Origin of the sequence: Aureispira sp. CCB-QB1 (genome assembly GCF_000724545.1) — a bacterium.
In the GTDB taxonomy this organism is placed as follows: Bacteria; Bacteroidota; Bacteroidia; order Chitinophagales; family Saprospiraceae; genus Aureispira.
Genome location: NZ_JHBV01000019.1, coordinates 1 through 57671 on the forward strand (window position 1 = coordinate 1; position 57671 = coordinate 57671).

41 protein-coding genes (1 of these 41 running past the window's edge) are annotated in these 57671 nt (G+C 36.4%); 22 read left to right on the forward strand and 19 right to left on the reverse strand.

Features of this window, described 5'->3' with window-relative positions; translation table 11 throughout:
• Positions 1 to 404: 404 nt before the first annotated feature.
• Together CG11_RS08445 and glpK are read right to left on the reverse strand one after the other, a co-directional pair.
• Complete coding sequence (locus CG11_RS08445; protein ID WP_052595076.1) at positions 405 to 878, reverse strand: hypothetical protein; 474 nt, start codon at positions 876 to 878, stop codon at positions 405 to 407.
• Positions 879 to 1087: 209 nt separating this feature from the next.
• The gene (gene glpK, locus CG11_RS08450; protein ID WP_052595078.1) at positions 1088 to 2569 is read right to left on the reverse strand and encodes a glycerol kinase GlpK; all 1482 of its coding nucleotides are present in this window, start codon (positions 2567 to 2569) and stop codon (positions 1088 to 1090) included.
• A gap of 229 nt (positions 2570 to 2798) precedes the next feature.
• On the opposite strand from glpK, the gene CG11_RS08455 reads away from it, so the two are divergent.
• Positions 2799 to 5228 carry a M1 family aminopeptidase gene (locus CG11_RS08455; RefSeq protein ID WP_052595080.1) on the forward strand — a complete coding sequence of 810 codons (2430 nt, stop codon included), beginning with the start codon at positions 2799 to 2801 and terminating at the stop codon, positions 5226 to 5228.
• Positions 5229 to 5497: 269 nt separating this feature from the next.
• Here CG11_RS08455 and CG11_RS08460 read toward each other — a convergent pair whose 3' ends face one another.
• Both CG11_RS08460 and CG11_RS30150 read right to left on the reverse strand, forming a co-directional pair.
• On the reverse strand, positions 5498 to 6400 hold the full coding sequence (locus CG11_RS08460) for a tetratricopeptide repeat protein (protein ID WP_052595082.1): 903 nt from the start codon (positions 6398 to 6400) through the stop codon (positions 5498 to 5500).
• Positions 6401 to 6440: 40 nt separating this feature from the next.
• On the reverse strand, positions 6441 to 6581 hold the full coding sequence (locus CG11_RS30150) for a hypothetical protein (RefSeq protein WP_156039702.1): 141 nt from the start codon (positions 6579 to 6581) through the stop codon (positions 6441 to 6443).
• Between the two features lie 1031 nt (positions 6582 to 7612).
• Between CG11_RS30150 and CG11_RS08465 the strand changes: the two genes are divergently transcribed.
• The 3 genes from CG11_RS08465 (at position 7613) to CG11_RS08475 (ending at position 9654) form a co-directional block, all read left to right on the forward strand.
• Positions 7613 to 7888 carry a DUF6155 family protein gene (locus CG11_RS08465; protein ID WP_197043806.1) on the forward strand — a complete coding sequence of 92 codons (276 nt, stop codon included), beginning with the start codon at positions 7613 to 7615 and terminating at the stop codon, positions 7886 to 7888.
• Between the two features lie 191 nt (positions 7889 to 8079).
• Positions 8080 to 8670 carry a DUF1573 domain-containing protein gene (locus tag CG11_RS08470; RefSeq protein ID WP_052595086.1) on the forward strand — a complete coding sequence of 197 codons (591 nt, stop codon included), beginning with the start codon at positions 8080 to 8082 and terminating at the stop codon, positions 8668 to 8670.
• A gap of 9 nt (positions 8671 to 8679) precedes the next feature.
• A complete protein-coding gene (locus tag CG11_RS08475; RefSeq protein WP_052595088.1) occupies positions 8680 to 9654 on the forward strand; it encodes an ion channel in 975 nt (324 codons plus the stop codon).
• Here CG11_RS08475 and CG11_RS08480 read toward each other — a convergent pair.
• Complete coding sequence (locus CG11_RS08480; RefSeq protein WP_052595090.1) at positions 9651 to 10367, reverse strand: hypothetical protein; 717 nt, start codon at positions 10365 to 10367, stop codon at positions 9651 to 9653. The two genes, CG11_RS08475 and CG11_RS08480, sit on opposite strands and share 4 nt — an antisense overlap.
• Positions 10368 to 10370: 3 nt before the next feature.
• Positions 10371 to 10751, reverse strand: coding sequence for a hypothetical protein (locus CG11_RS08485; RefSeq protein ID WP_052595092.1), 381 nt, complete (start codon positions 10749 to 10751; stop codon positions 10371 to 10373).
• 538 nt (positions 10752 to 11289) lie between these two features.
• Here CG11_RS08485 and hemF point away from each other — a divergent pair.
• Positions 11290 to 12222: an oxygen-dependent coproporphyrinogen oxidase gene (gene hemF / locus CG11_RS08490; protein ID WP_052595093.1), complete on the forward strand. Its 933-nt coding sequence runs from the start codon at positions 11290 to 11292 to the stop codon at positions 12220 to 12222.
• Positions 12223 to 12384: 162 nt separating this feature from the next.
• Here the strand turns inward: hemF and CG11_RS08495 are convergent, their stop codons facing one another.
• Positions 12385 to 13170, reverse strand: a complete 786-nt coding sequence (locus tag CG11_RS08495) for a hypothetical protein (RefSeq protein ID WP_052595095.1) — start codon at positions 13168 to 13170, stop codon at positions 12385 to 12387.
• A gap of 431 nt (positions 13171 to 13601) precedes the next feature.
• Here CG11_RS08495 and CG11_RS08500 point away from each other — a divergent pair, with 431 nt between their 5' ends.
• On the forward strand, positions 13602 to 14669 hold the full coding sequence (locus CG11_RS08500; protein ID WP_156039704.1) for a toxin-antitoxin system YwqK family antitoxin: 1068 nt from the start codon (positions 13602 to 13604) through the stop codon (positions 14667 to 14669).
• A gap of 71 nt (positions 14670 to 14740) precedes the next feature.
• Here CG11_RS08500 and CG11_RS08505 read toward each other — a convergent pair whose 3' ends face one another.
• The 3 genes from CG11_RS08505 to CG11_RS08515 form a co-directional block, all read right to left on the reverse strand.
• Positions 14741 to 17464 carry a hypothetical protein gene (locus CG11_RS08505; RefSeq protein ID WP_052595099.1) on the reverse strand — a complete coding sequence of 908 codons (2724 nt, stop codon included), beginning with the start codon at positions 17462 to 17464 and terminating at the stop codon, positions 14741 to 14743.
• Between the two features lie 101 nt (positions 17465 to 17565).
• Positions 17566 to 17976 carry a hypothetical protein gene (locus tag CG11_RS08510; RefSeq protein WP_052595101.1) on the reverse strand — a complete coding sequence of 137 codons (411 nt, stop codon included), beginning with the start codon at positions 17974 to 17976 and terminating at the stop codon, positions 17566 to 17568.
• A gap of 51 nt (positions 17977 to 18027) precedes the next feature.
• Positions 18028 to 19512, reverse strand: a complete 1485-nt coding sequence (locus CG11_RS08515; protein ID WP_052595103.1) for a hypothetical protein — start codon at positions 19510 to 19512, stop codon at positions 18028 to 18030.
• Positions 19513 to 19738: 226 nt separating this feature from the next.
• Here CG11_RS08515 and CG11_RS08520 point away from each other — a divergent pair, with 226 nt between their 5' ends.
• A complete protein-coding gene (locus CG11_RS08520; RefSeq protein ID WP_081909506.1) occupies positions 19739 to 20551 on the forward strand; it encodes an alpha/beta hydrolase in 813 nt (270 codons plus the stop codon).
• A gap of 10 nt (positions 20552 to 20561) precedes the next feature.
• Positions 20562 to 21188, forward strand: coding sequence for a hypothetical protein (locus CG11_RS08525; RefSeq protein ID WP_052595107.1), 627 nt, complete (start codon positions 20562 to 20564; stop codon positions 21186 to 21188).
• A 109-nt stretch (positions 21189 to 21297) separates the two neighbouring features.
• Here CG11_RS08525 and CG11_RS08530 read toward each other — a convergent pair whose 3' ends face one another.
• The gene (locus CG11_RS08530) at positions 21298 to 22191 is read right to left on the reverse strand and encodes a LytTR family DNA-binding domain-containing protein (protein ID WP_052595109.1); all 894 of its coding nucleotides are present in this window, start codon (positions 22189 to 22191) and stop codon (positions 21298 to 21300) included.
• Positions 22192 to 22422: 231 nt separating this feature from the next.
• Here CG11_RS08530 and CG11_RS08535 point away from each other — a divergent pair, with 231 nt between their 5' ends.
• Together CG11_RS08535 and CG11_RS30920 are read left to right on the forward strand one after the other, a co-directional pair.
• Positions 22423 to 24498, forward strand: coding sequence for an endonuclease/exonuclease/phosphatase family protein (locus tag CG11_RS08535; protein ID WP_052595112.1), 2076 nt, complete (start codon positions 22423 to 22425; stop codon positions 24496 to 24498).
• Positions 24499 to 24506: 8 nt separating this feature from the next.
• Entirely contained in the window at positions 24507 to 24638 is a 132-nt protein-coding gene (locus CG11_RS30920) for a hypothetical protein (protein ID WP_255351921.1), read from the forward strand.
• On the opposite strand, the gene lepA is transcribed toward CG11_RS30920, so the two are convergent.
• Positions 24635 to 26422: a translation elongation factor 4 gene (gene lepA / locus CG11_RS08540; protein WP_052595113.1), complete on the reverse strand. Its 1788-nt coding sequence runs from the start codon at positions 26420 to 26422 to the stop codon at positions 24635 to 24637. The two genes, CG11_RS30920 and lepA, sit on opposite strands and share 4 nt — an antisense overlap.
• Before the next feature lie 123 nt (positions 26423 to 26545).
• Complete coding sequence (locus CG11_RS08545; RefSeq protein WP_052595115.1) at positions 26546 to 27766, reverse strand: T9SS type A sorting domain-containing protein; 1221 nt, start codon at positions 27764 to 27766, stop codon at positions 26546 to 26548.
• A gap of 612 nt (positions 27767 to 28378) precedes the next feature.
• On the opposite strand from CG11_RS08545, the gene CG11_RS08550 reads away from it, so the two are divergent.
• From CG11_RS08550 to CG11_RS08565, 4 genes are all read left to right on the forward strand, one after another.
• On the forward strand, positions 28379 to 28960 hold the full coding sequence (locus CG11_RS08550) for a carbonic anhydrase (RefSeq protein WP_052595117.1): 582 nt from the start codon (positions 28379 to 28381) through the stop codon (positions 28958 to 28960).
• Positions 28961 to 29621: 661 nt separating this feature from the next.
• On the forward strand, positions 29622 to 30350 hold the full coding sequence (locus tag CG11_RS08555) for a DUF2490 domain-containing protein (protein ID WP_197043807.1): 729 nt from the start codon (positions 29622 to 29624) through the stop codon (positions 30348 to 30350).
• A gap of 1 nt (position 30351) precedes the next feature.
• Positions 30352 to 31794: a CotH kinase family protein gene (locus CG11_RS08560; protein ID WP_063833061.1), complete on the forward strand. Its 1443-nt coding sequence runs from the start codon at positions 30352 to 30354 to the stop codon at positions 31792 to 31794.
• 458 nt (positions 31795 to 32252) lie between these two features.
• The gene (locus CG11_RS08565; RefSeq protein WP_081909507.1) at positions 32253 to 36857 is read left to right on the forward strand and encodes a T9SS type A sorting domain-containing protein; all 4605 of its coding nucleotides are present in this window, start codon (positions 32253 to 32255) and stop codon (positions 36855 to 36857) included.
• Between the two features lie 98 nt (positions 36858 to 36955).
• On the opposite strand, the gene CG11_RS08570 is transcribed toward CG11_RS08565, so the two are convergent.
• The 6 genes from CG11_RS08570 to CG11_RS08595 all read right to left on the reverse strand — a co-directional run bounded on the left by CG11_RS08570 (position 36956) and on the right by CG11_RS08595 (position 43975).
• Positions 36956 to 37525 (reverse strand): DUF421 domain-containing protein, encoded by a 570-nt coding sequence (locus tag CG11_RS08570; protein ID WP_052595125.1) that lies wholly within the window; start codon positions 37523 to 37525, stop codon positions 36956 to 36958.
• A gap of 55 nt (positions 37526 to 37580) precedes the next feature.
• The gene (locus CG11_RS08575; protein ID WP_052595127.1) at positions 37581 to 39296 is read right to left on the reverse strand and encodes an FAD/NAD(P)-binding protein; all 1716 of its coding nucleotides are present in this window, start codon (positions 39294 to 39296) and stop codon (positions 37581 to 37583) included.
• 630 nt (positions 39297 to 39926) lie between these two features.
• Positions 39927 to 41555, reverse strand: a complete 1629-nt coding sequence (locus CG11_RS08580) for a sulfatase-like hydrolase/transferase (RefSeq protein WP_052595129.1) — start codon at positions 41553 to 41555, stop codon at positions 39927 to 39929.
• A gap of 213 nt (positions 41556 to 41768) precedes the next feature.
• Positions 41769 to 42305: a SelL-related redox protein gene (locus CG11_RS08585; RefSeq protein WP_052595131.1), complete on the reverse strand. Its 537-nt coding sequence runs from the start codon at positions 42303 to 42305 to the stop codon at positions 41769 to 41771.
• Positions 42306 to 42606: 301 nt separating this feature from the next.
• Positions 42607 to 43176, reverse strand: coding sequence for a hypothetical protein (locus tag CG11_RS08590; RefSeq protein WP_052595132.1), 570 nt, complete (start codon positions 43174 to 43176; stop codon positions 42607 to 42609).
• Positions 43177 to 43423: 247 nt separating this feature from the next.
• Entirely contained in the window at positions 43424 to 43975 is a 552-nt protein-coding gene (locus CG11_RS08595) for a hypothetical protein (RefSeq protein WP_052595134.1), read from the reverse strand.
• A 980-nt stretch (positions 43976 to 44955) separates the two neighbouring features.
• Here CG11_RS08595 and CG11_RS08600 point away from each other — a divergent pair.
• The 8 genes from CG11_RS08600 to CG11_RS08635 form a co-directional block, all read left to right on the forward strand.
• Positions 44956 to 46332 (forward strand): NAD-dependent succinate-semialdehyde dehydrogenase, encoded by a 1377-nt coding sequence (locus CG11_RS08600; RefSeq protein WP_052595136.1) that lies wholly within the window; start codon positions 44956 to 44958, stop codon positions 46330 to 46332.
• A gap of 403 nt (positions 46333 to 46735) precedes the next feature.
• Complete coding sequence (locus tag CG11_RS08605) at positions 46736 to 47242, forward strand: hypothetical protein (RefSeq protein ID WP_156039705.1); 507 nt, start codon at positions 46736 to 46738, stop codon at positions 47240 to 47242.
• Positions 47243 to 47350: 108 nt separating this feature from the next.
• A complete protein-coding gene (locus CG11_RS08610) occupies positions 47351 to 51034 on the forward strand; it encodes an efflux RND transporter permease subunit (RefSeq protein WP_052595140.1) in 3684 nt (1227 codons plus the stop codon).
• Positions 51031 to 52266, forward strand: coding sequence for a TolC family protein (locus CG11_RS08615; RefSeq protein ID WP_052595144.1), 1236 nt, complete (start codon positions 51031 to 51033; stop codon positions 52264 to 52266). The genes CG11_RS08610 and CG11_RS08615 overlap by 4 nt, the downstream gene beginning before the upstream one ends.
• 4 nt (positions 52267 to 52270) lie before the next feature.
• Positions 52271 to 54073, forward strand: coding sequence for an efflux RND transporter periplasmic adaptor subunit (locus CG11_RS08620; RefSeq protein WP_052595146.1), 1803 nt, complete (start codon positions 52271 to 52273; stop codon positions 54071 to 54073).
• Between the two features lie 105 nt (positions 54074 to 54178).
• Positions 54179 to 54424, forward strand: coding sequence for a heavy metal-binding domain-containing protein (locus CG11_RS08625; protein WP_052595148.1), 246 nt, complete (start codon positions 54179 to 54181; stop codon positions 54422 to 54424).
• 546 nt (positions 54425 to 54970) lie between these two features.
• Complete coding sequence (locus tag CG11_RS08630; protein WP_081909508.1) at positions 54971 to 55921, forward strand: OmpA family protein; 951 nt, start codon at positions 54971 to 54973, stop codon at positions 55919 to 55921.
• A gap of 70 nt (positions 55922 to 55991) precedes the next feature.
• Positions 55992 to 57671: the 5' portion of a hypothetical protein gene (locus tag CG11_RS08635; RefSeq protein WP_052595152.1), read on the forward strand. It continues 48 nt past the right edge of the window; the window shows 1680 of its 1728 coding nt (coding positions 1-1680); it begins with the start codon at positions 55992 to 55994; the stop codon falls past the right edge of the window.

Genomic DNA, 57671 nt, shown 5'->3' on the forward strand with positions numbered 1-57671 from the left:
AGATTGGACTTGCATGTATTCCCATTCATGCAAGTCCTAAATCACCCCAATTAAAACCCAAATTTATCTTTTAGAAGTTTTAGTGGTTGAAGATTGGACTTGCATGTATTCCCATTCATGCAAGTCCTAAATCACCCCAATTAAAACCCAAATTTATCTTTTAGAAGTTTTAGCGGTTGAAGATTGGACTTGCATGTATTCCCATTCATGCAAGTCCTAAATCACCCCAATTAAAACCCAAATTTATCTTTTTCTAAATTATTATCACTTGTTGATATGCTTACTTATATGCCAAACTAGTGCCACAAAATAATAAATACTGATTACTAATGGTTTATATATTATTTTTATTTCTAAATAGTTCCATTTTGGATTCGGTTTTCAAAATGGGAAAACGAAATAAATTACAAGTTTCCTATTTTGACATCTAGCAATCTTCTTTGAATGTCTGCATGAATGGCATCCAAGGCATTTGTTCGAAAGTTTTCTTCTTCTTGTGGACTCAATTTCTTTGTTTTACTTTTTTGAGTTTGAAGAAAATAATTTTCAGTTAAACTAACGAGATTTGGAAAATACTGAGCAGTATAATTGATGTCAACAGCAGTATAAGTAGTTGTATTGATAAGAGCAATTAAGCCATTAAGATCAGGAGTAATGACACTCAAACTATCTTTGGCAAGTTGGTTAGGGTCTACGTGCAGGTCATTTCTTTCTAGAATATGGTTGTGTATATTTTTTTCGACATACATTTCATATTTTTTCTCCATAGCCTCTATCCGAGCAATAGCATTTAATGCTTTCTTTTTAGAATTTTTAGATGCAAGAACAGCGCCTATAGCTAAAAGCCCAATAAAACCAAGCAAGAGATAGAGTAGCATTGATAGTTGTTTTGATTGACTATTTCGTGAAAAATTAGCATTTGTAATGATGATATAATAAAACCATCTTTTTAGTTGAAAGATATTATACAATCACTAAAAAGATGATTCCTACGAAGCAATGAAGTAGACTAAGTACGTCTTGCCTCTCATGCGATTACAATACTAGAATAATAATATTCCCGAAGTTAGTATTGAATTAATAATTATTATTCATCGGCCCAACCTTTGGTTCGTTCTACGGCTTTTTGCCAATTGGTATAAAGGTGTTGGCGTTGATCTGATTTCATTTCAACTTCAAAAGCTTTATTTAATTGCCATCTATCTTTGATTTCTTCTTTTTTCCAGAAACCCACAGCTAAACCAGCAAGATAGGCAGCACCCAAAGCAGTTGTTTCAATAATCTCAGGGCGTTCAACAGGAGTGTTTAAGATGTCTGCTTGAAATTGCATTAAGAAGTTGTTGGCACAAGCTCCTCCATCTACTCTTAGTGTCTTGAGTTGAATGCCAGAATCTTTTTCCATCGCTTCTAACACGTCTCGGGTTTGATAGGCTAAGGATTCTAAGGTTGCTCTAATGACGTGGTACTTATTGGCACCTCTTGTCAACCCAAATATAGCACCTCTTGCATACATATCCCAATAGGGAGCGCCTAAACCTGCAAAAGCAGGAACAACGTAGACACCGCCGTTGTCACATACTTTGCTAGTAAAATATTCAGAGTCAGGAGCAGAATCTAATATTTTCATCTCATCTCTTAACCATTGAATCGCTGCCCCTGCAATAAATACGGAACCCTCTAAAGCATATTCCACTTTGCCATCAATGCCCCAAGCGATTGTTGTGAGCAAACCTGCTTTGGAGTGGATCATTTTTTCTCCTGTGTTCATAAGCATAAAGCAGCCTGTACCATAGGTGTTTTTTGCCATGCCAGGATGGTGACAACCTTGCCCAAACAACGCAGCTTGTTGATCTCCCGCCATACCTCCAATTGGAATTTCTGCTCCAAAAAGCGATGGATTAGTGTGACCATATATTTGACTTGATGGCCGTACTTCTGGAAGCAATTGGGAAGGGATATCCAGTTTGTCTAGCATCGTTTGATCCCACTTTAAATCTTTGATATTGTACAACATGGTTCTAGAGGCATTGCTGTAATCAGTTGCATGAACAGCGCCTTGTGTAAGATTCCAAAGAATCCATGTATCAATAGTTCCAAAGAGCAAATCTCCTTGTTCAGCAGCAGCTCTAGCACCATCTACTTGTTCTAAAATCCAATTTAATTTGGTGCCAGAAAAATAAGCATCCAATACCAACCCCGTATTCTCATAAACATAGTCAGTCCATCCATCCTCTTTTAGTTCATCGCAAAAATTGGCAGTACGACGGTCTTGCCATACAATAGCGTTGTAAATGGGTTTCCCAGTGTTTTTATTCCAAACAACAGTAGTTTCTCGTTGGTTGGTAATACCAATACCTTTGATGTCTTTGGCAGATAAATTATTATTTTTAAGAACATTTTGTGCTACCTCTAGTTGAGTCTGCCAAATTTCGTTGGCATCATGTTCTACCCATCCCGATTGAGGATAGATTTGTTTAAATTCTTGTTGTTCAGTAGCTAGTATGTTTCCATTTTGGTCAAAAATTATAGCTCTGGAGCTGGTTGTTCCTTGGTCTAACGCTAGTATCATTTTTTGTGTTTAGGTGATAACGATTCGTCTTTTGTTGTTTAATCGTTTGTTAAAAGTTTATAGTCTTACTTGGCAGCACAATCAATCCAAGAAGCATTATATCTTATAGCAAATAAATAATTTTGATTAAATTAAGACGAATTCTTATTTTTACAAAAGAACGAACCTAAATTTTATTTTTAGATTAACTCATTCTACCCAATTATAAATGGGTAACAGCACTAAAAAAATGCAACACTACTTTGTCCTATTTCTTTTATTGTTACTAGCACAACATACTTCATTGGCACAGCAGAATTGTTTGAGTGACCCTTCTTGTCAGCATACCAAATCAATGCTTTGGGAAGCTCAACGTCAGTGGGGAAATCAATACCAAGGAATTAATACAAATAAACGTTGTGATAGTCTTGATATCTTACATTATACGGTTATTTTGGATATGAGCGATCATGTAGGGGAGCAGATAACAGGAAGTTGTACCATACGTTTCAAATCTAAAAAAAGACAAGTAAGTGCTTTGCCACTAGATTTATTGCAATATCAAGTAGATTCTGTGGTTATGAATCGCCAGCAATTGGAATTTGATTACAACGATACTTTGCTGAATGTTCGTTTCAAAGAAGCTTTAAATCAAGGCGCAGAGAATGCTGTAACGGTTTATTACAAGGGACATCCACAAAAAGACAGACGTTGGGGAGGCTTTTACTACAAAGATGAGTATGCATACAACTTGGGAGTAGGGTTTGCTTCTGACCCGCACAACTACGGTCGTGTGTGGCATCCTTGCTTTGATAATTTTAGAGAACGAGCGACCTATACATTTCATATTACTACTGCCCAAAATCAGCGTGCGCATTGCAATGGTTATCTACAGACTGAAAATAAATTGAATGGACTAACTACCAGAACTTGGCAACAAAAAGAGCCCATTCCTACTTATTTGGCTTGTATTGCTGTAGGAGATTATGTGACCCTTAAACAAAGTCATAAAGGGGTGAATGGTTTGATACCAATAGAATTAGCAGCCAATGCAGCAGACACAAACAATTTAAAACAATCGTTTGTTAATCTAAAGAAAGCAATAGAAACGTATGAATATTGGTATGGTCCGCATCGTTGGGCTAAAGTTGGATATTCTTTGGTGCCATTTCGTTCTGGAGCAATGGAGCATGCTAGTAATATCGCTTATCCTATCAACTCTGCTAACGGAACACTTAAAAGAGAGCACCTCATGGTGCATGAATTGGGGCATAGTTGGTGGGGGAATTTAGTAACTTGTGCTACAGCACAGGATATGTGGATTAACGAGGGAATGGCTTCTTACAGCGAAGATTTATTTTGGGAATATACCTATGGTTGGAAGCGGTATATAGAGGATGTAAAAAGCAATCATTATAATGTTCTAAAAGTAGCACATCAACAAGAAAATGGCTATCGTCCAATATCGGGAGTGCCGCATGAGTATACTTATGGAATTCATGTGTATGACAAAGGAGCTTCTGTGGCGCACAATATGCGTTGGTATATGGGGGATGAATCTTTTCGGAAGGGATTGCAATATATTACCAAAAATTATGCTTTTCAAAACTTGACAACAGCTGAGTTTAGAGATGCACTAACGACATCAACAGGTGTGGATATGAATCCATTTTTTGATGATTGGGTGTTTAGAGGAGGCTTCCCGCATTTTGAAGTAGAAAGCTTCGTAACGACTAAAAAGGAGCAAAGTTTTGAAGTAGAAGTTGCTATTTTACAAAAATTGGTGGGACGTAAAGTTTATTTTAAAAAAGTACCTTTGCAAGTAACGTTCTTAGATGACCATTGGAATAAATTTCAAACAGTCGTACACGTTTCAGATAGTTTAGACAGAGTAACGATAAATGTTCCTTTTCTGCCAACATCTGTCTTGCTTAATGAGGAACATCGGCTTAACCAAGCACGATATGACGAAGAGTTGATCTTTCATCAAGAAGATTCTATGCTTGCAAGCATTCAACTCAAGGACTTAGATATTGAAGACTTGGTGGTGCAAGAGCACGGTGATTCGACTTGGTTGCATTTGCAACATCATCCAGTGCCTCCATCTGTCCAAGATGTACCAAAAGGGTATACCATCTCTAGAAACCATTATTGGACTATTGAGGGCATTTTGTCGAATAGTTTTGATGCGACAGCTGTTGTTAAAAATCATGGAAAATGGGATGCGGATTTGACAAAAAATGGCACTGATAGTATGGTCTTATTGTACCGCCCTAACTCCAATACAGCGTGGCAAATTCATCCTAATTTTATTAAAAGCAACTTTTTTAATAAGACTATTTTTACATTTAGTGTTTTGAAAGGAGATTATGCTTTTGCTAATGGTGCTGTTCCAACGCAAGTATACGAAGCACAAAAAGAAGCTAAATTCACAACATTTGATTGCTTAAAAGAAACTGCGTTTTGGCTAATTGATTTGGCGACGACGAATAAGCACAAGGCTTGTGTAGAGTTGTATGATCAGGAAGGAAAAGTCGTGTATGAAAATTGTGTGACCTTGTCTGCTAAAACCAAATCGGTTAAAATAAATACAACTTCTTTAAAGAAAGGAATTTACTTCTTGAAGGTTCGAAATACGAAAGGCAAACTCTTAAAAACAAAGCGAGTGGTTTTGGAATAAAGGCTTTTTTGTTTTTGCTAACAAAACTTGATAGCTTCAATAAGCTATTGCTAATGCGAATCAAGGGCAAAATAAAAAGTAGAAGTAACTTATGTAAGTTTGTAGAATGCAGCTTCAACAACTAATACAACTGTACTTCTATATAAGCAAAATATATGAAGAAGAATTAAAATGGCATTGTATGCGTCCATAGTTCGTTGATTATTCAGATTCAATCGTGATTACTTCAAAAAGTTAGGGTATTAGTAGTTCAATGAACTATGTATGAATTAAAGATGTCGAATATTTAATTCTCTATTCAATTCCTGATTATCATCATCTAAAAGTTTAAATGTATAAATGCCATTTTCTAGGTCATTTACGTTCATTACTTTATAGTTATAACCTTCTGTTATTTGAAAATTGCATAACCTAACTATAGTATTATCTTTTTGATTGAAGATTATTAAGGTTAATATTTTAGCGGTTTTAGTTTCAACCGAAAAGACAAATCTACCATTTTCTATAGGATCATGGGACATTTCAAAAATAATATTAAATAGTGGGATTTCCTTTTTTTGTATATTAGCTTTATTATTAATTAAAGACTCTAATGTTTCAGCTTTTTGTTGTGGTGTGCTAGAGCAAATTATATCTTCCTCACCTATTTCTATCTTTTTTCCCATAAAGGGTACTATAATTAGTTTATTTTGTATTGTAGTTCTATTACTTTGTATTGTAGAATTATCTTTCTTAGATGGATTTAAATTATTTAATAATCTTTTAGTTTCTTCTATTCTTGCTAGTACAATAATCTTTGAATTTGAATAAGGAGCTAAGCTTAGAGCTTTATTGTAGAATTTTAGAGCTGCTAGGTAATTTCCCAATTTTTTATTACAATCTCCAATGTAAGTATTAGAAAAATGGAAGGATGTGTCTAGCTTAATAACTTTAAGGAAGTCTAATAAAGCAATAGAATACTTCCCTGTTTTATACCTGATTATAGCTCTCTGATAATAAGCCGTTGGTTGCATCGAATCTATGTTTATAGCTTTATCTAAAGAATCTATAGCAGCTTGGTAATGATAGTAATTAGCCAAGTTATTAGCCATTCCAGTTAGTCGTTCATAATCTGTTATTTTTTGGCTATTAACTATTATAGGAAAGAATATAAGTAATACTATTAGTCTCATAATTTTGTTTTTTGCATTTTATCAGTAATTCTCGGTTTGTTTATTTGTTAAAATATTTTTTCATTCCTGTGTGTAATTCACTTCCGTCCCAATACTCTCGAATATAAGCATCTTCATATTTCACAGACCACCATAATCGTTCAATAAATACATGATCTATACAACGACCTTTTCCATCCATACTAAATTTAATTTCATAATATATTGGTAATATATTTGACAAATATAAATGTGATTTTTTATCTTTTTAGTAAAAAAGTAAGCGATAGCCGAGTAGGTTTGTGCTAGTAGCACAAAAGCCCAAGGTCATGATCGCAAGGAACTAGCCTTGTGCTCTCATGAGCGTAGCGAATAATAATCAACGACCACGAAGTAGCAGCGTAGCTAACTACTACTTTAAAAAATAGTCCTAAAAGAGCCTAGATTTATTCTTTCAACAAAGGTAAGTTCAATCTCTAGCAAATAAAAAAACATTATTCTTACTTTATCAGTACTTAGTTGTAATTCTTATTTTTTTTATCCATAAAAGTAAAGTTGTAAAAACATTCAAAAGCTTTGATAGAGCCAATGAATTAAACTTTCGTAAGTGAGTAAACTCTCCTGTTCATAATCAGCATAAAATGTCATTAATTTAGTTGGATTTCTACTTTCTAGAAAAAAAATCCCCATTACGCTTCAACGAGAACCTTGTATCCAAACGCTACCTATAATTTACATTGCTTGAATCATGTTCTCTCTTTTATTGTACAAAGCCATGGAAGCATACATCCAATATTCAACGCTAAAAAACAAGCCTACAGAAGGACTTCGGTTTCTTTCTGAATATTACACTAATCATTCATTACTACATTTAGCACAAAAAAACTGATAAAAGCGCAGTCACTATTAAAAGATAGCCTGTGTCAAGATGATCTCTATTTTCACAATTTGTTTCTATTAGAATTGAGTTAGAGGGGACAGAACTAAGACGTCATAAGACGAATCTGCAAGCTATTTTCACAAATTATAATGAGTTAAAAGAAAAAGCTATCTTCATGAGTTACGATACAAACAAAAAAACTTTTTCTCATGGGTAGTAGTTAGCTACGCTGCTACTTCGTGGTCGTTGATTTTTTTTGTATTTTTGGTAACTGAGCTTGCGATTTCACGGTCACAGGGAGCTACCACATAGTAGCACCGTAGGTAGCTACTATTCATTATAATTAATTGGAATTGAGTCAAGATACAACCGTTGTAGTGCGTGAATATAAACAAAAAATAAAGAAAGAATATTTTCCCAGTAGAGGATATGGTGCCGCAAGAAGTGGGGTGTCTCGAAAGATTATTTTGGATTTTAAAAAAATCTCTGTGCATGCCAAAGATGTGGTAGAGTTGTGGTTGTACCGAACAGAAATGATGTTAGAATTTTCAATAGCTTATGGAGATATGGAAGAAGCTTTTTATAACTCTCTAACGAGTGGTTTTGAACAGGCTTGTAAGCTCATCTAGTCTGAATGTTTGCACCAAGAATTCAAGACGTATTGTCAAGAATTAATTGCAAAATCTTATAATTTGGGGTGGGGAGTATCTTTTGATTTGGACTATTATTTTGAAAATTGTTTTGGAGAGCGTCCTTGATGGCATCAAAAACGTTGCCTGTTAGGGAATAAATTAAAAAAATCAAACTTAAAAAATTAAATATGCAACAACTAATTTATAAGCTATTAATTATAAGCTGTTTTGCTTTATTGACTAGCTGTGGAGCAACTCAGAAATTGAGCAAGGAAAAAATGGAAGCTCGTATTGCTGCTTTGGAAGATGAAAATGCTGCTTTGAAAAAAGATATGGAGGTGATGAAGTCGCAAGTGCGTGTATTAATCAACAGTTTGCCCAAGCCTGGGCAAGATGCCCGCCCTGGGGGAGGAGGTGCACGACCACAAAATTGGAATGGAGGAAGCACTAGTCAAGTCGACCCCAATGCAACTACGATGGAATTTGAAAAAACTATTCATGACTTTGGAACGTTAAAGGATGGCGCTTCTGTTTCTTATACCTTCAAATTTAAAAACACAGGGAACAAACCTTTGTTGATTAGCAATGCTAAAGGAAGTTGTGGATGTACGGTACCTAAATGGCCAAGAGAAGCAATTGCCCCTGGAGCTAGTGGTGAAATTCAAGTTACCTTCAACTCAAAAGGAAAAAAAGGCAAACAACATAAATCGGTTACATTGACAGCAAATACAGATCCTGCGAATACGCGTTTGTATATAAAAGCGGATGTAGGGACATAAAAGTGTATTATGGCAAAACGACATTATTTCTCAAAACGAGATAGAGGAAATCCAGCACCGAAAGATGAAAATGAAGCATTTCACGATTTGGGGTTCAGTAGTTATGCAGTCAAAAATCGGAAGCGATTTGTTAATAAAGATGGCAGTTTTAATGTGATTCGAAATGCTTCTTTTCTCAAAGATTTTCATATCTATCAATTTTTGGTATCTATGAGCTGGACAAGTTTTGCTTGTACTACGTTGTTGTTTTATTTTGTTATCAACTGTCTGTTTGCGGGTTTGTATTTGTTGAATGGAGTAGATTATTTATCAGGAGCAGAAGGAGACCACTTAACGCCTTTTTGGACAGCATTTTTTTTTAGTGTCCAAACGCTTACCACAGTAGGCTATGGAAGTGTTAGTCCTATAGGATTTGGGGCTAACTTGATTGCTGCAATGGGAGCGTTGACAGGCTTAATGTCTTTTGCATTGGGAACAGGTCTTTTGTTTGCTCGTTTCTCCAAACCAACGGCTAGTATTATATTCAGCGAAAACGCTATTATTGGGGGGTATGAAGAGGGCAAAGGTTTGATGTTTCGCTTGGCAAATCGTCGTAGAAATATGCTGACGAATTTACAAATAGAGGTTATTGCAGCTTGGTTGAGTCGGGACAGGAATGGCAAGATTAATAGGAGGTATCGCCCTTTGGATTTGGAGCGTTCTGAGCTGAGTATGTTGCCTTTAAGTTGGACGGTTGTTCATCCCATAACAGAAGATAGCCCTTTGGCAGAATGCATTAAGCATGGCGTAGAAAATGTAGATTTAGAGATTATAGTCGTTTTGGAGGGGTATGATGATACTTTTGCTAGCACCATTCGCACGCATACATCTTATAAGTACAATGAGTTAATTTGGAATGCTAAATTTGATCCTGCTTTTTATTTTAATGAGGAAGGGGATACGGTTTTGGAAGTGGATAAGTTGAATTCCTTCACTAATAACTAATTTTTAGGTTTAGATCGACCCCCTAACAATATAATAAATGGCCAGTGAATGAGCTCGATAAGCGGTTTTGAAAAGGTTATTAAGACTGTAAAGATAATACCCAAAACATGAAAAAATAGCGAAGGAGCTTTAGGAAGGGGTGTTTGTAGACAAATCAATTCTGGAACTTGCTTGAAAAAATTAGGTACAGAATGCCCTCGGTAATGATTGATGTATTGTTTGAAAATATGTTCTTGTTGATAGGCAGGAATTTCCATAGGATGCTGACGATAAGCAATATTAGTAGCTTCCGACCATCGCTTTTTGTCTTTCCAAAAGGCTTTGTACAAGCCTTCTAAATACCATCCAATATAATAGCGCATAAATTTCCTATTATACCCCCAGTCAAAACCTCTATTGGCTTTCCCCATACTAGACAACTCATAGTATTGTTGCACATGATAAGCTTCGTGTACTAGAATCGCTAAACGTTGATTGACAGACATGGTTTCTATGTCTCGAATGTAAATGTGTACTTTTTTTCGATCGTAAGTACTAGGTAGTGCTGTACCAATGGCAAAGGTATGGTGCATAAACCAAGGCATTTGACAGTAGCAATTGACTAAGGACCAGTCAATTTTAGGATACATTTGTTCTAAAAGTCGACGGTCTTTTGGCATTAATTCAAAAGAAGAAGGAACAATAAAATGATATAACCGTTGTCCTATATTCATGTATTAGGCAGTTGCAAATATGGCTTTAAAAGCCGTTTCTAATTTTTGTTGAGAGTGGGTCTGATATCCTAAAAGATAAACCTCGTTTTCAAGGTGCAGTTTCAGGTGTCCCGAACCCTTTACCCGATTAGAGGTAAAATCTGAGTGGTTCTTTCGAACTTGCTGTATTAGAACCTTTATTTGAGTAAATTGTTCAATATTGAGTAATTTTTGAGCAGCTTTGCCACCGCAATAAACTCCACTAGAACTTTGGATAGGAATTACTGGCTTATATTGGATAAACTCTTTTGTAATATAATAAATATTACCAGAACCATCGGCATAAGAATAGATAAGATTGGGTGGTGGTACTGGTGCATTGGGGAGTAAAGCATCTAAGTTCATTTTGAGACATGTTAAAAAGGTGTGATAAAATTAAGAGCGATATTGGGCAATAAAACTATATTTTTACCATCTTTTGATAGATACTAAGATTTGCTTTTGTACTTTTGTTTGTAATGGGATGTTATTATTAATAGTACTTAGCTGCGTTGTTACTTCGTAGTTTCCACGAAGTAATGATTAATAGTAGTTCGTTGATTACCTACGGTGCTACTTCGTGGTAGTTCGCTACGCTCATGAGGGCGCAAGCTTAGTTTTGTTCTTTTTTACCAAAAAGATAAAAAAGAACATTTATATTAGTTTAGCTTCGCTGCTACTTCGTGGTACTTCGTGAGTGCTGCGCAGTTGATAATCAAAATTTTAACACAAAACGCAACAAAAGCGCAACTTGCTGATTATCAAGCTGATAAAGTTTAGCTGCGCTGCTACTGCGTGGTTTCAACGAACTATTGAATTAAGATAGCATTAAAAAATAAGTCTACGTTTTGTCGGTAAACTTTTTTTGTCCAATTACTTATGAGTTCTAAAAATACAAAGTTGTATGCCAAATAAAGAAGAAATTACCAATTGGTTTCAAGGATTACAGGATAGCATTTGCCAAGGGTTAGAAACCTTAGATGGCAAGGGGCAATTTAAGCAAGATCTATGGGAACGCCCAGAAGGTGGTGGCGGAAGGACGCGTGTCTTGTCTGAAGGTGCTGTTATTGAAAAAGGAGGTGTTAATTTTTCGGCAGTAGAAGGTAATATGCCTGCCCAGTTGTTGAAAGTATTAAAAGTAGATGCCAATACTTCTGAGCCGATTACATTTTATGCAACAGGGGTATCAATCGTCTTACATCCTCGTTCTCCTCGTACTCCTATTATTCACATGAATGTGCGTTACTTTGAAATGAGTGATGGAACATGGTGGTTTGGAGGCGGTATTGATTTGACGCCACATTATGTCGATGAAAAATTAGCTGGAGCTTTTCATCAGCAATTAAAAACCGTTTGTGATGCGCATGACGCTAGTTATTATCCTGCTTTTAAGCAATGGGCAGACGACTATTTCTTTATCAAGCATCGAGAGGAGACGCGTGGTATTGGAGGAATCTTTTTTGATCGCCTCAAAGCTACGGATGAGCATACGAAAGCTGATCGTTGGGCATTTGTACAGGCTGTCGGAGCAGCCTTTGTAGATTTATATAGCCATCAAGTGCAGGCAACTAGAAATTTATCTTATGGTCAAAATGAATTAGATTGGCAACGATTGCGTAGAGGTCGTTACGTTGAGTTTAACTTGGTTTGGGATCGAGGAACCAAATTTGGTCTAGAAACAAATGGACGCACGGAATCTATTTTGATGAGCTTGCCTCCTCAAGCAGATTGGGCATACAGTTATGAACCTACTCCTAATTCCCCAGAAGCACAGACGTTAAATTTGCTTAAAAAAGATATAAACTGGGTTGATAAATTACTTGAAACGGCGCATTAAGACAATTGATGTTTGATTGTTTTGAGTAAGCGGGGATATAGCGAACTGAGCACAGCGAGTTCACGACCAAAGGGAGTAACAAAGCGGTCTCATAAAACACCAAGCAGCAGCAGCGCAGCTAACTAAAAGCGCAGTGCTCACGAAGTAATCTATGCAGTATTACTAATAATAAGTATATGATCTAGTGATAACTTCCCCTACATCATTTCCTGTATAGTGAATGCGCTGTATCCAATTGCCGATAGAGTCGTATTCGTAATGATAAGCATACGTTCGTTTTCTACCCTCGTAGGTGACCATTTTTTCCCGAATAATATCACCATGTTCATTGACTTTAAAGGTAGAATGCGTTGGTGTTTCGTGGCATTTTTCTAAAATATTATTATAATGGTAACTAAATTCTTCTTGGATGTGCCCATTATCATCATAAACCTTTTGAATTTTGCAAGGGACATGCGTTGGATGTTTTTGTTGGCTGTAAACGATTTCTGTTGTATTTCCAGCAGTGTTGGTTTCTAAATCAATATGAAAATTAATAGAGCTATCAATAAGTATAGAAGTGATGGATTTTTGGATGCCGTTGGGAGCTAATTTATAGAGCCAGTAAGCTTGGGGTTGTTCGTGCTTGCTGTAGAGTTCTCTTACTTCATCAATCCAAACGGAATCACCTTTATAGCTGTATTTCATCCACAAAATATCGTTGGGACCCATGTAAATAGCTGATTTGTTAATCAGCCCTTTGGGGGTAAAGCGAATGAAACTTTTTTTGCCATTTTGTTTTAATTGTAAATCTCTAAAAGTAGGGTATTTGACTTCGTCAATTTGTTGTATTTGTCCTTTTAAGTTCATGCGGTGCCAATCATTGAATTGTTTTGATTCTTTGGAACAACTCAAAAAAGAATGACCCAATACAATAAAAAGTAAGATAAACCAAACGTTAATTCTCATTATGTGCTTGTTCTAATTTATAGTACTTCGTGCAAAAAACGGCGAAGTATTCATTTAAAAAATACATGATCTTTGGGAATTCAATCCTATGATTAACAGTGAAGTGGTTTAAAATTAAGTAACCATCAACTATACAATCAATTTTTACGTTACTTTGCTTTGCGTTGGATTTTAGTAGCAGCGCAGCTAACTATTGTTAAACAACTTCAATACAAAATTAAGGAATCTTGACTTTGGATGCGTAAATTAGAGGCGCTTTTTTGAGTCTAAAAGCAAAACCAAAAATTACGAATGTTCTTGCAAATTTGGACATATACCAAGTTGATGTCCCTCTTCGTTTTTAGTTGAAAGTATAACAACCTATTTTATATGACTTATAAAGGAATTGAACCACTTTTGTTATCGTGTATAAGCATTGTATCTCTATTTTTATGAAAATACATAATTACCTCTTTATCGTGTTGTTGTTATTAAGTACAGGAGAATCCTTACTTGCTTGTAACACAAGTGAACACCACTCTGTTTCCAATCACTATAACCATGCTCAAAAAATATTTGAAGGAAAAATACTAAAGGTTGGGAAATTAAAACAACGCAACTTTTCTTTTGTCTATAAAGAGACAGGGATTCGGAGTATTTTTATAAAAGTAGAAGTGACTAAAAATCTAAAAAATACAACCGTCAAAGAACAGTTGATTATTGGCGTAATGCCTGGACTGTATCGTGACTTTGAGCTTGGAGAGACTTATCTAATTTACGCTAACGCAAAGAAGGGGTATGATTTTTTGATATGTGAAAATGGCTTTTCCTTAAAGAATGAAGAAGCAATGCATTTACACGCATTTTTGTGGACAATTCCAGTTGAACACACTGGATATTTGGTCGAGTACGATACTGCGGGAAGAAAATGGGCAGAAGGAAAGCTAGAAAATGGTTTGCCTGTAGGAGAGTGGAAGTACTATGCTAAAAGTGGGGAATTGCAAATAAAAGGAAGTTATCAGCACGGCGAGGAAACAGGACAATGGATTTATTATTACCATACTATTGACGATACTTATGCTATTTTGAGCCAGATAGTTTCAGGAGCTTATTATCAAAAAACAGGTACTTATCAACTGTTGCGGTTGGATAGTAATCAAACAGGAATGTATAAAAATAAATTGACCTATACTGTTGGAGAGGATACATTGACAGAGTCATTTTATTATAAGCATCGAATTATTGCTAAACAAGTATGGTATCAGAATGGTTGGCGCAATGGCATTGAGCAACGCTTTGACGAACAGGGGAGATGTATTAGTTATTATCAATTTAAGGACGATGCTCTAGAAGGCGAATACTGGGAAACCCAAGTAATTAGAGGAGCTGAAAACGTACATTTGAGAGTCGAGGGCTATTATCGGAAAGACAAAAAATACCACGAACGGCATTTGTATTATGAAAATGATGTTTTATCCAAAACTAAAGAAATTTTAAGAGATGGAAAGGTCTTGCCATAGATACAAACGCCTCCAAAAGCTGAGCGCTCTTGGAGGCAACATGTCATTTGAAAGGATTGAAAAGTATAGTACTAATTTGACTTCAACGCTTGTTTTAAATGTTCTTGCATATAAGCTCTTACTGTTAAAAACCTAGCGGTATCCAAATCCTGATTTCCAATTAAATAATTCATACAAGCTTTAAATTTACCCATGTCCCCCCATGGCATAGGATGTTCTAAAAGAGGCGGAATATTAGGCGTTTCATCTTTGCTTCTAAATTGAGGATTGGCTTCTTTTTGTGTGGTTAGCAATTCTTTGACCACCTTATTCTCCAAAATGCCACATTTATCTAAGGTTTCATACGCCTCATCCTTTAGTAAAGTACTAACATCATCAACAGTCGTATTGTAGATGTCTCCAACAATATTTTGAGCCGCTTCTGTTCTTGATTTGCCTAGTGTACCTCTCATTCTTTTCCAAAGATTATTCGCCAGCATACGAGTTTTTTGACAGAAGCCCATGAGCCCATTAATCGCTCCGATAGCACTAGCAACAGCCTGTGTGACACCAATAGGAATCAAGGTCAATACCCAAGACAAGTAGTTGAGTACCTTAGCACAAAAATCAATAATCTTATTAAAGAAAAGACGGATCATTTTTTTTGCAGCACGGCTATAGTTGTGAATTCTTGTTAGCAATGTTTCCTTCTGTTGTTGAAACTTCAATAATGTTTGCTGGCTTCCATTTCCTTCCGAAAGGAGGCGTTGTTCATGCAAAACAGAATTGCTAACAGGGTTCAATTTTATTTCAAGGTCATTGATGATTTTTTTATACCTTTTTCTAGCATCCCAAGCGTCTCGAATTTCTTGAACTAAGGTAATAAATCCGTTGACCAAAGGAACCTTTTTGTACCAAGGAGCATCCCCAGATTTGATGGCTTCATAAGCTTCGTAGGTATCTTTTCCCATATCCACTGCTTGAGCGAGGACGCCTGATGCTGTGCAAAAATTAGAAAGGCTACTGTTCAAACTGCCCCAATCTACCATATCTTTAAAGTCGCCCAAGTAGTTATTTTCAGCTTTGAGCATTTTGGCTGCATTTTTTAGACCAGCTAAGTCTTTTGCCAAAGCTGTTGAACCAGCAAAAAAGTCAAATTTATCATAGTAATCTAAAGCATATTTTGTTTTAGACCATCTTTCCTTTCCAATAACGTTTATCCAAGAATTGAGTAATTTTTGGCATTCTACATGAATTCCTGATTCCAAAATATTAATACCATAAGTAACTTGAAACAACTCTACTAGCGCATCGGTTTGCTTTTCTATTTCAGTAATTAAGGCATCATTTTTTAATTTCTTTTTGGCACTTTTAATATTTAAAATCAAGCGATCCACGGTTTTTTTCATACGCCCATCGTTGATAAAATACTTGTACCAAGCGTCTTCGTATTTCTTGCGAAAATCAGGGGAGGAGCCTACTGTTATCATTGCCGTTGGAAAATCCAATAAAAACTTGTTGAGATGCAAATGATTCATAAACTCAATCTTATTAGGCTTGAACGCCTCCATCGTCTCTGCTTTCTCTTTTTTAGCCCCTGTTGTATCGGGCGAAGTCATAATTGAATCAGGAACCAAGGCTGTTTGAGGCATCGTGATGTCATTCCAACTAATTGGGCTAAGCGTATCCAAGGCTTCTTGCTCTAAGGGATAATCTTCGTATTGTTTAGACTTCAACAATGACTTTAAATTATCAAGATCAAAAGCAATATTTTTGATGGCTTGCACGACCGCCTTTTGAGTGCCTTTATCCTTATCTTCAGTGCTTAGGTTATCTACGTTGTCAAATAACATTTTAGGACTAACACAAGTTTTTCCATATTCCAAGCTTTGGGTATAGGTTATGGTACGTTCTTGGGCAGCAGTTAAGTATTTTTCCAAAAGCTTTTCGGAAGCCAACAAAGCGTCAAGCTCATTAGCTGTCACCTGTCCTTTGACATAAGCAGTATACTCCAATTCACTTTGCAATCCTCCTTTGAATAAATCTACCAACGTATCATTGATAGATGCAATTAAATGATTTCTGTAACCAACCAACCACTCTTTTTGACGCTGTATACGAATAATTCTTTTTTGTTTTTCTTCTTCTACACGTTTCTTTAGGAGCAATTCAAGTTCTTTAGTATCAATTGTGTTTTCTTGAACATTGTCATCCAATTCATCGGTTGGTTCATCTTCAGGAAGATCGTCAATAACCTCAACTGTCTCGATAACTTTTTCTTTAGGTTCAGGCTTGGTAGTATACCCTAGTTGCTTTATTCTTTTAACTAGAAGTTTGCGGTATATCTTTAAAAGGTTAGCATCTTCGATTCCTGTCAGTGCCTTGAATTGTTCTAGCAACTCTGTCATGGTATGCTTAAAAGCAATAATAGAGAGAGTTGAATCGATAGCGGTAAAGGCTTTTCTGCGTTCAAGCAAAGCCATATTGTAAGCCATTTTTAACTCATCTAGTCTACGGTTTAGTTTAGTAGAGACTTTTTTAGGAGCATAACATTCTCGTCGGATTGTTTCATAATGTGTTTGAAAACGATCTCTATAATCCTTATCAGGGGTTTCGAAATTGCCCTTATAAGGGTCTAAAATATGCTTGTTAAAAATAGTATGTGTTTGGCAACTTAGAATTATTTTTTCAAGTTCAGTTTTCCAAAGCAAATCTTGTTCATTAAGTTTTTTGGAAGCCTTGATTTTTTTTGCCTTTTTATTTTTGTATTTATTACTATTATTGTTGATGTTAGAACTTCTACTTTTACGAGGCATGATAGTTATATTTGTAATAAGATGATGGATTGACTTTTCACCAATAAGCATCTTAGTTTTTTTGAAAAATAATGAATAGAAAGAGAGGAGGTAGGGCAGTGCTAGACTTCAAAACTTTGTAAGTGTTGATCCAACTCTTCTTCAAGTAAGGGGACAGAGGAAGAGGTTAAGAAGTAAAAATCTAAATCTTCCAAATCCTCATAAGAAGCTTTTTCTAATGCTTGGTCAATGGCATCAATGACCTTCTGAACAAGCTGAACCGCTTTTTGAGCATAACTCTCAAAATCTTTGACCAAGTCAGTTTTGTTTTGTTCTTTCATCGTATCAATTACCTTTTGGCGACTGGTATCAATTGGCTTCATTTGGACGACTCCATCTTCTGCTTCGCCAAGAGCATTAACAATAGCATCTATAAAAAAGCTTAATTGTTCGTAAATTAATTTTGCTACTTGGTTAGAACTAGAATCTTCTAGCATTTTTCGCATTTTTTCTTGCGCTACATATGTTGGCATAACTGTGTTTTTTTATAGTAATTTAAAAGAGAGCATTAGGGTAGGATACAACTAAAAGATCGAAACGGAAGCACTGTTTTGCGCCAAATTGTTAGTTAAGTTTTCAACTTTACTAAAGATCGTTTGTCGCAGCTTTAAATCCTCGGTAGCAAGGAAATCGACTTCCAATTGTGCCAATTCTTTGGCAATTGTTTCAATAGTTTTTATTCTTGCTGCCATCGTCTCTTTGAGTTTAACAATGCCGCTTCGAATGACCGTCATTTGTTGAGAAATTTCAACAGGATTACCTATTTTTAGAATTTTAGAAGCTTCTAACATCCCCTTAGCCTGTGCCTCTACAGTTTGTTGAAATTGTTTGACGGTTGCTTTCATTTCAACCATATCGTTGGCTAAAATATCATTGAAACTCTCTGTTGTTTGTGTTTGTTGGGAAAAGGCAAACCACAAGTCATCCAGTTCTAATTGAAATTTTTCTGTAATAGTAGAAGGGCTTTCCAACAACGATTGCATTTCGTCAAATTGGTCGTTATCTTTTTGAAGCAAAATCTGAAGTTGTTTTCGGATACGCTTAAAACGATTCATCAAATCAACATTCTCTTTGAGAATTGTTTTAAAACTAGGTTGCACCCGAATTTCTTGGCAAACAGCCATAAGTTGAAGTAGTTCGGACAAAGAGTCGTCCTTTGATGTTTTAAGGTTATTTTCTAAATCCGTTAAGCGACGATCTAATATTTCTTTGGAAGAGTTAGCGTCTGTATCCGTATTAGTTTCGGATTGCTTTTTGACAAGGTTATATTTTAACAACCATTCTTTAAACGTACTTTTTAAGTTGTCATTTTCAGGTTGTTTTGCCAAGACCTGTTTGAATTTTGCCAAAACTTTGCCCCATGCCATTAGATTATCAGAAGTAGGAGTTAGTTTGTGGTCATTTTCTGCATTTTCTAAGCGCTGAATAAGTTGCTCTAGAATACTCAATTTAGGACTACTAGACGTTGGCGTTTCTATCTGAGTTGTCTCTTCCGAAGTTGGTTCCTCTGGTTTGATTCCTGTTGCCATTTCAAACTTTAAATTGGTAGGTTTTCCAACCTTGTTAAGCCATTTGATAACAGGAGCCATTTTCATTTTGCACGCAGGCAATATTTCTATGCCCAAGATAAGCGTATTGTTTTCCTTTTTGCCTTCATAGACAAATCGACAAGTTGCAATTTCTTTGGTTCCTTTTTTTACAAATTTGTCAATATTTTTTAGAGCACTTTTAAACAGACCTGCTTTGCTTTCGGAAAGTAATAGACAGACATCATTGGCTATTGTGTCGCTCATCGTTGTTGCTCCCAAAACAATTACAGCAGTAACACTTGTTCCTACGGCTTCGGTCTCATTTTCTCTCAATGCATTGGATAAAACTTTTAAATTATTTTTTAAGTTGGTTTGAAATATTCCTCCTTTTTGGTCGGTAGCTAATTTTTTACTTCCCGAACTAAGAGGAACAATTTGGACAGGTTTTATTTTGGTGATAATAGGTATGCCTGTGATCATGATTATTGTGTTTTTTAGATACTTTATAAACATTGAATTTGCTAGTAAGTCGACAAATAAATGGTACCTCCCTATTGCGATTAAAAATTTTTTTAAAAAACACTTTTATCCTTGTCAATTCATCACAAAAAAACGCCACTTTATCCCAAGTGGTTTTATATGAGGTTTTTAACTGAATTGTAATTTTACCTTTGAGTCATAATTATCAATTTAAAAAACAATTATTATGATGAAAAAAACGGCTCAGAATTCCATTTGTATGTTATGTTTATGGATGGCTTGGTGCAGCTTTTATAGTTGCCAAAAAGAAACATTCGTGACAGGAAAAAAACAAGATTCTTTTACCCTTCAATCCACTTATACCGAAACTCAATACGACCTAAAAATCGCTTATCCAAAGACCTATGATGCCACTAAAAAGTACCATACGATTTACTTATTAGATGGCGACGATTATTTTGACGAAGCGAGTGCTGTTATCTCAAATCAACAACGAGAAGATGTTATTTTGATAGGCATTGGGTATGTAGGTAACAACCAAAGAGGAAGAGATTATTCTTTTCCCAAAGACAGCGATTTCCCCAATGCATCTGGAGGTGCAAAAGAATTTATTCAATTTATCAATAACCAACTAATTCCTAAAGTTGAAACGGAAATGGGAGTCAAAAGTAAGGCACGTACTATTTATGGTCATTCTTTAGGCGGCTACTTTGCCTTGTATATTTTATTTCAACAAGAACATCCTAATCCTTTTGACAACAGCATCGCTATTAGCCCCAATCTTATGTGGAAAGATGCTTATTTGTTTGATCTAGAGCAACAATATTATAACCAACGAGATAGCTTAGACAAGCGAATATATATGACTGTTGGTGATTTGGAAGGAGCGTCTATCAACTTATTTTTTAATGCTTTTAAGAACAAATTACTAACAAGAAATTACACAGGTTTAAGCCTTGATTACGAACGGTTGAGCCACGTATCGCACCGCAATAGTCCAATTATAAGTTTCAAAAATGCACTTTCAATCATCCTATAAAATAAATCTTATGAAAATCTATTCTTTTTTATGGTTAATGCTCTTTTCTTTTTCGTCAATATGGGCACAGGAACCAGAGAAAAAAACACCGAAATCATCACACAAATTATGGAAAGTTGAACTCCTACACACCTACGATGTGCTCAATATGAGTTATGGGTTTAACTATGGTTTTATTGCCAAAGGCAAGTTCAATTTTTATAACAGGAAGCATTTGAATCTATATTGTGGCATGGCACATCAGTATAGTTATATATCGGAGTCCGACAACCTTTTTTCGGACAAGGTAGATGGATATACCAAAGATATTGGTTTGTATACGGTGCTAGACATTGTTTTCTATCCTTTTAAAAAGAAAACGTTGTATCTATCTTTAGAACCTTTTGTTGGATTAACACACCTGCGCTCTAAAGGCACTTTAAAAATGCCGCACTATGGCATCGTAGAAACGTATAAAAATGATTACGTTTATTTTAATTATGGATTTACGCAGGGGATAGGGTATACACTAGGGCAATTTACCATACAAGCGTCTGTTTGGTTGTCTCTAAAAGGATTTTTGGACGAAGGAAGGAGTCGCCCTGCCGACTTTGATTCAAGGTTTTTAATTGGTTTAGGAGCTAGTTATTCCTTTTAATATATTGCCTGACTAATAACTTATGTCCTTCGTTACTTCGCTTGGTCACAGACCTTGATGGAATAGCGAAGGCATTATTGATATGATTGGGTTGAGAAGTTTTTGGATTCTAGGCATTAGAACCAAATGCTTCTTTAAATGTTTGAAACTTATTTCTAGAAACAGGGACTTCATGTGTTGTGCCCTCAAAATGAATGCGATAATTTCGAGCATTTCCTGACGTACTGCTAATATTTTTGACATTAACAATGTAAGAACGATGTGTTTTGGAAATAAAAGGATAAGCTTTGAGTGCTTCTTCTAGTTTCTGAAGGGTGAGCCGATAGGCTTTATATTCTATTTTGTCTGCATTTTTTATGAATACATCGATATAGTTGCCTTCTGTTTTGGCAAATAAAAACGAATCAAGATTAAGTTGTAGGATTTCATTTTTGTTATGCGTAGGAATTTCAATTAGGTCTGGCGTAGTATTTTGAATTGCTTTAACCTTGGTTTCCAACTCCTTGTTATAGAAAGATATTTGTTTTAGATTTTCTCTTAGTAGCAAGGTGTAGTTGATCCAAATAATTAAAATAGTGGGAGTCGTACCAATGATTATCACATAAAAAGAAGCATTTAGAAAGCTGGGTAGAATATCAACGGTATTTTGCGTTTGGCTAATAATAAAGGATAAGAAATTATTAGATATTGCGATGACGAATAAGAGGAATAAAATTAGTAAACTTTCTTTTCCTACAGTCCAGTTTTCTTTTAATTCAGGTTTAAAAAATAAACGAGGTATCATTTCTGTTACTAAAATGATACTGCCAAATGTTACCAGTCCTGCTAAAACACAAGCCCATGTTTTGCTCAAAACATAGTTTTCTATAATATGATTTTCTGTTAGAGTTGTTGTATTAACAATATAGACCAATAAGCCTAAGACAATAGCAATAATTGTGTTTCTTTTGGTAGAAAATAAATAGGGATAAGGTTTATTGGAAAGCTGAATTAAGTAGGTCAAAACAGTAAGTATCGTACATTAGAAATAGGCTATTAATTGGCGACAAAATAGGTAAATAAATGCGTTTATTGGCATCTAGCAAAAGCAAAATATAAAAGATAGAATAGATCTCACGAATTTTCATTAAATTAGAAGCAAGCCCCTTTTGTTATTTTATGGTAGTTCACGAATACATAGTTACAGCACAGTTGACTATTGAAGTAACGACCTATTAATTTTAAATGAATTGTTATGCTAATATTGTTGGGATTTTTGATTGCGATTACTTTGTCAATAAGTGCACAAGCACAGAGTACCTCTATTTTTTTTCAGAATAATACAGAGCTGGAATTTGGCGTAACAGCTGTACAATCAGGAACGCATACGATGGATGCCAACGAATGGTCTCTAAAAGCAACAGATGTGGAGGCTTGGGAGATGCGCAAAGAACTCTTAGAAACGAATCGAAATAACGGAATACACAATGGAGAAACCTTTTATTTTGATGTTTATGTATGGCATGGTACCGACACGCTACAATTACAACTAAAACTAGAAGGAAATTTTATAGGTAGTGATATGGAGCATTCATTGAAAGGTTCTAATTTTAACCATCCGTGGTACGATGATGGAGGTTTTTATGAAGAAAGTCTGATGTTTGGAAATTTGCCTGTAACCGTTAAATACAAACCAGATGGAACCGATGCTTTTTTTAATAGAGATATTGTATTTGCCATCCAAGACAACCGTCCCAAATATACAATTGATTCTGCTGATTTTTCGAATCCCAATGTAATCAATGTTTTGTCGTACAATATCAAATTTTTGCCACCTCCTATTGGTACGTTTGATGCTGCTGAGCGTGCCGATGTGATTCCTAGATATATCAGTCCATATCAAGATGTCGTTATTTTTCAAGAGGCGTTTGAAGATGCAGCCCGAAACAACAACTTAGTCCCTGCCATGCAAGCGGCAGGATTCTCGTATCAAACAGATATTCTCAACGATGGGCAAATAATTGAGAACGGTGGAGTGATTATCTTTAGCCGTTGGCCAATTGAGTTGGAGGATGAATATGATTATCGTTCTTGTGATAACAATTCAGGCGACTGCTTTGCTGCGAAAGGGATTTTATATGCTAAAATTAATAAACTAGGAAAGAAGTACCATGTTTTTGGAACGCATATGGAAGCGGGAGGGAACCCTAATGATATTGCAATAAAAAAAGAGCAATTTGGAGAGCAACGTGATTTTATTGCTGCGCAAAATATTCCTGTCGATGAGGCGGTAATATTGGGGGGAGATATGAATACAGATGCGTCATCTGTTCAATATCCAGATTTGATAGATTCTTTAAATCCTATTATTGGGTTGCACAAAGGCTTTCATGCCTCTACAGATGTGACACGAGATTCAGGCAATATTATTGACCACGTATGGGGCGATCGAAAGCATTTGGTACCAATTGATTGTTACACTAAGGTTTGGGTTTATCGAGCGATTGACGATGATTTGTGGGATATTTTTGATCCTTCGGATCATTTGCCTGTCAATGGTCGTTTTGAATACCCTGATGTAGATACACCTGTTGTTGCAACGATTGAAATTTGTGGAAGTGGTTCTTTGCAATTAACTGCTCCTATGGTACATCCTGATTTGTTGTATCAATGGTTTTTGGATAGTATGCCATTGACAGGAGCAACGAATGCTAGTTATAATAATTCATTAGCAACAGCAAACGATACAGGACGCTATTCTTGTCGAATTAGAACACAGTTCACAGTAGAGGATACATCGGCGTTAGGGCACCCCAATTGGCCCGATACCGCTGTACAATATTTTGATTTTGAGATAGCTCATGTCGTGCATATTCCTATTGATATGAATCCTATTATTACACAACAATCAGATACCTTGTTTTCATCAGCATCAACAGGAAATCAATGGTACGATGCCAACGGATTAATTGCTGGTGCCACAGATTCTTTTTATGTTTTGACACAATTAGGAAATTACTACACGGTCGTCAACCAAGGCAATTGTACGTCTAATCCTTCTAATAGCATTACGTATACCAATCTAAGTTTAATAAAGGAGATGGATGTATTCAAAATTTATCCAAACCCTGCTTACGAACAGGTTATAATTGAAGTGCTGCCTCAAACAGAAAAGCTTGAAATTATAGATCCAATGGGACGAATTCAGCAGATTGAACTCAATCAAAATACAATATCAAGGATTAGTTTAAAAGGTTGGTCTCAAGGAATTTATTGGGTGAAATTAACCCACCCAAACAAAGTATATGTCAAATCCTTTAGCATCAATTAGGATGTTCAATGATAGTGAATTCTTTATTATTGGATGAGCCATGGATAAATAAAAAAAACTCTAAATACTTCTTTGGTAAAGAACAGAAAGAAGTATTTAGAGTAGAATATGCGTTGATGGTAAAGCTTCGAGTCGTCTAATCTAGTTTTAGAACATCTAAAAATGCTTTTTGAGGAACTTGAACATTTCCTACTTCGCGCATTCTTTTCTTACCTTTTTTCTGTTTTTCTAATAATTTACGTTTACGAGAAATATCACCACCATAACATTTTGCTGTAACATCTTTACGAAGTGCCGAGATATTTTCACGAGCAACAATTTTAGCACCAATTGCTGCTTGGATAGCAATTTTAAACTGTTGTTTGGGAAGAATATCTTTTAGCTTGGCACACATCCTTTTACCAAAAGCAACGGCCTTGGTACGGTGAATCAAACTAGAGAAAGCATCCACACTTTCTCCATTCAACAACACATCTAGTTTGACCAAGTCCGATTGACGATAATCCAATGGAGTATAGTCAAAAGAAGCATAACCACGAGAAATAGTTTTCAAGCGATCATAAAAGTCAAAAACAATTTCAGCTAAAGGCAATTCAAATGTCAACTCTAGTCGACTAGGCGTAAGGTACTGTTGGTTTTTGAGAATACCTCGTTTGTCCATACAAAGCTTGATGATTCCTCCAATGTACTCTGGTTTAGAGATAATTTGAGCACGAATATAAGGCTCTTCTACATAATCCAAAATCGTAACATCTGGTAAATCATTTGGCGTATTGATGGTTAGTTTTTCGCCTTTTTTGGTATAAGCAAAATAGCTAACGTTAGGAACTGTAGTTAAGACATTTTGATCGTATTCACGTTCCAAACGTTCTTGAATAATTTCTAGATGCAACATACCCAAGAAACCACAACGGAATCCAAAACCTAAAGCAATAGAGGTTTCTGGTTGAAAGATAAGAGAAGCATCATTCAACTGCAATTTCTCCAAAGCATCTCGCAAATCTTCAAAATCATCGTTGTCAATAGGGAATAAACCTGCAAAAACCATTGGTTTGACATCTTCAAAACCTTGGATGGCTTCTTCACAAGGACGCTCTTGCAAGGTGATAGTATCCCCAACTTTTACTTCCTTAGAATCTTTGGTTCCTGTGATTACATAGCCTACGTTTCCTGCTTCGATAGATTCTTGAGGAACTTGATCCATTTTTAAGATACCAATTTCATTGGCAAAGAAATCGCTTTCTGTATTAAAGAAACGAATGGCATCGTTTTTCTTTAATCGACCATTAAAGACGCGATAGTAAGCAATAACGCCACGGTACTTATCAAACATAGAGTCAAAAATCATGGCTTGTAAAGGCGCTTCTGGATCTCCTTCTGGAGGAGGAATGCGTTCCACGATGGCTCTAAAAATGTTATCTAAGCCCAAACCAGTTTTTCCACTAGCGAGAATAATATCTTCGATCTCACAACCCAACAAATCTACAACTTCCTCTGACATTTCATCAACCATAGCAGATGGCATGTCCACTTTGTTCAAGACAGGAATAATTTCCAAATCATTCTCTAAAGCGAGGTACAAGTTAGAAATGGTTTGCGCTTGAACACCTTGAGCGGCATCTACCAAAAGCAGGGCACCTTCACAGGCGGCAATAGAACGAGAAACTTCGTAAGAAAAATCTACGTGACCAGGAGTGTCAATCAAGTTGAAGATGTATTCTTCGCCATCTTGAACATAGTTGAGTTGAATGGCGTGGGATTTAATGGTAATACCACGCTCACGCTCCAAGTCCATACTATCCAAGGCTTGGTCTTGCATTTTGCGTTCCGAAATGGTTTGTGTCATTTCCAGCATACGGTCTGCTAGAGTCGACTTTCCGTGGTCAATATGTGCGATAATGCAAAAGTTTCTTATATTTTTCATGTACTTCTTATAAGTTTCTGTATTGTTGTTATTAATTCCAATCAAAATCAATCTTCTAGAATTAATTAATAGTCTGCGAAAATAAGGCTTTATTCTTGGTATTGCAAACGTTTAGACCAGCACTTAGTCTTGAACTTGCAATTTACCACTAAATATTGTTTGTCCTTTGTGTATAAATCTAAAAAAATAAATGCCCTGATTTAAGTTTTTTCGATTGATTGTTAGTGAATTATCTTTTATTTGATGTTGTTTTATAACAACCCTGCCTTGTACATCTATTAATTCAAAATCATAGGCAATGCTCGATGGGTTTTCAAATTCAAATGTGGTTTGTGTCTTAAAAGGATTTGGATAGACTTTGACCGAAGATGTATTGGGAATGGTGGTAATAGGAACGGTGTAGGCATAATTATCAATAATGTTTTGTAATTGATAAAACATTTGGGCATTGATATAGGCATGTGCATAATTGTGTGATAATGAAGATACGCCAAAGGAATAATAAGCATTGATATTATTGGTATAAAAAAGAGAACTACCACTTTGACCTGGAACACCCCATCCGCCTCTAACTCCTAAGTAAGTTGAAGGAAAAGAAGGGAAGGTGTCAATATAACCATAGTTGTAATAAAGACTGTCGCCATTATATACCTTTGATGTATCGAATGGGTCTCTTATTGCAGGATAACTAAGCTTGTGAAATACTTTATTATCAAAGTAGCTAGCATCAGAAGTATAGGCGATGCCAACCCATCCTATATCCAAGCCAATGGGTTCTCGAAGTTGTAACAAAGCTGTTTCGTGCCAAAGAGAGCCATTATAGTTTTCTTGGAAAAGATAAATCTTTTTGACCCAACTCGATGGCAAACTACTTTGGATCTGACCATTATTATAAGCAGGGGCAATTAAAAAACTATCGGTATGCCATGTTGGAGCGTTACCAACTCTGCGAACACAATGTGCTGCGGTCAAGACCAAGTCAGGACCAACCATAATGCCTGAACAGCCTGTTCCCGAAAAAGTGTCGGCATTGTAAAAATGGAGTGCTACTGCCGTCCGAATTGGATAGTCTAGTAGATTGTGAAAATTTTCTGCTAGTTCGGGTTTGCTAAAGTTGCTGTTTGGAAATAAATTGCTATTAGGAGGAATGGTGATCAGTGTGGCTGGGTTTCCTAGGGTTCCCATCGAAAAACTCGTGTGATTAAATGTCTGAGTACTGTCGTAAGCAACAGGATCAATTTTGGTGATACTTTGGTTTAAGATGTCATAAACAATAATCGTATCTTGTGCTTGTGTCGAATAAAACAAGCTAAGAAGCAAGATAAAAATAAAGCGATGTTTCATTATTGGATCAAATTGTTTTTTAATACTACTCCGTTGAAAAATGTATTAGTTTGATTATTAATAAAATATGAATCTACAGGTGTTTGTGGTAAAAAAAATGATAATCAAACTAATGCAAGATGCTTTTTTATGTTTTTACTTCGTGAGCCCACAGGTTCGTAGAAAAAATAAAAAACTAAGCTTGCGCCCTCACGACCGCAGGGAGCTACTACGAAGTAGCACCGCAAGTAATCAACGGAGTCTTATTTTAGTTTTACTAAATTTTTTTAGTTTTAGGATAAAACGTAATCTATGCAGCTTTTGTGGCAGGTTAAGACAAACAATAAGATAGTATCACTATAATTTATGAATTAATTACTATCTTAGTTCGATGCCTTTTGTGAGAGCAGCAGATGAATTATAATTCATCTAAGTAAGTGGACAGAAAAAAGTATAGTTAAAAATGTAATTGTTTTTAGTGCTGTTCAAAGAAAAAAATTGAAGTTTTAGCGGGCTAAAACGAGATTTTTTGATGAAGAACAGTGCAAAAAGAATTCTATTTTGCCTATAAATTTTTATGAACGATTACTTAGTATAAAAAAACTATTATTTAATTAAATACACCAATATAAAATGGCAAATAATATATCTTGGCAAGATGCCTTAAATCGTTTAAAAACAGGAAATGCAAATTTTGTAGCAGATAGTTTGGATGGTAAACTTCAAAACTCTTCTCGTCGTAGCGAATTAACTTCAGGGCAGGCTCCCTTTGCAATTATTCTTAGTTGTGCTGATAGTCGTGTTGTACCAGAATTATCATTTGATACTGGTTTGGGAGAATTATTTGTAATTCGAGTAGCTGGAAATGTTGCCAACACATCTACAATCGCTAGTATCGAATATGCTGTGGCACATTTAGGTGTCAATTTAATCGTTGTAATGGGACATGAAAGTTGTGGAGCAATCACGGCTGCATTAGCTGGAGGAGACAATGGTTATAACCTAAATCACTTATTGGGGCATGTAACTCCTGCTATGAGCGCTTCTGAAGATAAAGATGTAAACACAGTTGTAAAAGTAAACGCACATTTAACTTGTAAGCAATTGGTTTCTCGTTCTTCAATTATTGAGGATGCAGCTAAAAATAAAGGTCTAAAAATAGTTCCTGCATTTTATAACTTAGGGAGTGGTCAAGTAGATTTTATAGAGGAGTAAAGAAGATTAACGGGAGTAAGTTAAAAAGGTATTACACAACGATTCTCGATTGTAAGGTGCCAATTAGAACAAAAGAATCATCGTCAAACTATTTTAAGATTGGCGATGATTTTTTTTTGAAAAAATTAATAAAAAATTCCAACCATTTATTAAAACAAGTTGTCATAGGATTGTTAAGAAAAACTAAAAACACAAGAAAAAGCGCTTACATATATGCAAGCGTTGGTTTCTTATTGTTTGAATAGTGGAATAGCAAACTAATCATGCTTTTATAGACTCTAACATAGTCCATTCCCAAGACTTGTTAGAGATAACCCTTACAAATTTTGATATTTGTAGGGGTTTTTGTTTTTATGTACGACAGTATGTTAATTAAAGATAAAATTGATGTTAATAATTTGTACTTTCGAAAGTTCCATTGATTTTAGATGAAACATTATGAATTGGCACTTCACAAACTAGCTTTCTTAGTTGGTTTGCTATGCTTAGTAATTTGATTGTCAATAGTTTTATTTTGAGGGTTAAAATGTAATCTATTGGTAGTTAAGTTGATATGGCGTTTAGGTGAATTAACGGATGCATAAAAATTGATGTTTTTATGATCGAACTAAAAGTTAGAAAAGATGAGGGACTAAATTTAAAATTACTACAAAAACAAAACATGATTAGATTAAAAAAAGGGAGAATACTATTTTTCTGGAGTTTGCTACTTTGGGGAATTGGTGCCCAAACAGCTACGGCACAGGATGGTACGAATGTAGTGACATCTGATTTTGAGAGTTGGATTTCTGCAGGTATACGATTAAAAGTACACAAAAAATGGACTTTTGAGCTTAGCGAACAAATTCGATTTAATAGAAACTCTACACAAGTAGATCAGTATTTTACTAATTTAGCAATTGGTTATGAGCCGTTTAAGTTTGTAGAATTTGGAGGAGCTTTTCGGTTTTCGCAATACAATGAAGGGGATGGGAGTTATAGCCCACATTACCGAATCAACGCAGATGTTACATTTAAGCACCAAATCAAGCGTTTTTCATTTGATTATCGTTTGAGATATCAATTTAGAAATGAGTTGGGAGTGACGAGCATAGAAGGAGATTATTTGAAGCATGGTTTTAGATTAAGGGCAAAAGCAAAGTATAACATCAAGAAAATTCCTTTGGAGCCTAGTTTTGCTGTAGAAATGTTTAGTGAATACGAAAAATATACATTACCTGTCGTTGATAAACTTCGATTTACAGCAGCATTAGCCTATGATTTTAAAAAGTATGGCAAGGTTAAATTGTTTTATAATTTGGAACAAGAGCTATTTACGGCTTATCCCAAAACAGTGGGAATTATAGGGTTAGGTTATGTTTATACTATTAAAATTAAAAAGAAGAAATAAGATGAAAAATAAATTTCAAGTATTGGTAATAATCGTAGGTTGTAGCTTGCTTTTTTCATCTTGCTACAAAGAAACATTTGTAGTGTCAGGAACAGGATTGGCAGATTGGACGGCAACAACGCATTCATCATCAGCTACTCCCGATTATGCTACGGTATTCAATCAAAACCAAGTTAATCGAGTGGATATAGTTATTGACGCACGTTATTGGACAATTATGGAGAACAATTTAAATGACATTTATGGCGGCAGCAGTACAAGCAGTGGAAATACTGGTGGAAGACCTGGTGGCGGTGGTCCTGGTGGCGGTCAAGGAGGAAACACAGGTGGAACGACTATTGGAGGAGGCGGAAATTTCTCTGAACAAACTCCTACATACGTGCCTTGCAATTGGTTTTTTAATGGCAAGCAGTGGTATAATGTTGGAATTCGTTACAAAGGAAATTCTAGTTTGGCTTCAGCCTATCAAGCAGGAAATGGAAAACTCCCATTTAGAATTAAGTTTGATTATTATGAAGATGAGTACCCAGAAATAACAGGACAAACTTTTTATGGATTTTCAGATCTTTCTTTGAGTAGTAATTATGATGATCAGTCTTTTATGAGGGAAAAAGTTGCTGCTGATTTGTTTAGAGAGTTTGGTGTTGCAGCTCCTCAAACGGCTTTTTATGAATTGTATATTGATTATGGAGAAGGACCTGTTTACTTTGGTTTGTATACTTTTGTAGAAGTTGTTTTTGATGCTATGTTGGCTAGCCAGTTTGGTAGTAATGCAGGAAATTGTTACAAACCTGATGGAGATGGTGCTGCTTGGTCTACTACTAATTTTAATATAACTGATTTTGAGAAAAAGACCAATGAGGCGACTGGAGATTGGTCTGATATCTGGTCGGTGTATAATGCCCTACACGCTTCTACCCGTAATACTAACACCACACAATATCAAGCTGATTTAGAAGCTGTCTTCGATGTAAATATGTTTCTGAAGTACTTGGCTGTCAATACAACCATTCAAAATTGGGATACTTATGGTAGAATGACGCACAATTACTACTTGTATAACAACCCTTCAAATGGCTTGATAACATGGATTCCTTGGGATAATAACGAAGCATTTCAAGAAGGTAAAATGGGAGGTTCTTTGGCTTTTGAATTAAACGATGCCTCCTTGGAAAGTTGGCCGTTGATATCCTATCTAATGAATCAACCGAAGTATAGAGCAATTTATGATGGATATATTGATAATTTTATTAACAGCACTTTTGAGCCAACAAAGATGCAAAATCAATATAATGCCATGAAGATTTTAATTGAAAGCTCTGTTAATAAGGAGATTAATGGATATACTTACTTGACAGGAAGTAGTAGTTTTGGTAATGCTGTTACGACTATTATTGATCATACTTCGACAAGGTATAATGCTGCTAATGACTATTTAAATTAGTATTAAAAATTTTTATAAATATAATAAAATAAATTTTTCTTTGTTTAAAAAAAAGGTTTTAGAAGGGCTATAATTTTTTTTTTATAGCTCTCGAAAAAAAAAATATAAAATACAAGATGTTCTCAAGTTACGGCCATGAGTGCATCTTGTATCTTTTTCTATGGTATTTTAATGATTGATAGGTGTAATGTGTTGTTACTTAAAGGTATTGGTTCTTTTATTTTAAATTTTTATTTTGTACTTTTATCAACGATAAATAAAAAAATAAAATAATTTATCAATTTTCCCCTCAAATAATAATATTTGATATTTGTCAAAGGGTTTAATAAAAAGTATTCAAAGTGAGTGCTTTTGTTTTACGTGTTAGTTTTGTTTTGAGAAAAAACAAAATAAGATGACAGAAATTCAATTCAATATTATTTGAGAAAATAACTTTTTACAACCAATACACCTCACTTATGAATCATCTTTACACCCTCAAGGGGTTAATGGCTATTGCCATTATCCTCCTTTGCTTTTGTGCACCTATACAAGCATCACACATACCTGGAGCAAATATTACCTACACTTGTAATCCTGCCAATCCGCTAGAATACACATTCACTTTAACCGTTTTTAGACGCTGCCCTGGGACACACCCAACGACCATGCCTGCATCTTATTTTACTTTGACGAATGACTGTGGTTTGGTAAATCCCACCATACCTGTTTTTAATCAAGTAGGCACGGAGATAGACGTTAACCAATTGTGTAATAGTGCTACTTCCAACTGTAGTGGAGGAACGCAACCTGGAATTTGGAAATACACCTATGAAGCAACAATTATATTACCTGCAAATTGCAACGGTTGGCACTTGGAATATAGTTTGTGCTGTCGAGATGCTTCTAGCAATCTGAATGGTGGATCAGGAAATACGATGGTGACAACCACGACACTGAATACATCGTATTCTCCCTGTAATAATTCTCCTGTTGTTACGGCTCCACCAATTCCTTATGCTTGTACCAATACCAATTTTAATTATTGCTTGACAACTTATGACCAAGAAGGAGATAGTATGTCTTTTTCTTTGGTTGCACCTTTAAATTTAGGTCAGGCGCCAATTACTCATCAAGCTGGATTTTCAATTACACAACCTTTAAACAACTTTACACTAGACCCTCAAACGGGTTGTCTATCTTTAAATCATCCCAATGTTGGCAACTATGTTGTTGCTATTTTGATTAGGGAATGGGACTCCAATGGTAACATACTCACTGAAATTATTCATGATTTTCAAATTATGGTTATCAACTGTACAAATACACCACCTAATAATCCTGTAGGAGGAATTAGTAATTTTAGTGGCACAGGAACACAAACAGGTCCCAATACAATTGCAGCTTGTTTTGGTGATCAAGTCTGCTTTGATGTTGTTTTTGCGGATGTCGATGCAACCGATGTATTGACGATTACAACAGATGGAACCACATTGTTACCTGGAGCAACATTTACACAAACAGGCATAAATCCCGTTACAGGAACTTTTTGTTGGACGTCTCAACCTGGCTATTTGAACGATGTCATCACGTTTACAGTACAAGATGACGGCTGCCCTGTTCTGGGAACATCTGGTTTCGCTGTCGATTTTGATATTACAACAGGGGTCTATGCTGGTCCTGATGTTACAATATGTGGGACACAAACAACGCAATTGCAAGCTTTCGGTGCCACCTCTTATACGTGGTCTCCTGCCGCAGGACTGAGTTGTACCAATTGCCCTAATCCGATTGCTAGTCCATCCTCCACCACTACATATACTGTTACAGGAAATTTAGTAGGAGTGTGTACGAATGTTTCTACGGTAACAGTAAATGTAGTTCCTGATTTTCCTCTAACATTGACACCAAGTTCAGCAACAATCTGTGCCAATGAATTGGTACAACTAAATGCTAGTGGTCCTGCTGCTAGAGGTCCGTTTACCTACAACTGGACACCAGCTTCGAGCTTAAATGACCCAGCTATAGGAAATCCCATCGCAAACCCTATCGTAACAACGAATTATACGGTAGATGTAACTTCTGCAAATGGATGTGTAATGACAGGAAATATTCCCATAACGGTTTCGGGAGTAGGGCCAACAGTAAATATATCACCCGTAGACACAACTATTTGTCCTGGGACATCGGCACAGCTTAACTCTACCGCAGTTATATACCCGTTGACTTGTGGCATTAGTTCGGGGTGTACGGGAACAACAACGCAGCCAATAGTAGGAACAGGAACCTCTGGGACAACAACGTATTCTCCTTTTTATGGATCAACATCGACAACATCCAATTATACCAAACGAATCCAATATATTTATACTGCTGCGGAGTTAAATGCGATGGGGTATTATGGAGGAACCATACGAGAATTGGCTTTGTTTGTAACAACATCAACATCATATAATTATGATGATGTTGAGATTTGGATGGGATGTACAAGTCAAGATGAATTTACGAATACTAATTTTGCAAGTACAGCAAGCATGACCCAAGTGTTTGGTCCCACCAATAATATAAATTTAGCCAATAACAACTGGCACAACTTTAATATAACCGATTGGGATTGGGACGGAACTTCTAATCTAATCATTCAGTTCTGTTCTAGAGAGACAGGGGCGAATGGCTCTGAGTCTGTTCGTTATTCTAGTACCTCTCCAGCTTATCGTTGTATACAATATGCGACCACTTCCACCACAATTAATGCTTGTACCAATGCAACAGGGTCAAGATATACAAATAGAGCAGACATGCGCTTTACGATGTGTCAACAAGCAGCTACAGCACCTGTTTATAGTTGGTCGCCTGTCGCAAGCCTATCTGATCCAACGATTGCCAACCCAATTGCAACACCAACAGATACGACAACTTATTTGTTAAATGTAACAGATGGTGTGTCAGGGTGTACTGGTTCTGCTATCGCAACGATAAATGTTTTAGATTTACAGTTGGCAATGAATCCTACGGGACCTATTAATATGTGTGCAGGAGATCCTGCGGTGAACTTAAATGCTCAGTTATACGAAAATGGTGCTGTTGTTCCTCTTGGAGCAGCACAAGCTTATACAGAAGCTACTTCCGCTACTTTGCCAATGTGTTCTAATGTTACAGGGGGCGATCATACTGTAACATTTAATTCAGGAGTGCCGGATGCTTCAGGAAATGTTACGCTTACCTTATGTGTGGTTGGAGATTTTGGATCTTCTAGTGAAAGTTTTACAGTATATGGGGAAGGAGGTGTCAATTTAGGAACGTACAATGAAGTGACCGCAGGAGTAGCTTATAATGATTGTGGAACAACACCTTTGTGTAATACGATAACCATTACACAAGCACAATGGAACTTGTGGAATGTAGATGGGCAAGTTATTTTTACTATTGATGTTAATAATAATGTTAATAATTTCTGCTCAGTTGGCGGCGGAACATCGAATTCTTCTTGTATTACTAGTGCTGATGTTGCCTATACTGGTGTTATCGGAACAAGTTATATTTGGTCACCAACTCTAGGATTGAGTAATGCAAACATTCAAAATCCAACTGTTGCGCCATCAACAACAACAACTTATACCGTTACTTCTGTATTTGGTTCTTGTACGCTGACAGAAACAGTAGATGTTATCGTAGGAACACCCTCTACCACTCCTACTTTGTCACCTATCGTAGGAACACAGTGTCCTAATACAACAATGACACTTAATGCTGGAGGAGGAGTTGCAGGAGTTGGTTCTGCCATTCATTGGTATACTGGACCGAATGGGACGGGAACATGGCTAGGCACAGGAAGTGTTTATTCTTTTGTCCCTACTAATGGTCAGACCATATATATTCGCCGAGAGGGAGCTTGTAATATTACAACGGATGATTTTCAGACGATCAATTTAAAAGATTATGTCTATGGAGTAAATGCTATTTCAACAACTAATTATTGTACTGATGACAATGGTTGGCATCATTTCTATGATAACGACGAAATACTATTATCTATACAAGGAGATTTGACTGGTGCGCCTGCTGGATTTCCTGAGATTACAATATGGGACAATGGTACTTGGTATCAACAATCGCAAGGACCATTTACAGCTCCTTCTTGTGCTGCAAGCAACTTAACACCAGGAGAGGAATATTTTGAAATGGAGCGTAGTTGGAATGTTAATTTTGGAGGTGGAACACTAAACCCACCTTACAACGTACGTTTCTATTATGAAGCGTCTGAAAGGGCTGCGGTAGAGAATGCAGCAGCAAACTGGATGGCAACTTATCCTGCCTGTGGGTATTCTTACAAATATGCCAATCCTTTAGGGGCTTATTGGTTTAAGAATGTTGGCTCTAATTATACTGCTCCAGATTATGATGGACTTCATTTGACAGGGGTAGGAGGAGTGACTCCGAATGGAATTAATTATGGTCAATTTAATGGCGTTAATAGTTTTTCTGGTGGAACGCTAGGAATTACGCTTGTGCCTAATATTTTATTGCCTGTGCAGTGGTTGTATTTTGATGGAGAAACAGACGGCAAAGTCAATCATTTGCGTTGGGCAACAGAAGCAGAACAAAACTCAGAACGTTTTAATGTACAACGGAGTAAGGATGGAGTAACTTTTGAAACAATAGGAAGTGTCGCTGCACAAGGCAACTCAACAACAACAACTTATTATACATTTGATGACGAACATCCTTTTGAAGGGGCGAATTACTATCGCTTAGAATTGCTAGAAACGAGTGGAGAAGCTAATTTGTCCAATACTATTTTATTAGTCATTGCTCCAGATAATTTGGGCTATAGTTTTTATCCCAATCCAACCGATAAACTTGTTTATTATCAATACGAAGCAACTAAAAAAGAAGCTTTACGAATAGAAGTATTGGATGTATTAGGGAAACAAGTATCGACTAAAAATGTATCGAGTGTCGTAGGCATGAATCGTATCCCTGTTGACTTGTCCGCTTATCCAAATGGAACTTATATGGTGCGTGTACATCATGAAGGGACAGCGCAGGTACATACTTCAAAAATTATTAAAAACAAAGAGTAAACAAGAGCTTGTTGCTAGGATTTGGTAGATTGCAAAATAGCAAATGCTTATACTCTAAATATGACAAAGGCAAGGCGTTAATGCTTTGCCTTTTGTTATTAGGTAGGGGCATTGGCTTTTTCTTCGAGGTCTTTTTTCAAACCTTCTGGTAGTCCTTGAACATCACTCAAAGAAAAACCAATTTCGTCCGAGTTTTCATTGGGAATGATACTCAATTTGGAATTGGTTTCTAAAACTATGGCATAAATTTGTTGAATGGATTTTAACCCCTTTTGGCGGATTGCTGCGTATATTTCTGGTTTTAGGATGCGTTCTTTTTTCATATTTTCATCTATAAATTTTCCTTCAAAGAGTAGTAATTGAGGCGTGGACTTAACAACTTCTCTCAACTGGTCTGAAGAGAACATCATTTTGGTCAAGATGTATTGAAGAATTAATAAAATAAGAACAGCAAGTCCTCCTTCTGTTACCGAAATATCTTTGAGAATAATCGTAGAGGCAACAATTGAACCAATCGACACGGTTACTACCCAATCAAAATTATTTAACTCAGAAGTAGAACGCTTGCCAAGTAGCCGAATATAAATGATAATTAAGGCGTATATAATTGCCGATGAAATGAGTATTCTTAGAATATCGACTGGTTGAGTACTAAAAATAGTTTCCATAATATGGGTGATTTTTGATTTTGTAGATATTGAAAAGAGTAAAATGATTAAAGAATTATAAAACGGCTTTGGATGCCCATTGATGGGAGCGTTCCCCAAAGCATTCTAATATGGCATCAACTCCAAGTACTGTGCCTTTGCACAATCTTCCCAAAACAGCGATAGGAAGTTGTTGACTGTTTTGTTGGGACAGGGCATAAGAATAACGATCTGTTATTAATCCAAGCTGATCATGTATTGGAGCGATCAACTCATCCTTTAGTAAGTGTCGAATAATAGGCGTAGAAACCTTTAATAGTTGTGGTGAGTCTAAGACGGTATCAATCATAACAGTTGCTTCTATTGATTGGTGATTGGATGATATTTGCCACCCTGTTTTAGATAAATTTATGCTAGGATTATGTACAAAGTCCAGATTCAAAAGCCCCTTATCCACTAAGGCAACGAGTTGTTGAATGCTATCAACAGGTGGTCCATAGGCATAGCGTTTCATGCGCTCGTCCAAAGTAATAATAGCTTGAGCAACCTCATTGGATAAATTGTGAAACGATAATTTTTTATAGAATGTTGGCTGACAGTGTCTCCAAACTTGCCCAATACAATAATCCAAGCTTATGGGAGCATTTCCTAAAGCCATTTCTATGTAATGCTGCATACTAATTACTGCTGCTTGATGCTTAGGGATGATCAACTCGTGTTGATAATCTAAATTGCCTAACCATAGTACAACTTGATTTTTAATGCTTTCAATACTTAATTGATGCGCTACAGATGAACTTAGCCTGCTAAAAATAGAAGCGGCAAGAGGAGCAAATGCTTGTATTAAAAAAAGATTATTTTCAATATTAGGCGCATGAGAGGACGAGGCTACATCCAATTCACGACTTAGATATTGGAGTTCTTCTATTGTAGGCTTAAACCAATTATCAATTTCTTGATTTAAAGGCTTAGGAGCCATTGGAAGACCATCTAAAGAAAAGGGCACAAACTGTTTTGGAATATGTTTATTGCCTTCAAAATACACGGATTGATTCGTCTCATTTTTGACAAAGCGTCCGCCGAGCCCCTCTAAAATCCCCCTTACAACATCCATCATGGCTAAACCAAAGCCTCGCAATGCAATGGTACTATGCGTTGTAATAATAGAGTGATTTAAAAATTGTCGAATAGGGTAGCATTCTTTAAAAAGAGCAATAGAAGGTGTCTTGGTAGCAAAGCTTTGCCATTTTTCTATTTGCTGGTCCCAATCCGTTGGTTGATGCCCAATGGTCAATAAAATTTCATCCGAAGTATAAATACGACCATCTTCAGTTTTTAGGCTTGTAGCAGTCCCTTTTTTTATAACTTGTTGTACTTTTTTGGGGATGATTGACAAATGCCCTTCTTTTTGTAATGGTCCTGCTATTGACCAAAAGCGTTCTTGTAGATAGCGTCCCAATTTGGAACGAGGAGGGTAATAATCGGGTGATTGGGCAGGAGTAGCTGTATTATAATTAGTCCACTCGTGATATGATGGGAATGTAGGAATGTACTGCTGATCTAATGTAATGGCTTGACGTGCTTCAATTTCAAGGAATCGTTCAGAAATATTTAGCCAATTACTGTCTGGCTGTTCTTGTGCATAAATAGGACCACAGCCAAGGTGCTCTGTGGCTTCAAAAAGCAATGTTTTAATAAGATATTTGGAACAATTTTGAGTATAAAGACACTCTAGGGCAGATAAGCCTCTCGGTCCTGCCCCTACAATAGCAATATGTTTAGTTGGTTTCATAAAAATGATTAAAATAATTGACTTTTATAAATCATTACTTCATGGAAAAATCGCATCAGTTTACCGTGTGAGGGCTTCGCCGTTGATTATCAATAGAGTATGATTTTGTTGCTCAGCTTCTTAAGTGCTTGATAATCAATATTGTGTAAAGGTGCTTTTTGGTTTTTTACAAAAAAGCTAAAAAACTAAGCTTGCCGAGTGGGCTTGTGCTAGTAGCACAAAAGCCCAAGTTCATGACCAGAGGGAACTAGCCTTGCGCTCTCATGAGCGAACCGAGCATAGCGAGCTCACGACCGAAGGGAGTAACAAAGCGAATAATAATCCACGATCACGAAGTAGCAGCGCAGCTAGTTATTGAAGTAGAGTTCACCGTAAGAAATAATCTTAGAGAAAAGAGGTGCAAAAGAATACTTGCCAAGTAGAACGTAAATTATACTTGCTGTTGGCAGCCTAGAAAAGCTAGTTCTAGTTATTTGTAAATTCTTGTTGCATCATCGTTGTTAAAGCAAACTTTTGTATCCAGCCCTCAATGAATCAATTCAACCAATAAGAAAGCCACTATTATTTTAACCCCAAATTGCCTCCAATTGTTTTGAAGTAGTTTAGAACAAGCGTGCTAACTACTATATTTTATAAAGGGAAATAATAAACCGCTTGACCAGCATGTATTTCATAATCCATTACCCTTGGCCAATTACTAGGAATGAGTTTTTTTTCCCAGTTTTTAAAGTCGGTTTGAAGGGATTGCACAACAGCTGGGTGTTGATGGGCTACATTTTGTTGTTCGTGTTTGTCTTGGGCTAGATTATATAAAACGGTACGTTGAGCTAAGTCGTCTTGAATGAGTTTCCAATCGCCTTTGCGAACAGCCTTGTGGTATTCAGAACGCCAAAAGAGTGCTTCATGTGGTACTTTATCGTTATAAGTAGAGTCTAGCAAGTAGGGCATCAGATTAACCCCATCAAATTCTCGATCCTTAGGAAGGTTAACTTGAGCTAGTGCAGTACTTGTTGCAAAAATATCAAGCGCACTAACAGGTTTTCTGTAAATCATTCCTTGGGGAATTGTTCCTTTCCATTGCATCATAAAAGGAACATTAATACCTCCTTCAAAATTGGTGAATTTGCCTCCTTTTAGCGGACTGTTATCTGCGGCACCAGTATAAGTAGCGCCACCATTATCACTAAGAAAAATGACCAATGTATTTTCTTCTAAATGCAGCTCTTTTAGTTGTTGCATAATAGAACCTACCGCATCATCTAAAGCATGAATCATAGCATAATAAATCCGTTTTTCGGGAGATTCAATATGAGCGTATTGATCATAATAAGCTTTTGTTGCCTGAAAAGGAGTATGTGGAGCAGAAAAAGGGACATATACAAAAAATGGGTCGTCTTTGTGTGCTTTTATCCAAGCATTAGTTTCAGAAGCAATCTTGGTAGTCAAATAAGTATCTTCTTTGATAACTTGATCATTTTTTCGGATTGCACAGTTTCCCGTTCTACCTTTTCCCCAGATATGAGGATCTGAAAAATCAGATAGTTTTTGATTGATAATGCCTTCTTTGTCTTCAGGGGCGTACAAACTAAAGGCTTCGTAAAAACCATAATGGTAATCAAAACCTCGTTTGATAGGAATAGCTGTTTCGTTATACCCCATATGCCATTTGCCAATAGCTGCTGTATGGTAGCCTTTTGTTTTGAGAATTTCAGCTAGCGTAAATTCTGTAGGTGGTAGCCCTTGTTTGTGCATCGCTTCGAAAGTAGGGACAGCCCAATCTTCGTGTTGTGCTACTTTCCAGTCACCAGTATTAAGAAGGTTTGCATAGACAAAATATTCAATTCTATTTTTGGGATAACGTTCGTGTATGTTGATTTCAAAGCCAAAACGTTGTTGATAACGTCCCGTGATAAGACCTGCTCTTGAAGGGGCACAGATTGGAGAAGAAATATAACCTTCTTTGAAGGTCACGCCATTCGCACCAATAGCATCTATGTGTTTTGTGTGGACGTGTTGCCCACCATATCTAGACACATCCATAAGACTTAGATCATCCGCCAAAATGACTATAATGTTAGGCAATGGGGTAGAGTCTGAGTGCGTTTGTTGTTGTTGGAGGTAACGATGACGATAATCTATTTTGTCTTTGTCGAAGACAATATTGTATTTAGGATTGCCCATTGGCCAGAAACCAAAAATCAATAGAGGAATGAGAATTCCAACTCCGATGCCTAAACGAATTTTAGTTCTTTTTTTCATTAAATATAGAATGAGTAGTTCGTTGCGGATTGCATGAATAGTTTCTTTGTGGTATTAGTAATAGTCAAATAGGCTATTATTTAGTGAACTCTATGTTGCTACTACGTGGTTTCAACGAACTATTGAGAATGAGAGCGAGAATATTTTATAACGACACAAAAAAGCCTTTCACTTTTACAACAGTAAAAGTGTCTAATCCTATTGGTAGGTGTATTAGTTGCTTTGAGAAGCGTCAGACCTTAATAATTTTGTCATAGCTAAATAATCAGGTTGATCCGATGCCGATTTGTGAATGAAACTATTAATTATTTTACCTTCTTTAAGCAAGAAAACACCAGGCATTTGCTTCATGTTTCCTAATGGTTTTTTAGTTTCAAAGCCAAATTTTAACCCAATTGCCCGAGACCAAACTTTGAGGCCATAAAGTTCACTAAATGTTCCTTTTTGCAGACCAAAATACTCATAAAGTGTCATATCTGGATCAGAGACATGTTCCTCTGACTCTAGGTTATACTCTTTTAAGTATTGCTCCCCATAAATTTCTTCTGCCATATGGACAAAAACCAATTTAATGTTGAGGCGATCCAATTCGTCTTTGATGTTTGCAAAATCATTTAGAGCTTCTCTACAAAATACACAGCCAAAATGACGCAAGAAAACTAACATAACAGTATTTTCTTCTGTTATGGTTCTCAGATCATTACCTTCGTTTGTGAAGATGGCTTCTAGTATTTCTAATTCTAAATTCATGTTTTATTCATTTTGTATATACAAGGTACTTAAAAAATATAAAAATAGAAAGGCTATTAAGGTAATTTTAACGAACTCTCTTTTTCACTTGTAGCTTTAAATAAACAGATGTAGATAGAGAATGATTCCCTTTTTTTGAATTGCTATTGAACTTAGCGCTTGGAGGATAAGGCATTAAAAATAAGAAAGCATTGTTTGGGATAGATTCCAAAACAATGCTTTCTTGTATTTTTTGTTGGTCAATGCCACCTCAATTGGTTTTGGGCATTTTGATTGAACAGAATGTATACGGACTAATTGCTTATTTTTCAGTATCAGCTATAGCAGTACTAGTTGATTCAGGAACTTCTTTGACATGAACCATCAATACATGTTCAACCATAGAGACTTCTCGTGCTGCCTCAATAGGATCTTCTAGAATTTCTTTAGGTTCCATGACAATTCCTTCGTTAGCATCATCAATAGCAAATTGTTGAATAATCTGTAAATTGTAAGATTCCATTAAACCATTAAGGTGGTCATCCCCAGTAATACTGAATTCGCCAGAGCTAAAAATTTGTGCCCATGGAGCATTGGCTTCATAAAGTACAACCAAACTAACTTTCTTATCAGCAAGGCTGGCAAGGTCTTCTAATTCTAAGCTAACTTTTCCTTTTTCAAAAGATGCTAGACTCTTGTAGTAATAAGCTTTTGCAGCGACTTTTTTCTTGACTGTTCTAGTTCCCAACGTAGAGGTGTCAATAATAGATGAATCGGCTTTTGTTGTTGTGTCGGTAGTATTTGAAGCTTCATTGTTTGTACAAGCAACAACAACTAAGGATAGTAAAGAAGCAAAAACAGCGAATACCAATAAAGTTTTTATACGTTTCATTCTAAGTTATAATTTTTAATACTTTACTTTCTATATTAAAAGACTGGGGACAAAATCAAAAAATTATTGGTAAAGTAAATGATTAATGGAATATGTTTTGAAGTTGTTTAAAATGGGATTTAGATATTAGTTTATTTTTAAACAAGTTCATGTATACAGAGGACGAAAGTACGTTTTTTTTTAATAGCAATAAAGCCATTACTCTGTAGAATAATGGCTTTATGGTTATCGCGCTGCGTACTACAAATTAATTTACGTCAGCTGTTGTATTAAGATCTTCTTCTTGCGGAACTTCTTTAATTTGTACCATTAGTACATCTTCGACTAAAGACAGTTCGCGTGCTGCTTCTACTGGATTTTCTAAAAGTGCATTAGGTTCTAGAACCAATCCTTCGTTATCTTCATCAATAGCAAATTGTTGAACAATATCCAATTGGTAAGAAGCCATTAATCCATTAAATGTATCGTTTCCTGTTTGGTCGTATTTTCCTGTATTAAAGATCTCTGCCCAAGGAGCATCCGCTTCATACAAAACGACTAAATTTACTTTTTTGCCTTCTAGCGTAGCTAATGTAGAGATGTCAACATCTGCGTAACCTTCTTTGAAGGTTGCCAAGCTATTGTAATAGAAAGCTTTAGCTGCAATTTTGCTAGAAGCACTACGAGTATTGATTTCGGTTGACTCTACATCTGTTGTATTAGCGTCTGCAGTTTCTGTTTGGTCGCTAGAACAAGAAACTACCATAATAGATAGAACAACTAAGAGACCATATGTAAGGAGATTATTTAGGACTTTCATGTAATAATTGATTTGATGCGTTATAAATCTTTAAAAACTTAGTTTAATTGTACGGTTCTATGGGCTTAATGTTTTTTGTCTTGAGAATGTTACCATTTAAAGGCATTTTTCTAGCAATTTTTTTTGTAAATGATTTAATAAGGATTCCTCCATGCTTGCCAAGAAGCTCAAGTTTATATAAGAAAGATGCTACCTTTTAAGATAGAATTGTTTTCTTTGCCTTTTGATGTTTCAAATACGATAAAATAAAGATAGAAAGGAGCAAACTCTATTGAACTTATGTATAAACACAAAAATACGGATTTAAACTTTTTATGTGTCGAAAAATGACATTTTTATTCTTCTTATGGCTGTTTTTCGCCCTTTTATGACAGATTTGTTGTTCAAAAACAACATTTAATAACATTGCTCATGGAGCTAAATTGTTTTTTTTAGAAAGGGGAGGTAAATATTTGAGTTGGGGTGTTTCCCAAATTACTGCTTAAACTTGTTATTCTTGATACTGGTGGAAAGATACTTGTAGCATACCAAGAAAACAAAATGCCTTGTGGAATTGTTCTAAATCTAAAGATTTGCAAAGACATAAGATTTTTGAACATAAAAAAGCTCACTCAGATTTGACGTACAAAAATACACTGGTTTGATATGTTATTGAGCCAATAAAGTTTAAAATTATTACAATAAAAAAAGTGAAAAGAGGTAGTTTGTTAAAGGTAGAACACTTGAAAGAAGCGAGTGTACAGGTGCACTAAACTAAGGAGCATTTGTTGTCGCTAAGAAAAACATTCCTCTGTTGAAACCATATAGTAGCAGTGTAGCAAACTAAGCAAAGCGATCTCACGAAGTAAATTATATTAGTTTGATTAGCTGTTGTTGTTGGTAAATTGTTGACAGTTAAGTTATATGTATATCAACGATGAATGAATGCTTATTACGGCTTAATGGGAGTTAACAAACTACTATAAAAAGAACGATATATTATGAACGCAACAGAAACAATCGTGAGAACGATTAATCCTATTGATAATCAGGTGCTAAAAGAATATAGTTTAGAAACTTGGGATGAAGTAAAAGCAAAATTGGAGCAGTCAGAAGCTGCCTTCCATCAGTGGAAGCGACAATCTTATGCCCAAAGAGCAGCTTTTTTTGTGAAAACAGCTGAAATTTTAGAAGCGAACAAAGGAAGTTATGCGAAACAGATGACTTTGGAGATGGGAAAACCAATTACGCAAGCTGTTTCGGAAATAGAAAAATGTGCCTTGGTTTGCCGATTTTATGCAGAAAATGCCGATGATTTCTTAGCGGATCAACCTATTAAAACAGAGTTTACAAAAAGCTATGTGACCTATCAGCCATTGGGAACGATTTTGCAAGTAATGCCTTGGAATTTTCCTTTTTGGCAAGTATTTCGTTTTGCGGCTCCAGCTCTTATGGCAGGTAATGTTACCATTTTAAAGCACGCTTCTAATGTCATTGGTTGTGGTGAGTTGATTCATCAAATATTTGAAGCGGCTGGTTTTCCTAAAGGCGTTTTTCAACATGTGATTATTGATAGTGATTTGGTAGGAGATATTTTGGCGCAAGATATGGTACAAGGTGTTGCTCTAACGGGAAGTGTTCCTGCAGGAAAGGCAGTAGGAGAGTTGGCAGGCAAAAACTTGACAGAATGTGTCCTTGAATTAGGTGGTTCTGATCCTTTTATTGTCTTGAAGGACGCTGATTTACCACAAGCGGCTAAAATTGCTGTTCAGTCGAGAATGCACAATACGGGGCAAACCTGTATTTCTGCCAAACGGCTTATTGTAGAAGAAGCCGTTGCAGATGAATTTATGAAACTTCTAAAAGAGGAAATGCAACAATTGGTCGTTGGAGACCCGATGGATGAAGCAACTAGAATTAGTGTTATGGCTCGAATGGACTTGGCAGAAGAGTTGCAAGAGCAAGTCAATAAATCCATTGATATGGGAGCTATTGTAGAATTCTCTGGAGGACACAAAAAAGGTACAAATTATTTTTATCCGATGCTATTGAGTAATGTGAAAAAGGGAATGCCTGCTTATGAAGAAGAATTGTTTGGACCTGTCGGTGTATTTTTTGTTGTTAAAAATACAACAGAAGCAGTAGCTTTGGCTAATGATTCTATTTTTGGATTGGCAGCAACAGTATGGTCAGAAGACGAAGAAAAAGCAATTGCTGTGGCTCACCAACTAGAGGTAGGAGCTGTGGCAATTAATAAATTGATGAGTTCTGATCCCAGAATTCCATTTGGAGGAGTAAAACAGTCGGGGGTTGGTCGTGAACTGGGGCGAGAAGGAATTTTAGGTTTTGTTAACAAAAAATCAGTAGTTGTCAAATAACAATAGTTAGCTGCGCTGCTACTACGTGGTCGTTGAAAAACTTTATTGCTTTGATAATTAATAAGTTATGATTTTTGCTGTATTTTGTGTTAAAAATTTGATTATCAACTGCGCAGCACTCATGCAATACCAAGAAGTAGCAGCGCAGGTAACTAAGCGAAGCGATCTCATAAAATACCACGCAGTAGCAGCGAAGCTAATCAACGAACTACTAAAATAAGAAATAGCACATTTTATAGGGTTCTCCATATTGGTTTAGAGACATGGGGAACCTTTTTTAGTTTTAATTAAATGTTAATCTAAACTGGATTAAAATTTTTTAGTTACTTTTATGTGTAATTAATAGAAATAGTAGTTGGTTAAGTTTATAAACAACTCTTTTGTACTACTAAGCAGAAATCACTTGGCAAACGTAGTTTTTTGTGGTGTTGCTGCGTGGTTTCAGCAGATTATTACGGAAACGATCAAATCAATCATGTTAATACAATTGCTCCATATCATCAATCTGATCACCTTGTTGTTTTCTACAACAGGGGTATTGGCGCATCAGCATTATTGTCAAGATAAATTAAAAACCGTATCCTTCTACACAACTACAAAAGACTGTTGTAAAAAACAAAAAAAAATAACGCAGCACTGTTCTGCAAAAACTCCTCAAATAGGTAAGAAGAAATGTTGTGAAAATAAGACCATTTTTAGTGTTGATAGCAGTGCGCAACAACTTCTAGATGTTGACAAGAATTTAAGCACTCCTTGGAGCTTTGCATATATCCCAATTATTCATTATTGTATAGAGCCAGTCGTTCAGCCCATTTATTGGGATGCGCAAGAGAAATGGCAGTATTATACTTATAAAGCACCTCCCAATCAGGTAGCTACATATCTGTTATTTTGTTCTTTTTTGTGTTAGAGATTAGATTTTGACTATAAGTTTTAGAAAACTTATACGTATACTTAATGTATAGGTATAAGGTGTTTTTAATGTACTTGATGCTCATCAAGTGTCAAAATCTAGAATATGTTAGATAAATTAATTTTATTTTTCCTAAAAAATAGATTGATTACCTTTCTATTGGTACTATTAACTATTGTTTGGGGAGTGGTAACAATGCCATTTGATATAGACAAATATTTCTTGCCAAATGACCCTGTTGCTGTGGATGCCATTCCAGATATTGGAGAAAATCAACAAATTGTTTTCACCGCTTGGAATGGTCGATCGCCACAAGATATAGAAGACCAAATTACGTACCCGCTTACGACAGCTTTGTTAGGCATCCCAGGTGTGCGAACCATTCGAAGCAACTCCATGTTTGGTTTTTCTAGTATTTATATCATTTTTGAAGAAGATATAGAGTTTTATTGGAGTCGTTCTCGCATCTTAGAAAAGCTGAATTCCTTGCCCAATGGCTTGTTGCCAAACGAAGTACAACCGAGCTTAGGACCAGATGCCACTGCTTTGGGGCAAATCTATTGGTATACAATAGAAGGCAGAGATGAGCAAGGTGTGGCAACAGGTGGCTGGGACCCACAAGAGTTGCGGTCGATACAAGATTTTTATGTGAAGTATAGCCTAGCATCCGCAAGTGGGGTATCTGAAATTGCTTCTATTGGGGGCTATGTCAAAGAGTACCAAGTTGATGTTGATCCCAATCAATTAATAGCGTATGATATAACATTAAATCAAGTAATTGAAGCTGTTCGAAATAGCAACTTAGACGTTGGTGCCAAAACTTTGGAGGTCAATCGTGTAGAGTATTTTGTTCGAGGCTTAGGTTATATCAAAAGTGTGCAAGATTTAGAGGAATCGGTTATTACTCATAGAAACAACAACCCTATTTATGTAAAGGATATAGGAAGGGTTGTTTTGGGACCCGCCGTTCGCAGAGGAATATTGGATAAGAGCGGGGCAGAGGTAGTTGGAGGAGTCGTTGTGGCTAGATACGGTGCCAATCCGCTAGAAGTAATTGATAATGTAAAAGCAAAAATCAAGGAATTAGAGCATGGTTTGCCGAGTAAAACCTTAGCAGATGGAACCGTTTCCAAATTGCGCATTGTGCCATTTTACGATCGGAGTCACTTGATAAAAGAAACAATAGGTACCTTGCAAGAAGCGCTTACATTGGAGATGTTGATTACCATTATTGTCATTATTATTTTACTCCTAAATTTAAAAGCTTCTATCTTAGTTTCAAGCTTATTGCCCATTGCTGTGCTAATGTGTTTTATTGCCATGCGTTATTTGGGGGTTGATGCGAATGTTGTTGCTTTATCAGGTATTGCCATCGCCATAGGAACCATGGTCGATATGGGAATTGTGCTTTCCGAAAATATTGTAGAGAATATAGAAAAGGCACCAGCCTCAGAATCTAAAATAGAAACGATTTTTAAAGCAACAAAAGAGGTCGCTTCTGCTATTATTACGGCTGTTGCGACAACCATCATTAGCTTCTTACCTGTTTTTACAATGGTAGCAGCAGAAGGAAAATTGTTTCGTCCTTTGGCGATGACAAAAACTTTTGCTCTGTTGGCTTCTATATTGTTGACAGTAATTGTTCTACCTACATTTGCCTATTGGATTTTTGAAAAAAAAGGTGCTTCATCCAAGCGTTTCTTGAAAGTATTTTTATACCTCTCCTTAGCCTTGTTGGGAGGTGTCGGTTTGGTGTTTGGGCAATATTGGGCAGGGGCAATAGCTATTCTTATTGCTAGTATGGAGTTATTGGCAATGAATGCACACCGCTTGCCTCAATCGCTTCAATGGTTGGGTAATAATGGCAAAAACTTCATTTATGCTTTAGTTTTAACTTATTTCTTAGCGATAGAGTGGATGCCTTTAGGGGGGAGTTATTCTGATTTTAGTAACTTTTTACTAACAAGTATTTTGATTGCCTTAATACTAGGTTTTTTCCAGTTGGTTATTGTTAGCTATGAAAAAATATTACGCTTTTGTCTGCGATACAAACTGCTGTTTTTTTTGCTGCCCATCCTTATTATTCTAATGGGAACCAACGTGTACCGCCAAACACAAACGGAGTTTATGCCAAGTTTGGATGAGGGCGCTTTTTTGTTGATGCCAACTAGTATGCCCCATGCAGGCATGGAAGAGAATCAGGAAATTATTCGATTGTTAGATATGGCAGTGGCTTCTATCCCTGAAGTAGATGGAGTGGTTGGGAAAGCTGGTCGGGTAGAATCGGCTTTGGATCCTGCGCCTATGTCTATGTTTGAGAATATTATCAATTATAAATCAGAATATAAAACCAATGAAAATGGGCAAAAGATACGATTTAAGGTTGATCGGAAGGGACATTTTGTCTATGATCAATCGGGAGCGTTAATTCCTGATAAAAATGGTCAATATTTTAGGCAGTGGAGAGAGCATATAAAATCTCCAGACGATATTTGGAACGAAATTGTTGCTGCGACCAAAATACCTGGGGTAACACCAGCCCCTAAATTACAACCCATAGAAACTAGGTTGGTGATGTTGCAAACAGGAATGCGTGCGCCAATAGGTCTCAAAATAAAAGGACCAGACTTGAAAACCATTCAAGACTTCGGATTCAAGTTAGAAGCATTATTAAAAGAAGTCGACGGGGTCAAAGCAAAGGCTGTTTTTGCCGACCGAATTGTCGGAAAACCTTATCTGGAAATTGATTTTGATCGAAAGGCACTAGCTAGGTATGGATTAAAAATAAAAACGGTGCAAAACTATGTCCAAGTAGCCATTGGAGGGATGGTTTTGTCACAAACCGTAGAAGGACGAGAACGCTATGGCATTCGAGTGCGGTATCCTAGAGCACTGAGAAAAGACCCTGATGCTATTCGAAAGCTTTTAATTCCTATAGATGGAGATACCGAAATACCTTTGGAGGATGTCGCAACAATCAACTATGAGCAAGGACCACAGGCAATAAAGAGCGAAGATGGTTTTTTGACAGGTTATGTTTTGTTGGATAAAGAAGCTGGCTTTTCGGAAACTACGGTAGTTGAAAATGCTCAAAACTATATTCAAGAGCAAATCAAGAGTGGTCAATTGACTGTACCCGCAGGAGTTAGTTATCGTTTTGCGGGGAATTATGAAAATCAAGTTCGAGCGAATAAACGTTTGGCGATTGTCATGCCCATTGCCTTACTATGTATTTTCTTAATCCTGTACCTTCAATTTTATTCTGTAGCACTTTCTTTAATGGTTTTTATGGGGGTGATTATAGCTTTCTCAGGGGGCTTCATCATGATTGGACTGTACAACGAAGATTGGTTCTTGGATGTGACAATTGGGGGAACAAATTTGCGTGATCTATTCCAAATTAACCCCATTAATTTAAGCGTTGCTGTTTGGGTTGGTTTTTTAGCTCTGTTTGGTATCGCTACAGACGATGGGGTGTTGGTTGGAACTTATTTGCAGCAATCCTTCAAGGATAACGAGCCTCAAACAGTATCTGAAATCCGAGCTGCTGTGCTAGAGGCGGGGTGCCGAAGGGTACGTCCCGCAATGATGACGACTGCTACGACTATCTTGGCTTTGTTGCCTGTCTTAACTTCTAGTGGTCGTGGATCAGATATTATGATTCCAATGGCAATTCCTTCTTTTGGGGGGATGGTCATCCAAATGATAACCATGTTTACAGTACCTGTTTTATTTTGCGCTTGGGCTGAATTGAAATTATATAGAAGAACTAAAAAAGAGGGCTTATGAGATATTTAATTGTAATAATTTGCCTCTGTATAGCGTGGTCGTTAACAGGGCAAAATTTTGAAACGTACTATAAGGCTGCGGTTAACAACAACCCCCAACTCAAAGCTACTTTTAATCAATATTATAGTACAAAAGAAAGAAGTACACAGGTAAAATTGCCACCGCCTTCCGTGGCTTTAGGCGTGTTTGTACTTCCTGTTGAAACTAGATTGGGAGCGCAGCGATTTAGGCTAGGAGCAACACAAATGTTTCCTGCTTTTGGTGCTTTGAAAGCAAAAAAAAGTTTGATTCATGAACAGGGGGTGTTGAAGTTACAAGAGGCACAAGTTATTCGCAATCAGCTTTATTTTAATTTGCGTGATATTTGGTACCAAGCTTCTGAAATCAAAGCACTAACTAATGTCGAATGGCGCAATCTAGAGTTATTAAAAACTTTAGAAAAATTGGCATTACAAAAGGTTGAGAATGGACAGGGCAGTCTAGCAGATGTTTATCAAATAAAAATGGAGCAGAACAATCGAGTGGCAAAAATAGAGCTTTTGGAGAACAAATTACCTGTCTTGGAGCTTGCGTTTGCTCAACTTGTAAAAGAGGATAGTTTGCCTTTCCCTGCAACAATGGATACCATCACATTGCGACAGTTGACCTACCCAAAGGATTCTTTGATGGTTTGGATGCGTCACCAAAACCCACAAATGGGGTTGTTAGAGGCTCAAAGAAGGGTTGCCAACCAAAAAATGATGGTTCAAAAAACTAAAAATAGACCAACGTATGGGGTGGGCTTAAATTATACTTTTTTGACCAAAAGAACGGATGCCAATCCTTCTCAAAATGGGCAAGGTATCTTGATGCCTACCTTTAGCATTCAAGTGCCTATTTATAAAGATCAAAATCAAGCTAGGGTGAAAGAAGTGGTCTTTGAGCTAAAAGCTTTGGATTACCAAGAGGAGCATTTAATGGACAATTTAGAAGTGCAATTAGAAAATATGTTGACTTCTTACCGAGCGGCACAAATCAACCTGAAGCATTATCGAGCGCAAATTGCTTTTACACAGAAAACCTTAGATCTGTTATTAGCAGAGTATAGTGTTGATAATAAAAGTATTGATGAAATACTACAGTTAGAGCGAAGCTTGCTGAATTATCAACAAAAATTGATCGAGTATTCTATTGTACAAAATAGAGCTCTAATCGGTCTAGAACAATTATTTGCACAACCTTTATTCAATTGATACAATGAAAGATACAATTAAAAATAATATTCGACAGCTTAGTGGGCTAATTGTAAGCTTATTGCTAGGTTTTTTAATTGGGTGGCTGGTTTTTTCAGCTAATTCTACAACTACCGATAAAAATACGATTGATAATCCCATAAAAACACCTCCAAAGGAAGAGATTTGGACTTGTTCCATGCATCCTCAAATAAGACAAAACGAACCAGGAGATTGTCCGATATGCGGGATGGATTTAATCCCTATTTCTGAGGATGCCAATCAAGACAATGCTACGCAGCTAGTTATGACAAAAGAAGCGGTGAAGTTAGCACAAGTAGAGACAACGGTTGTTGGTAATTTATCTGCTGCAACCTCGATGGATAAGCCCCAAAAAGAAATCTTTTTGACTGGAAAAGTACAGATGGACGCAAGGACGGATGCTACTCAAGTCGCTCATATGAGTGGACGTTTGGAAGAGTTATTGGTTGCTTTTGAGGGGGAACAGGTGCGCAAGAACCAAAAAATAGCCGTATTGTATGCGCCTGAATTAGTTAGTGCGCAAAAAGAATTATTAGAAGCCATCAAGCTTAAAAATGAATATCCAGCACTGTACGAAGCTGCTCGACAGAAAATTCTACAATGGAAATTGCCACTATCAACAATTAAGGAGATTGAAGAAAGTGGTCAAATACAGAGGGAAGTAGCCATTTATGCAGAACGTTCGGGTATATTGACTAGGCGTTATGTTGAAGAAGGTGATTATGTAAAACAAGGCAGTCCTTTGTTTGATATTATGGATTTGAATCGTGTTTGGGTGTTGTTTGATGTCCACGAGAAGGACTTGAAATGGATCAAAAAGGGAACCACCATCGAATTTAATATAGAGGCAATGCCTCAAAAAACATATCGCTCTAAAATTACATTTATAGATCCTATTATCAATCCCAATACAAGAGTAGCTGCGGCTAGAGTTGAGTTGAACAACCGAAGTGGCATGCTAAAACCTGAAATGTTTGCCAAAGGAATTGTACGTGTTAATCCCTTACTATCTAAGGACGTCTCAAGTCCTATTGTCGTTCCTAAAACAGCTGTCTTATGGACTGGAAAACGCTCGGTTATTTATGTGAAAAATCCTGAAGTGGATGTCCCTACTTTTGAGTTTCGAGAGGTAGAATTAGGGGCAGATTTGGGAGAACATTTTATCGTTAAAGAAGGTGTGAGTGATAGAGAAGAAATTGTGGTCAATGGTGCTTTTAGAATCGATGCGGCAGCGCAATTAAGTAATAAAAATAGCATGATGAATCGCTTGGTGCGTGTCAAAGAGACTACTTTGCGAGAGCATCAGTTGCCGAACTATCAGAAGGAGGTGTCGGATGAGTTTAAACGATTGTGGACCGAGTTGATAAAGAGTTATTTGGTGCTTAAAAATGCCTTAGTAGCAAGTGATTTTGACAAGGCACAGCAAGCCAGTGAGGTGGTGGCTAAAAAAATGGAGCATATAGATATGAGTTTGCTGGAAGGAAAGGCACATCTATTTTGGATGGAAAAAATGCCTTCAATAGAAAAATCGCTCGAGACCCTGCACTTAGCAAAAAGTATAGATGCTCAACGGGCAGCTTTTGCAACGTTATCGGATGAGTTGATTCCACTCGTTAAGGTATTCGGAATTACCGAAGGGACGTTTTTTGTTCAATATTGCCCAATGGCTTTAGATGATAAAGGGGCAAATTGGTTAAGTCAAGAGGAGGGAATTCAAAACCCTTATTTTGGAGATAAGATGTTGCGTTGTGGTTCTATTGAAGAAACATTATCCTTTAAAAAATAAAAAACTATTCAATCATATTTAGTAGTTCGTTGATGAGTTCGCTATGCTACTAACCTGTGGTGTGGTTTCAACGAGCTATTGTCATTTTATTAAAAACAAACAATTATGAAGTCAATTTATGGAATTATTGCGCTGCTTTTTGTCGTTATAACACTAGTATCTTGCTCTGTTAACGTAGAGTCTGATGACAAAAAGGAATCGACAGAACAGCAAGGAAAAGAATACACGGCAGCATATATTTGCCCCATGCATTGTGAGGGAAGTGGGAGTGATGAAATGGGAACTTGTCCTGTGTGTGGAATGGATTACGAAAAAAATGAAAAGCACAATGAAAGTGGTCACAGTCATTAAATGAGTGCCGCACAATTTTGGGGATAAATGATGTCACTATTATAGAGACTATTGGTTAGTTGTTCTTAGGTGCAAAAACTGTTTTTTAGAATAGTACATCTAAGAATAACTAGCAGATAGTTGAATAGAAATAGATTGTTGTATATTCTCAGTTTATTGTCAAGTGTTGCTAGAGAGGATATCAATAATGTTTTATAAGTAAGCTTATTGCACTTGACAAAGTGAATCGTAAGAATGGAGGTAAATACAGTAGTTTTCCTCAAAAAAAGTTTATATTACTTATGTGTTTTGTAGGATTTGGACGAGAGAAGCACGTTAAATAGTTTGTATATTTGTACGAAGTGAACCCATTTGTGTGGCACAATTTGAGGTGTCCCAAGATCAAATGTTTTACTCCTTAATATTATTACAATAGGTAAGAGGATAGAAAAAATGATTATAAAAATGGGGGGATTTTTAGTACTAATCAAAGAGCAAAAAGGAAGCGTTGACTTTGTTGTTACTGCGTGGTACTTATTATTTTTTTGAACGATTACTTACATTCAAATGATACGATTTTTCATAGGTTTAGGGATTTTTATGATTTGGGCGGTATTCGCTCGGAATTACTACATTTGCGAAATAAAAGGGGAGTGTGGACCTCCATTAGCAGATGTAGATTCTACTTTTTTGGACAATATCCCAGAAACGTTAGATTTAACAGCAGGTGAGCACATACTGTTAGAAAATTATCCCCAGTTTTATTTTGATTATGCAAGCCACGACTATACCTATATAGATGGGAATGAAAAGTTTTTAGGTTATGTTGTTTCTTTTTTGGAGGAACATCCAGCGGATAGTATTTATTTGGTGATAACAGGATACTATTTGTCAAGCGAAAGTAAAGCAATAAAAAATAGCAACTTGTACAATGATCTGGGAATGGCAAGGGCACAAACGATTATAGACAAATTGATTCACGAGTACCAACTGCCAAAGGGGCGCATTCAAGCGCAATCTAAATTGGCTATTAGTGATCCTGTCGAGGAATATTTGTCTTTTAATATAGTTGGTTATATTCCACCGAATGCTATTGCTCAAACCAAAGAAGATACGGCATTTCTAGAGCTAATAAAAACATCTGTAAAAGATATTACTTATACCGACAAAAGTGCCAAGTTTGCATACAATTCAGGAGTATTCAATCCTAATCCTACTTTTGAAGTATACGTTGATTCACTAAGGCAGTATTTTGGACGGAATCCTGATGATTATTTGGTGATAATAGGGCATACTGATAGTAGAGGTACAGAGTCGTATAATCGAGAATTAGGGTTGGAACGAGCCGAATCTGTTAAGAACTACTTGCAGGAACAGAATTTGGAAATTACAATTAAGACCAAATCAGAAGGAGAAAAAAATCCAATGGTGCCGAATAAAAACGAAGATGGCAGTTATAATATTGATGCTATGGCAAAAAATCGACGCGTAAATATTATAATAAAATCCACAAATTAAGTATACTTGTTAGTTCAGTAGGCGGAATAAAATTAAAATCTAAGGACCAATTTAAACAATCCAATCATTCATGCAAGACGCATTTATAAAATTCTTTTCAACAAGCGATAGTTCACAAACTATCGTCTTTGTTATTCTTATGCTCATTAGTTTTCTTTTAGGAATGCTTGTTTGGGCTTTATTGGCGCATTGGCCAGCAGCTCGAAAATTAAAAGCGCAAAACAAAGACTTGAGCGATGAAAATACTGTCTTGAAAAAAGACAATAAAGACTTATCAGAACGTTATACAGTTGTTAATGCTAAGTTGGGGCGTGCTAGTGAAGATCTGAGAACGGCTGAGGCAAACTTGGAAGAAAAAAACGACAAGGTTATTGCTCAAGGAAAGCAGATCGCAGTTCTTACAGAAGATCTGGGGTTGTATAAAGATAATGCGCGCAATTTTAAGGAGGCAAACGAAAAGTTGTTAGAGGAGTACAAAAAGATGTCTAGGGAGCATGAAGAAACGCTTGCTAAAATGGAGGATATGAAAGGCTTGGTTGAGGAAGTAGAGCAGGAAAAATCGGAAATGATTAAAAATCATTTGTTGGTGGCAGATGGCAAGCTTGCCGCAGATAAGAAATTGAAAACAACAGAAGAAAAATTATCAAAGGCGAATGAAACCGTTCATCTTTTGAAAAAAGATTTGGATGCTGCTTTGGAGCAAAAAGCTGAACTGAAAAAAATGGTTTTGAATCTTGAAGCTACTCAACAGTTGGACGGAACGAATGACGAAGATTTAAAGATACAGTTGGTTGATTTGAAAACTCATGTTCGAGAATTAGAGGCAGAGAACAGCGACCTAATGGAGCGATTGGCGCCTTTTTTAGCAGAAGAGCAATCCAACTCTAACGAAGAAGCAGAAATGGAGGAATTGCTGGTGAACTTGCTGGTAGAGGCTGAAACCAATATGGAGGAGGATGGGTTCTATTCTGATTATGATGAAAGCCAGCTAATTGAAGACAAGATTTACTTGGAAAAAGCATTGGCTGAAAATACTGTTGTAACCAACGAAGAGAAAGACGAAGAGACGATAGAAGTAAATGATGATGAGGCTGAAAAAATGGAACAGGTACTTCTACAGGTGGACGATGCAATGAGTTTGCAAGGGTTTTATCAAGATATGGATGAGGCTGTTTTGATGGAGTCGGACGAAGAGGAACTCGAAGACGAGGAATTGATGAATCGCCATTTAGAAGGTACAGCAGAATTGTTCAAAAAAGTACTGTTTTTTGAAGAAGAGGTAGCTAGTGAACGATTTATAGAAAATGAAGATTTATTAAATAAAGAGTTGCCTAAAATAGATTTTATAGATCCTGTTATAGATGAATCTGAAAAAGTAGAACTTAGTGATGACGATCATTCTGAAATGAATGCGGCATTGAATCAGGCTATAGAGGCAATGAATGTAGAAGGATTGTATGCTCCTATAGAAGCAGATAAGTTGCTTGCTTCTGATGATGAAACAGAGGATGACAAACGATATTATAACCAAGAAGCGGATTATGAACATACGGTATTAGAGGAGATTGGTCGTTCTATTCCTAGAGCAGGCTTAGATGAAAAAGATGATTTGAAGAAAATTGATGGTATCGGAATGTTTGTTGAGCAACGATTGAATCAACTGGGAATTTACACTTACAAGCAGATTAGCCATTTTGATGAAGCATTTGTGGCTAAATTAGGAGCTGCTTTAGGGTTTTCAGAACAAACC

Coding starts and splice junctions, on each gene's coding strand:
- CG11_RS08445 (WP_052595076.1), bottom strand. CDS start 878: ATGCTACTCTATCTCTTGCTTGGTTTTATTGGGCTTTTAGCTATAGGC.
- glpK (WP_052595078.1), bottom strand. CDS start 2,569: ATGATACTAGCGTTAGACCAAGGAACAACCAGCTCCAGAGCTATAATT.
- CG11_RS08455 (WP_052595080.1), top strand. CDS start 2,799: ATGCAACACTACTTTGTCCTATTTCTTTTATTGTTACTAGCACAACAT.
- CG11_RS08460 (WP_052595082.1), bottom strand. CDS start 6,400: ATGAGACTAATAGTATTACTTATATTCTTTCCTATAATAGTTAATAGC.
- CG11_RS30150 (WP_156039702.1), bottom strand. CDS start 6,581: ATGGATGGAAAAGGTCGTTGTATAGATCATGTATTTATTGAACGATTA.
- CG11_RS08470 (WP_052595086.1), top strand. CDS start 8,080: ATGCAACAACTAATTTATAAGCTATTAATTATAAGCTGTTTTGCTTTA.
- CG11_RS08475 (WP_052595088.1), top strand. CDS start 8,680: ATGGCAAAACGACATTATTTCTCAAAACGAGATAGAGGAAATCCAGCA.
- CG11_RS08480 (WP_052595090.1), bottom strand. CDS start 10,367: ATGAATATAGGACAACGGTTATATCATTTTATTGTTCCTTCTTCTTTT.
- CG11_RS08485 (WP_052595092.1), bottom strand. CDS start 10,751: ATGAACTTAGATGCTTTACTCCCCAATGCACCAGTACCACCACCCAAT.
- hemF (WP_052595093.1), top strand. CDS start 11,290: ATGCCAAATAAAGAAGAAATTACCAATTGGTTTCAAGGATTACAGGAT.
- CG11_RS08495 (WP_052595095.1), bottom strand. CDS start 13,170: ATGAGAATTAACGTTTGGTTTATCTTACTTTTTATTGTATTGGGTCAT.
- CG11_RS08500 (WP_156039704.1), top strand. CDS start 13,602: ATGAAAATACATAATTACCTCTTTATCGTGTTGTTGTTATTAAGTACA.
- CG11_RS08505 (WP_052595099.1), bottom strand. CDS start 17,464: ATGCCTCGTAAAAGTAGAAGTTCTAACATCAACAATAATAGTAATAAA.
- CG11_RS08510 (WP_052595101.1), bottom strand. CDS start 17,976: ATGCCAACATATGTAGCGCAAGAAAAAATGCGAAAAATGCTAGAAGAT.
- CG11_RS08515 (WP_052595103.1), bottom strand. CDS start 19,512: ATGATCACAGGCATACCTATTATCACCAAAATAAAACCTGTCCAAATT.
- CG11_RS08520 (WP_081909506.1), top strand. CDS start 19,739: ATGATGAAAAAAACGGCTCAGAATTCCATTTGTATGTTATGTTTATGG.
- CG11_RS08525 (WP_052595107.1), top strand. CDS start 20,562: ATGAAAATCTATTCTTTTTTATGGTTAATGCTCTTTTCTTTTTCGTCA.
- CG11_RS08535 (WP_052595112.1), top strand. CDS start 22,423: ATGCTAATATTGTTGGGATTTTTGATTGCGATTACTTTGTCAATAAGT.
- CG11_RS30920 (WP_255351921.1), top strand. CDS start 24,507: ATGATAGTGAATTCTTTATTATTGGATGAGCCATGGATAAATAAAAAA.
- lepA (WP_052595113.1), bottom strand. CDS start 26,422: ATGAAAAATATAAGAAACTTTTGCATTATCGCACATATTGACCACGGA.
- CG11_RS08545 (WP_052595115.1), bottom strand. CDS start 27,766: ATGAAACATCGCTTTATTTTTATCTTGCTTCTTAGCTTGTTTTATTCG.
- CG11_RS08550 (WP_052595117.1), top strand. CDS start 28,379: ATGGCAAATAATATATCTTGGCAAGATGCCTTAAATCGTTTAAAAACA.
- CG11_RS08555 (WP_197043807.1), top strand. CDS start 29,622: ATGATTAGATTAAAAAAAGGGAGAATACTATTTTTCTGGAGTTTGCTA.
- CG11_RS08560 (WP_063833061.1), top strand. CDS start 30,352: ATGAAAAATAAATTTCAAGTATTGGTAATAATCGTAGGTTGTAGCTTG.
- CG11_RS08565 (WP_081909507.1), top strand. CDS start 32,253: ATGAATCATCTTTACACCCTCAAGGGGTTAATGGCTATTGCCATTATC.
- CG11_RS08570 (WP_052595125.1), bottom strand. CDS start 37,525: ATGGAAACTATTTTTAGTACTCAACCAGTCGATATTCTAAGAATACTC.
- CG11_RS08575 (WP_052595127.1), bottom strand. CDS start 39,296: ATGAAACCAACTAAACATATTGCTATTGTAGGGGCAGGACCGAGAGGC.
- CG11_RS08580 (WP_052595129.1), bottom strand. CDS start 41,555: ATGAAAAAAAGAACTAAAATTCGTTTAGGCATCGGAGTTGGAATTCTC.
- CG11_RS08585 (WP_052595131.1), bottom strand. CDS start 42,305: ATGAATTTAGAATTAGAAATACTAGAAGCCATCTTCACAAACGAAGGT.
- CG11_RS08590 (WP_052595132.1), bottom strand. CDS start 43,176: ATGAAACGTATAAAAACTTTATTGGTATTCGCTGTTTTTGCTTCTTTA.
- CG11_RS08595 (WP_052595134.1), bottom strand. CDS start 43,975: ATGAAAGTCCTAAATAATCTCCTTACATATGGTCTCTTAGTTGTTCTA.
- CG11_RS08600 (WP_052595136.1), top strand. CDS start 44,956: ATGAACGCAACAGAAACAATCGTGAGAACGATTAATCCTATTGATAAT.
- CG11_RS08610 (WP_052595140.1), top strand. CDS start 47,351: ATGTTAGATAAATTAATTTTATTTTTCCTAAAAAATAGATTGATTACC.
- CG11_RS08615 (WP_052595144.1), top strand. CDS start 51,031: ATGAGATATTTAATTGTAATAATTTGCCTCTGTATAGCGTGGTCGTTA.
- CG11_RS08620 (WP_052595146.1), top strand. CDS start 52,271: ATGAAAGATACAATTAAAAATAATATTCGACAGCTTAGTGGGCTAATT.
- CG11_RS08625 (WP_052595148.1), top strand. CDS start 54,179: ATGAAGTCAATTTATGGAATTATTGCGCTGCTTTTTGTCGTTATAACA.
- CG11_RS08630 (WP_081909508.1), top strand. CDS start 54,971: ATGATACGATTTTTCATAGGTTTAGGGATTTTTATGATTTGGGCGGTA.